The organism is Pseudomonas sp. MEJ086, assembly GCF_030209025.1.
GTDB lineage: Bacteria > Pseudomonadota > Gammaproteobacteria > Pseudomonadales > Pseudomonadaceae > Aquipseudomonas > Aquipseudomonas fulva_A.
In genome coordinates this window covers 1-57,671 of record NZ_JARVSV010000027.1, presented here as the reverse complement: position 1 = coordinate 57,671, position 57,671 = coordinate 1, and the positions used below count along the sequence as shown (strand labels likewise).

General features: G+C 61.2%; 42 protein-coding genes. 15 read left to right on the top strand and 27 right to left on the bottom strand.

The features are described 5' to 3' along the window. Positions 1–2 precede the first annotated feature (2 nt). The 3 genes from QRN22_RS18545 to QRN22_RS18535 all read left to right on the top strand — a co-directional run bounded on the left by QRN22_RS18545 (position 3) and on the right by QRN22_RS18535 (position 3,044). Complete coding sequence (locus QRN22_RS18545) at positions 3–1,409, top strand: NAD(P)/FAD-dependent oxidoreductase (protein WP_042554534.1); 1,407 nt, start codon at positions 3–5, stop codon at positions 1,407–1,409. A 31-nt stretch (positions 1,410–1,440) separates the two neighbouring features. After that, a complete protein-coding gene (locus QRN22_RS18540; RefSeq protein WP_042554533.1) occupies positions 1,441–1,782 on the top strand; it encodes a cupin domain-containing protein in 342 nt (113 codons plus the stop codon). 185 nt (positions 1,783–1,967) lie between these two features. Continuing rightward, positions 1,968–3,044, top strand: coding sequence for a polyamine ABC transporter substrate-binding protein (locus QRN22_RS18535; RefSeq protein WP_156152720.1), 1,077 nt, complete (start codon positions 1,968–1,970; stop codon positions 3,042–3,044). A gap of 46 nt (positions 3,045–3,090) precedes the next feature. Here the strand turns inward: QRN22_RS18535 and QRN22_RS18530 are convergent, their stop codons facing one another. From QRN22_RS18530 to QRN22_RS18510, 5 genes are all read right to left on the bottom strand, one after another. Beyond that, complete coding sequence (locus QRN22_RS18530; protein ID WP_042554532.1) at positions 3,091–3,474, bottom strand: cupin domain-containing protein; 384 nt, start codon at positions 3,472–3,474, stop codon at positions 3,091–3,093. Positions 3,475–3,522: 48 nt separating this feature from the next. Beyond that, on the bottom strand, positions 3,523–4,347 hold the full coding sequence (locus tag QRN22_RS18525; RefSeq protein ID WP_042554531.1) for an AraC family transcriptional regulator: 825 nt from the start codon (positions 4,345–4,347) through the stop codon (positions 3,523–3,525). Positions 4,348–4,496: 149 nt separating this feature from the next. Next, the gene (locus tag QRN22_RS18520) at positions 4,497–7,661 is read right to left on the bottom strand and encodes a CusA/CzcA family heavy metal efflux RND transporter (RefSeq protein WP_042554530.1); all 3,165 of its coding nucleotides are present in this window, start codon (positions 7,659–7,661) and stop codon (positions 4,497–4,499) included. A 21-nt stretch (positions 7,662–7,682) separates the two neighbouring features. Continuing rightward, complete coding sequence (locus QRN22_RS18515; RefSeq protein ID WP_082045811.1) at positions 7,683–9,191, bottom strand: efflux RND transporter periplasmic adaptor subunit; 1,509 nt, start codon at positions 9,189–9,191, stop codon at positions 7,683–7,685. A 95-nt stretch (positions 9,192–9,286) separates the two neighbouring features. After that, positions 9,287–10,504, bottom strand: a complete 1,218-nt coding sequence (locus tag QRN22_RS18510) for a TolC family protein (RefSeq protein WP_042554529.1) — start codon at positions 10,502–10,504, stop codon at positions 9,287–9,289. A gap of 462 nt (positions 10,505–10,966) precedes the next feature. Between QRN22_RS18510 and QRN22_RS18505 the strand changes: the two genes are divergently transcribed. From QRN22_RS18505 to QRN22_RS18495, 3 genes are all read left to right on the top strand, one after another. After that, positions 10,967–11,641 (top strand): heavy metal response regulator transcription factor, encoded by a 675-nt coding sequence (locus QRN22_RS18505; protein WP_042554528.1) that lies wholly within the window; start codon positions 10,967–10,969, stop codon positions 11,639–11,641. Then, positions 11,638–13,020: a heavy metal sensor histidine kinase gene (locus QRN22_RS18500; protein ID WP_257026899.1), complete on the top strand. Its 1,383-nt coding sequence runs from the start codon at positions 11,638–11,640 to the stop codon at positions 13,018–13,020. Before QRN22_RS18505 ends, QRN22_RS18500 begins: the two co-directional genes overlap by 4 nt. 122 nt (positions 13,021–13,142) lie before the next feature. Further along, complete coding sequence (locus QRN22_RS18495; RefSeq protein ID WP_042554546.1) at positions 13,143–13,472, top strand: DUF2790 domain-containing protein; 330 nt, start codon at positions 13,143–13,145, stop codon at positions 13,470–13,472. A 314-nt stretch (positions 13,473–13,786) separates the two neighbouring features. Here the strand turns inward: QRN22_RS18495 and QRN22_RS18490 are convergent, their stop codons facing one another. From QRN22_RS18490 to QRN22_RS18475, 4 genes are all read right to left on the bottom strand, one after another. Further along, positions 13,787–15,073 (bottom strand): OprD family porin, encoded by a 1,287-nt coding sequence (locus QRN22_RS18490; protein WP_419761285.1) that lies wholly within the window; start codon positions 15,071–15,073, stop codon positions 13,787–13,789. A 386-nt stretch (positions 15,074–15,459) separates the two neighbouring features. Next, the gene (locus QRN22_RS18485) at positions 15,460–16,752 is read right to left on the bottom strand and encodes a PQQ-dependent sugar dehydrogenase (RefSeq protein ID WP_042554548.1); all 1,293 of its coding nucleotides are present in this window, start codon (positions 16,750–16,752) and stop codon (positions 15,460–15,462) included. Continuing rightward, complete coding sequence (locus tag QRN22_RS18480) at positions 16,749–17,177, bottom strand: DUF2231 domain-containing protein (protein ID WP_042554549.1); 429 nt, start codon at positions 17,175–17,177, stop codon at positions 16,749–16,751. Before QRN22_RS18480 ends, QRN22_RS18485 begins: the two co-directional genes overlap by 4 nt. Before the next feature lie 350 nt (positions 17,178–17,527). Beyond that, positions 17,528–18,427 carry an AraC family transcriptional regulator gene (locus tag QRN22_RS18475; protein WP_042554550.1) on the bottom strand — a complete coding sequence of 300 codons (900 nt, stop codon included), beginning with the start codon at positions 18,425–18,427 and terminating at the stop codon, positions 17,528–17,530. 231 nt (positions 18,428–18,658) lie between these two features. Between QRN22_RS18475 and QRN22_RS18470 the strand changes: the two genes are divergently transcribed. Beyond that, the gene (locus QRN22_RS18470; protein WP_042554551.1) at positions 18,659–19,183 is read left to right on the top strand and encodes a nuclear transport factor 2 family protein; all 525 of its coding nucleotides are present in this window, start codon (positions 18,659–18,661) and stop codon (positions 19,181–19,183) included. A gap of 263 nt (positions 19,184–19,446) precedes the next feature. Here the strand turns inward: QRN22_RS18470 and QRN22_RS18465 are convergent, their stop codons facing one another. Continuing rightward, positions 19,447–20,004, bottom strand: a complete 558-nt coding sequence (locus tag QRN22_RS18465; RefSeq protein WP_042554552.1) for a TetR/AcrR family transcriptional regulator — start codon at positions 20,002–20,004, stop codon at positions 19,447–19,449. Between the two features lie 99 nt (positions 20,005–20,103). Between QRN22_RS18465 and QRN22_RS18460 the strand changes: the two genes are divergently transcribed. Beyond that, on the top strand, positions 20,104–21,591 hold the full coding sequence (locus QRN22_RS18460) for an MFS transporter (RefSeq protein WP_042554553.1): 1,488 nt from the start codon (positions 20,104–20,106) through the stop codon (positions 21,589–21,591). A 132-nt stretch (positions 21,592–21,723) separates the two neighbouring features. On the opposite strand, the gene QRN22_RS18455 is transcribed toward QRN22_RS18460, so the two are convergent. From QRN22_RS18455 to QRN22_RS18435, 5 genes are all read right to left on the bottom strand, one after another. Next, positions 21,724–32,667 carry an Ig-like domain repeat protein gene (locus QRN22_RS18455; protein WP_042554554.1) on the bottom strand — a complete coding sequence of 3,648 codons (10,944 nt, stop codon included), beginning with the start codon at positions 32,665–32,667 and terminating at the stop codon, positions 21,724–21,726. Positions 32,668–32,994: 327 nt separating this feature from the next. Next, the gene (locus QRN22_RS18450) at positions 32,995–34,011 is read right to left on the bottom strand and encodes a histone deacetylase family protein (RefSeq protein ID WP_042554555.1); all 1,017 of its coding nucleotides are present in this window, start codon (positions 34,009–34,011) and stop codon (positions 32,995–32,997) included. A 78-nt stretch (positions 34,012–34,089) separates the two neighbouring features. Next, positions 34,090–35,022: a 2-hydroxyacid dehydrogenase gene (locus tag QRN22_RS18445; RefSeq protein ID WP_042554556.1), complete on the bottom strand. Its 933-nt coding sequence runs from the start codon at positions 35,020–35,022 to the stop codon at positions 34,090–34,092. Between the two features lie 4 nt (positions 35,023–35,026). Further along, the gene (locus QRN22_RS18440) at positions 35,027–35,782 is read right to left on the bottom strand and encodes a class II aldolase/adducin family protein (protein ID WP_042554557.1); all 756 of its coding nucleotides are present in this window, start codon (positions 35,780–35,782) and stop codon (positions 35,027–35,029) included. Further along, a complete protein-coding gene (locus tag QRN22_RS18435) occupies positions 35,779–37,092 on the bottom strand; it encodes an MFS transporter (RefSeq protein ID WP_042554558.1) in 1,314 nt (437 codons plus the stop codon). Before QRN22_RS18435 ends, QRN22_RS18440 begins: the two co-directional genes overlap by 4 nt. Positions 37,093–37,258: 166 nt before the next feature. On the opposite strand from QRN22_RS18435, the gene QRN22_RS18430 reads away from it, so the two are divergent. Then, positions 37,259–38,224, top strand: a complete 966-nt coding sequence (locus QRN22_RS18430; protein ID WP_042554559.1) for a LysR family transcriptional regulator — start codon at positions 37,259–37,261, stop codon at positions 38,222–38,224. A gap of 108 nt (positions 38,225–38,332) precedes the next feature. On the opposite strand, the gene QRN22_RS18425 is transcribed toward QRN22_RS18430, so the two are convergent. Continuing rightward, positions 38,333–39,328: an AraC family transcriptional regulator gene (locus QRN22_RS18425; protein WP_042554560.1), complete on the bottom strand. Its 996-nt coding sequence runs from the start codon at positions 39,326–39,328 to the stop codon at positions 38,333–38,335. A gap of 188 nt (positions 39,329–39,516) precedes the next feature. Here QRN22_RS18425 and QRN22_RS18420 point away from each other — a divergent pair, with 188 nt between their 5' ends. Then, positions 39,517–40,701, top strand: a complete 1,185-nt coding sequence (locus QRN22_RS18420) for an aldo/keto reductase (protein ID WP_042554561.1) — start codon at positions 39,517–39,519, stop codon at positions 40,699–40,701. Between the two features lie 532 nt (positions 40,702–41,233). Here the strand turns inward: QRN22_RS18420 and QRN22_RS18410 are convergent. Continuing rightward, a complete protein-coding gene (locus QRN22_RS18410) occupies positions 41,234–43,336 on the bottom strand; it encodes a TonB-dependent receptor (RefSeq protein ID WP_052493813.1) in 2,103 nt (700 codons plus the stop codon). A gap of 275 nt (positions 43,337–43,611) precedes the next feature. Here QRN22_RS18410 and QRN22_RS18405 point away from each other — a divergent pair, with 275 nt between their 5' ends. Both QRN22_RS18405 and QRN22_RS18400 read left to right on the top strand, forming a co-directional pair. Next, complete coding sequence (locus QRN22_RS18405; RefSeq protein WP_042554562.1) at positions 43,612–44,304, top strand: DUF421 domain-containing protein; 693 nt, start codon at positions 43,612–43,614, stop codon at positions 44,302–44,304. A gap of 413 nt (positions 44,305–44,717) precedes the next feature. Then, positions 44,718–44,996 carry a hypothetical protein gene (locus QRN22_RS18400; RefSeq protein ID WP_042554563.1) on the top strand — a complete coding sequence of 93 codons (279 nt, stop codon included), beginning with the start codon at positions 44,718–44,720 and terminating at the stop codon, positions 44,994–44,996. Between the two features lie 187 nt (positions 44,997–45,183). Here QRN22_RS18400 and QRN22_RS18395 read toward each other — a convergent pair whose 3' ends face one another. From QRN22_RS18395 to QRN22_RS18380, 4 genes are all read right to left on the bottom strand, one after another. Continuing rightward, complete coding sequence (locus tag QRN22_RS18395) at positions 45,184–46,176, bottom strand: aldo/keto reductase (RefSeq protein WP_042554564.1); 993 nt, start codon at positions 46,174–46,176, stop codon at positions 45,184–45,186. 41 nt (positions 46,177–46,217) lie between these two features. Beyond that, positions 46,218–47,810, bottom strand: coding sequence for a carboxylesterase/lipase family protein (locus tag QRN22_RS18390; RefSeq protein ID WP_042554565.1), 1,593 nt, complete (start codon positions 47,808–47,810; stop codon positions 46,218–46,220). 160 nt (positions 47,811–47,970) lie between these two features. Next, the gene (locus QRN22_RS18385) at positions 47,971–48,750 is read right to left on the bottom strand and encodes a carboxymuconolactone decarboxylase family protein (RefSeq protein ID WP_082045814.1); all 780 of its coding nucleotides are present in this window, start codon (positions 48,748–48,750) and stop codon (positions 47,971–47,973) included. Further along, positions 48,728–49,225 carry a (R)-mandelonitrile lyase gene (locus tag QRN22_RS18380; RefSeq protein ID WP_042554566.1) on the bottom strand — a complete coding sequence of 166 codons (498 nt, stop codon included), beginning with the start codon at positions 49,223–49,225 and terminating at the stop codon, positions 48,728–48,730. The genes QRN22_RS18385 and QRN22_RS18380 overlap by 23 nt, the downstream gene beginning before the upstream one ends. A 222-nt stretch (positions 49,226–49,447) precedes the next feature. On the opposite strand from QRN22_RS18380, the gene QRN22_RS18375 reads away from it, so the two are divergent. Continuing rightward, positions 49,448–50,347 carry a LysR family transcriptional regulator gene (locus tag QRN22_RS18375; RefSeq protein WP_042554567.1) on the top strand — a complete coding sequence of 300 codons (900 nt, stop codon included), beginning with the start codon at positions 49,448–49,450 and terminating at the stop codon, positions 50,345–50,347. 92 nt (positions 50,348–50,439) lie between these two features. Here QRN22_RS18375 and QRN22_RS18370 read toward each other — a convergent pair whose 3' ends face one another. Beyond that, complete coding sequence (locus QRN22_RS18370; protein WP_042554574.1) at positions 50,440–51,336, bottom strand: LysR family transcriptional regulator; 897 nt, start codon at positions 51,334–51,336, stop codon at positions 50,440–50,442. A gap of 204 nt (positions 51,337–51,540) precedes the next feature. Between QRN22_RS18370 and QRN22_RS18365 the strand changes: the two genes are divergently transcribed. Further along, positions 51,541–52,899: an FG-GAP repeat domain-containing protein gene (locus QRN22_RS18365; protein ID WP_156152721.1), complete on the top strand. Its 1,359-nt coding sequence runs from the start codon at positions 51,541–51,543 to the stop codon at positions 52,897–52,899. 147 nt (positions 52,900–53,046) lie between these two features. Here the strand turns inward: QRN22_RS18365 and QRN22_RS18360 are convergent, their stop codons facing one another. The 4 genes from QRN22_RS18360 to QRN22_RS18345 all read right to left on the bottom strand — a co-directional run bounded on the left by QRN22_RS18360 (position 53,047) and on the right by QRN22_RS18345 (position 56,138). Further along, the gene (locus QRN22_RS18360; RefSeq protein ID WP_156152722.1) at positions 53,047–53,265 is read right to left on the bottom strand and encodes a hypothetical protein; all 219 of its coding nucleotides are present in this window, start codon (positions 53,263–53,265) and stop codon (positions 53,047–53,049) included. 98 nt (positions 53,266–53,363) lie between these two features. Continuing rightward, positions 53,364–54,149, bottom strand: a complete 786-nt coding sequence (locus tag QRN22_RS18355; RefSeq protein ID WP_042554568.1) for a PhzF family phenazine biosynthesis protein — start codon at positions 54,147–54,149, stop codon at positions 53,364–53,366. Between the two features lie 139 nt (positions 54,150–54,288). After that, a complete protein-coding gene (locus QRN22_RS18350) occupies positions 54,289–55,038 on the bottom strand; it encodes an SDR family oxidoreductase (RefSeq protein ID WP_042554569.1) in 750 nt (249 codons plus the stop codon). Between the two features lie 101 nt (positions 55,039–55,139). Further along, entirely contained in the window at positions 55,140–56,138 is a 999-nt protein-coding gene (locus QRN22_RS18345; RefSeq protein WP_042554570.1) for a zinc-dependent alcohol dehydrogenase family protein, read from the bottom strand. A gap of 96 nt (positions 56,139–56,234) precedes the next feature. Between QRN22_RS18345 and QRN22_RS18340 the strand changes: the two genes are divergently transcribed. Then, positions 56,235–57,185, top strand: a complete 951-nt coding sequence (locus QRN22_RS18340; RefSeq protein ID WP_042554576.1) for an AraC family transcriptional regulator — start codon at positions 56,235–56,237, stop codon at positions 57,183–57,185. 226 nt (positions 57,186–57,411) lie between these two features. On the opposite strand, the gene QRN22_RS18335 is transcribed toward QRN22_RS18340, so the two are convergent. Continuing rightward, the coding region (locus QRN22_RS18335) for an aldehyde dehydrogenase family protein (protein ID WP_285403624.1) at positions 57,412–57,671 on the bottom strand (260 nt) is incomplete at its 5' end.

The following is a 57,671-nucleotide window of genomic DNA, read 5'->3' as shown; positions in this document are numbered from 1 at the left end:
GCATGAACGACTGGCGCAACATCAGCCTGTGGATGGATCAACTGGATGAGCCGCTGACACCGCGCCCATCGCTGCAAGGCGATGTCCAGGCCGATGTCGCCATCATCGGCGCGGGCTACACCGGGCTGTGGACGGCCTACTACCTCAAGCGCCAGGCTCCCGAGCTGCGCATCGTCATCCTCGAGGCGAAGATCGCCGGCTTCGGTGCATCCGGTCGCAACGGCGGCTGGCTGATGGGCAACCTGCTTGGCGAGGATCGCCTGCTGTCGGGCCTGTCGCCGCAGGCCCGCCGTGAATCCTACGACCTGCTGCATGGCATTCCCGATGAAGTCGGCCAGGTGCTGCAGCGCGAAGGCATCGACTGTGATTACCGCAAGGGCGGCGTGCTGTACTGCGCGGCCCGTTACCCGGAGCAGGAACTGCGTCTGCGCGAGTACCTGCGCGGCTATCGCGAAGAAGGCCTGGGCGACGACGACTACCGCTGGCTGCCCGCTGAAGAACTCGCCCAGCAACTGCGCATTCCCGGCGCCTATGGCGCACTCTACACGCCACACTGCGCGACCATTCAGCCGGCCCGGCTGGTGCGCGGCCTGGCCCGCTGCGTGGAAGCGCTGGGCGTGAGCATTTACGAAGGCACGCCGGCCCTGAGCTGGCAGGCCGGCAGCGTGCGCTGCGCAGCGGGCGAAGTGCGCGCAGACTGGGTGGTGCCTGCCGTGGAAGGCTACGCCGCCAACCTGCCGCCACTCGGCCGCCATCAGATCCCGGTGCAGAGCCTGATCGTCGCCAGCGAACCACTGCCCGCCTCGACCTGGGCGGAGATCGGCCTGGAACGCGGCCAGGCCTTCTGCGAGACCAGCCGCCAGGTCACCTACGGCCAGCGCAGCATGGATGACCGGCTGATCTTCGGCGCGCGCGGCGGCTATCGCTTCGGCAGCCGCTTGCGCAGCGACTTCAACCTCAGTGACGAGGAGCGCGGCCTGCGCCGCTACCTGTTCAGCGAACTGTTTCCACAACTGCGCAATGTGCGCATCACCCACGCCTGGGGCGGCAACCTGGGCATGGCCCGGCGCTTCCATCCGCACATGCTCTGCGACCGTGGCAGCGGCATCGCCCTTTCCGGTGGCTACGGCGGCGAAGGCGTGGGCGCCAGCAACCTCGGCGGGCGCACCCTGGCCGATCTGATCCTCGGTAACGACAGCCTGCTCACCCGCCAGCCCTGGGTGCGTCACGACACCCGTGTGCAGGACTTGCCGCGCTGGGAGCCGGAGCCCTGCCGCTGGCTCGGCTACAACGCCATCATCCGCAGCTTCGTGCGCGAAGACAAACTGCTGGCCGACCCATCCAGCCGCCCGTGGCAGCGCTACATGGCGCAGCGCGTCGCCAGCCTGATGGAAGGTTTCATGAAGTGAACACCCTCATCTGCCACTCAGGTTGCAAGCCATGACCATCACCCACTTTCGTAATACCGACAGCGTCGCACTCGACCAACACAACCCGGTCGCGGTCCCGCTCAGCGAGCCCGCCGCCGTCACTTCGGTGACCTGCGTGGAGCGCGACGACGGCGTGGAAACCGGCATCTGGGAATGCACGCCCGGCCGCTGGCGTCGGCAGATCGTGCAACAGGAGTTCTGCCACTTCATCGCCGGGCGCTGCACCTTCATCCCCGACATGGGCGAGCCCATCGAAATAAAAGCCGGCGACGCCATCCTGTTTCCGGCCAACACCACTGGCGTGTGGGACATACAAGAAACGCTGCGTAAAACCTATGTACTGATTTTCTGAGGATCTATTCAAAGTTTCGCGAGCTAGAGCAATGCAAGGCAAAAACAGGCGAAGAAGCGCAGTTTACGCGCTGTAAATGAGCATTCTGAGCCTGTTTTTAACGCAGCAGTGCCGACGCGCAGCAGACTTTGAACAGGTCCTGACTGCTGCCTCCAAAACATCGACAACAATCGTTGAGGTCTCCCATGCTGAAATCGCTCATCCCGCTCATGCTCGTCGCCTCGGTCAGCCAGGCAGCGCAGGACGTACGCATCTACAACTGGACGGACTACATCGCCCCCGACACCCTGAAAGACTTCCAGCAGGCCAGTGGCGTAACGCCCCACTACGATGTCTACGACAGCAACGAAACCCTCGACGCCAAGCTGATGGCCGGCCGCTCCGGCTATGACGTGGTCTTCCCCTCCAACCACTTCATGGCCCGGCAGATTCAGGGCGGCGCGCTCAAGCAGCTGGACAAGAGACAGTTGCCCAATTGGCAGAACCTCAACCCGACGCTGCTCAAGGCGCTGGAAGGCAACGACCCGGGCAACCAGCACGGCTTCCCCTACCTGTGGGGCAGCACCGGCATCGGCTACAACGTCGAGAAGGTCAAGGCCGTACTCGGCGACGACGTGCCGCTGGATTCCTGGGACCTGATCTTCAAGCCCGAGCTGATGGCCAAGCTGAGCAAGTGCGGTGTGGCGATTCTCGACAACGGCCCGGAAATGCTGCCCATCGCCCTGCACTACCTGGGCCTGCCGCACCACAGCCAGAAGGCCGAGGACTACAAGAAGGCCGAAGCGCTGCTGATGGAGATGCGAGAGAACGTCGCCTACTTCCACTCTTCCAAATACGTCGGTGAGCTGGCCAATGGCGACGTGTGCATGGCGGTGGGTTTCTCCGGCGACATCATGCAGGCCAGCGCCCGCGCCAAGGAGGCCGGCAATGGCGTCGACATCGCCTACGTGATTCCCAAGGAAGGTGCGCCGATGTGGTTCGACATGGTCGCCATCCCCAAGGACGCACCCAACGAAAAAGCCGCCTACGCCTTCATGAACTATCTGCTGGAGCCCAAGGTGATCGCCGGCATCAGTGACTACGTGCACTACGCCAACGGCAACAGCAAGGCCGACGCGCTGGTCGACCCGGCGCTCAAGGCCGACAGCAGCGTCTACCCGCCCGATGACGTCATGGAAAAGCTCTACGCCCTGGAAGCCATGCCGCTGAACATCGACCGCATCCGCACGCGAATCTGGACCAAGGTGAAAAGCGGCACCTGACGCAGTGATCAAAGGCCGGCGTTCGCAATGAACGCCGGCCCAGCCGTCAGATCCACAGATCGTTCATCGCCGTACGTTCTCCGCCCTGCTCTCCGGTATTCAGCACACCCCGCGGCTCGATAAGCATCAGCTTCACCTCATGCTCGGCGTAAGGCTTGTGCTCCACACCCTTGGGCACCACGTATAGCTCGCCGCTGCCAAGCGTTACCTGGCCATCACGGAAATCGAGTCGCAACTGCCCATCGAGGACGAAAAAGGCTTCGTCCGTTTCGGCATGGGCATGCCAGATGAAATCGCCCTGCAGGCGCACGACCTTGAACTGGTAGTCGTTCATTTCCGCGACCACTCTGGGTGACCACTGATCCTGGATCAGGGCCAATTTCTGCTCCAGGTTGACGGGGCGTTTCGACGACGGATTCTGGCTGGACATGGGCGGCTCCTCGGTTGGTTTTCACCACTCTAGCGAGGCGCCGGAGCGCTATCTTGTACGATCCTGCAACCTCACCATGCTCAGCCAGCGAGCCGGGGACAGGCCAAAGCTTCTGACGAAATGACGCGTCATGTGGCTCTGGTCGAAAAAGCCGGCGATCAGCGCCGCGTCGGCCAGGCCGATACCCGCCAATGCCAGCTCACGGCAACGATCCAGCCGCCGCATCGTCACGTAACGGTAGGGGCTGGTGCCGAACAGCGCGCGAAAATCCCGGGAAAGACTCCAGCGCTCGCGCCCGCTGACATGCTCCAGCTCGTCCAGGGTGATGCTCGCGCCATTACGGCTATGGATGTACTCCCTCGCCCGCTGCGCAGCGCGATAGTCGACGGTGCGCCGCCCTCGACTCGTGCCGGCGACCGCATCCAGTGCGCGAGCGAGGTCATGGATGGCATCGTCTTCCTCCAGCGATTCGAGAGGATGATCCATCGCCTGCATGAACGACTCGGTGGCCCGGCGCAGGCGCGGGTCATCGCTAAGCCCGCCAGCGATGAAGGGCAGCGGCTTGCCGCCCAGCACCTGCTGGATCAGCAGCGGCTCGATATAGAGCATGCGGTAGCGAAAACCGTCCGCGGTGCCCGCCATGCCGTCGTGCAGCTCGTCCGGATGCAAGACCAGCGTGCCGCCAGGAAGGCTATGGCGCATGGCCCGCCGATAACGAAAACTCTGCACGCCGGATAGCGTGCGGCCAATGGCGTAGGCGTCGTGGCGATGCGGGTCGTACCCATGGCCGCTGAAATAGGCCTCGATGCGCTCCACCCGCCCCGGCACGTGGCTGCGCAGCACCCAGTCTCGACCGTTCGTATCCGTGCCCATGGCTCGACTCCCCTGCCGCTGCGCTGTCTGACGCCGCCACAGTAAATCGACGTGCGCCGTAAGTCTCCCTTCGCGTGCGTCCGGCGGGAAAGCCACGAGGGCGGTTCAGGGCCCTCTCCACAGCTCCAGCCCTGTGCCGCCAGCAGGGGTTACCGGGCGCTCTGCGCTACGACCTGCTCGTCCTCGTCTCGGCGGTGCAGCCACTGGTAGAGCGCAGGCAGCACCAGCAGGGTCAGTGCGGTGGAGGAGAGAATTCCGCCGATCACCACGGTCGCCAATGGCCGTTGAACTTCGGCCCCCGTACCGGTGGCCAATGCCATGGGCACGAACCCCAGCGAGGCGACCAGGGCGGTCATCAGCACGGGTCGCAGGCGTGTCAGGGCACCCTCGGTGATCGCCGCGGATAACGGCCGCCCCTCTTCGCGCAGGCTACGGATGAAGGCGATCATCACCAGGCCGTTGAGAACGGCCACGCCGGACAGTGCGATGAACCCCACGCCGGCAGAGATCGACAGGGGAATATCCCGTAACCACAGCGCCAGCACGCCGCCCGTCAGCGCGAAGGGAATGCCGGTGAATACCACCAGGCCATCCCTGAGGTTGTTGAACATCATGAACAGCAAGGTCAAGACCAGTAACAACGCCACCGGCACCACGATCTGCAGCCGCTTGGCCGCTGATTGCAGCTGCTCGAACTGACCGCCCCAGGTCGTCCAGTAGCCCGTGGGTATCTGCACCCCTTGCTCGATACGTTGCCCGGCTTCCTCCACGAACGAGCCCAGATCGCGACCACGGACGTTGGCACTGACCACGACCAGGCGCTTGCCGTTTTCACGACTGACCTGATTGGGCCCCAGCACCAGATCGAGGCTGGCGACATCCGCCAGGGTAATGAACTCGATCTGATCCGCGGCACTGCCAGGGCGCGGCGCAATGGGGATGGGCAGACGTGACAGGCCCTCCACATCGGTACGCAGTTGATCCGCAAGACGCACCACGATAGCGAAGCGCCGGTCGCCCTCGAACACGGTACCGGCCTGCTGCCCACCTACCGCGAAGGCGATGGTGTCCTGCACGTCGCCGATGTTCAGGCCGTAGCGCGCGACCTTTTCGCGGTCGACGTTGATGGTCAGCATCGGCAAGCCGGACGTCTGCTCGACCTTGACCTCGGAAGCACCGCTGATCGATTCCAGCACCTCGGAGATTTCGCCAGCCGTCTTGTTGAGCACGTCCATGTCGTCACCGAACACCTTGACCGCCACGTCGCTCCTCACGCCGGAAATGAGCTCGTTGAAGCGCAGTTGAATCGGTTGCGACAGCTCGTAGTTACTCCCGGCCACCGTGGCACTGACACGCTGCAGATCGGCGATGAGGGCTTCGCGTGACTTGTCCGGATCCGGCCACTGTTCTTTGGGCTTGAGCATCACGTAAGCGTCGGAAATATTCGGCGGCATCGGGTCGGCGGCGATTTCCGCGGTGCCGGTTCGGGCGAACACGCGCTCGATCTCCGGCATGTTTTCCATCAGCGCGGTTTCCAGGCGGCGCTGCATTTCCACGGATTGCGTCAGGCTGGTTCCGGGTACCCGCAGCGCCTGCAGTGCGAAGTCGCCCTCGCTCAGGCTGGGCACGAACTCGCTGCCCATGCGCGTGGCGACCAGAGCGGACAGCGCGACCACCACCAGAGCGGCTGCGAACACCGGGGTACGATGGCTCATCACCCACGCCAGAACCGGCTGGTAGGCGCGGCGGGCCGAGCGCATGACCATGCCTTCCTCTTCCTTCACCTTGCCGGTGATGAACAGGGCAATGGCGGCGGGCACGAAGGTCACGGAAAGGATCATCGCCCCCAGCAGCGCAATCACCACCGTGAACGCCATGGGGTGGAACATCTTGCCCTCGACCCCGGTGAGGGCAAAGATCGGCAGGTAAACGACCATGATGATCAACTGACCGAAGATCAGCGGACGCCTGGCCTCTCTGGACGCCGCGAACACCTCGCGGAATCGCTCGGCGCGGGTCAGCATGCGGCCGTGGTGCTGCTGGGCATGGGCCAGCCGGCGGATCGAGTTTTCCACGATCACCACCGCACCATCGACGATGATGCCGAAGTCCAGCGCCCCCAGGCTCATGAGGTTGGCGCTGACGTTGTTGGCGAACATCCCGGTGAAGGTGAACAGCATCGACAGCGGAATCACCATCGCGGTGATGATCGCCGCACGGATATTGCCCAGGAAGAGGAACAGCACCGCGATGACCAGAATCGCGCCCTCGATGAGGTTCTTCTTGACGGTGGCGATGGCCTTGTCGACCAGGTTGGTTCGGTCATACACGGCGACGGCCACCACCCCTTTCGGCAGCGAGCGGTTGATCTCCACCAGCTTGGCCGATACGGCCTGAGACACGCTGCGACTGTTCTCGCCGATCAGCATGAACACGGTGCCGAGGACCACTTCACGGCCGTTCTCGGTTGCCGCGCCGGTGCGCAGTTCACGGCCGATCTGCACCTGCGCCACATCACTGACGCGAATCGGCGTGCCACCGGCGTTCGAAACGATGATGTTGGCGATGTCTTTCTCGTCCGATACCTGCCCCGGTGCGCGAACCACCAGCTGTTCGCCGTTACGCTCGATGAAACCCGCGCCCACGTTGGCATTGTTGCGTTCGAGCGCAGTGATCAGGTCGCTCAGGGTCAGCCGGTAGGCAGCCAGTCGCCTGGGATCCGGGGCGACCTGAAATTCCTTGGCGAAACCGCCGATGGTGTTGATCTCCGCAACGCCGGGCACGTTGCGCAATTGCGGCTTGATGATCCAGTCCTGGATGACGCGCAGATCGGTGGCGGTGTAGGCGCTACCGTCCTCCTTGGTGGCGCCGGGCTGGGCTTCGACGGTCCACAGAAAGATCTCCCCCAGCCCTGTGGAAATCGGCCCCATGGCCGTTTCCGCGTTGACGGGAAGTTGTGCGCGGGCCATCTGCAGGCGTTCGTTGACCAGTTGCCTGGCGAAGTACAGGTCCGTACCGTCTTCGAAAATCACCGTGACCTGGGAAAACCCGGAGCGCGACAGAGAACGTGTCTGTATCAGTTGCGGCAGACCTGCCATCGCGGTTTCGATGGGAAAGGTCACACGCTGTTCGGTTTCCTGTGGCGAAAAGCCTGCTGCAGCGGTGTTGATCTGCACCTGGACGTTGGTGATATCGGGGACGGCATCGATCGGCAGCTTCTGATAGCTGGCGATCCCGATACCTGCCATTGCGAGTACGAAAAGCAGCACGACGAAGCGCTGCTCGATAGCGAACTGGATGATACGCTCGAACATGAGATTTCTCGCTGGTAGCCGTCAGTGGGCGTGGTCTGCGGAGCCTTTGCCAAGCTCGGACTTGAGGATGAAGCTGCCTTGCGCGGCAACCTCGACGCCGGCACTCAAACCCTGCGTGACTTCTACGAAACCATCGCTGGCCACGCCCAGCCTTACCGGCTGAGCGACGAATCCGTTGTCGACCCTGACGAACACCTGAGGCTGCTCATCGATACGCTGCACGGCAGCTGCAGGAATGGTGACGGCAACCTCACGGGATGCGGTCGCCACCTCGATGGCGACGGGCAAGCCAGGCCGCCAGGCACCATCGGGGTTGGTCAGAACCGCACGGGCGGTCGCGGTGCGCGTCTGCTCGCCCAGCAGGCTGCCGATATAGGAAATACTGCCCTGAACTTGGGTCTGCAGCTCAGGTGACAGCACCTGAACCTGCTTGCCGACCTGAATGGCCGCCAGGTCCTTTGGCGCGACGTTGAACGTGGCCCACACATGATTCAGATCGGTGAGCGTGAAGGCGTTGCTCGATGCATCGACCACCTCGCCCAGCACGAAATGCTTCTCCACGACGGTGCCGTCGAACGGTGCACGCAGCTCGTAGCGATTACCCTGGGATAACGCTCCCTGCCCACCCAGCGCGCTCATCTTCTGCCTGGCATTGCCGAGCGCGATATCCGCCTCCTGCGAAAGCTGGCGTGCCTGCAGATAGTCCTGCTCGGCGGAGATGCCGTCCTTCCATAGCTGCTTCTCGCGGTCGAGGGTGGTTCTGGCCAACTCGCTGCGGCGCTGTGCTGCGGCGAGCTCGCTGCGCTGATCGGAAATCTGCTGGCTGGCGATTACCGCCAGTGTCTGGCCCTTGCGGACCATGTCGCCCAGATTGACGGGTACGCTTTCAACCACGCCGGCAATGCGGGGTACCACATGGGCGGTACGATCCTCGTCGAAGCGAATCTCCCCGGGCAGCCGAGCGGTGGAGTCGATGACCCGCGGTTGCGATTTCTCGCTCTGGATACCGGCAACGCGAATCTGCTGCTCAGTCAGCTCGAGCAGCCCCTCGGTTTTCGAATAGGCGAATTCGAGGGATTGCCCCGCACTTCGCACGATGATTTGCGCGTCGAAGAAATGCGGTTCAGCGATGCCGACGCGGCTGACAAACGCTGCCTCCTGCGGCGCGAATACGAGGGTGACGCGCTCGCCCGAGGCACGCTTCGCTTCAAGGGTGACGGAGGTATCGGTTGACGGCGCAATGGGCTTGCCATCTTTCGACAGGTAAATGGAAATCGGCTTCGAACCGTCCTCGCTCTCGGGAGCCACCAACTCCAGGCTGAAGGCACCCCGGGTGTGAATTTCACCACCGTTGGGCCCGACGGCCTCATCACCATGCCCGCTCTCGCTGTCCGCATGCCCCTCTTCGGCGTGACTGGCGGCCTCCTCGCTCGCGTGGTCGGCCGCGGGTTCATTCAGGTACCAGGCGCCGCCAGCGGCCACGCCAATCCCGAGGGCGAGGCTGATCGCCAAGGCCAATTTCTTACTCATGAATACTCCCGAATGGATAAGCCAGGCACCTAGCAAAGCGGTAGGCGGCCCATGGCGACTCTGAAAATGGAAACCTGGGTGATGAGTGCCGAGGCTCACTCGACAGCGGTGACGTCACCAAGGATGCGTTCGAGCTGCACCCACGACTCGGTGGCCGCAGACAACGCCTGGATGTATTGCGCACGGGACTGGATCAAGGTGCGCTGCGCGTCGAGCACATCGAGGAAGCCGAACTTGCCCATCTCGAAACCACGGGCAGTGCTTTCGACGGCGCTCTGGGCCGAGGGCAGAATCATCGATTCGAAGGAACGGATTTCCTCTTTGGCCATCAGCCACTGGTCAGCTGAAGTCGCGACTTCGTTGCGCAGCCGCAGCTCGGTGGCATTGCGCTGATCACGGCTCTGATCCGCACGACGCGCCGCCGCCAGGATATTTCCCTGATTGCGATTGAAGAGCGGCAGGGGTATGGACAGCCCAACCAGGTTCACACGCTCGCGGTCCGCGGCGCTGTACTGGCTGCCAAGGCTGACATCCAGATCAGGGATGCGCTGCGTTCTTTCCAGCGCGAAAGAAGCCTCCTGTTGTTCGATGGCAAGCTTCGCAGAACGCAACTCGGCACTGCTGGCAAGTGCCGACAGCAAACGGGCAACCGGTGGCAGCTCCGGGATACGGGTCGCATCACCTTGCAACCGAAGCGTGTCGGCAACCTGCTCCTCGCCCAGAACGAGGCGCAGACGAGCCTTGGCGATGCCCTGATCACGGGTGGCTCGGCTGGACTCCAACTGCAGCTCGGCAAGTTGCACCCGGGCGCGCGTCAGCTCTATCGGTGAAACCTTGCCAGCCTTGACCCTGCCATGCGCAATGCCGAGCGCGCGTTGCGCGACTTCACGGGACTCATTGGCCAGTTCGACACGCATACCGGCCTGCAGCGCGCCGTAAAAAGCCTGGATGACGTCCGCCCTCAGTGCATTGCGGCTTTGCTCCACCGTGAGGGCCGCGACATCCATGCCACGCTCGGCGAGCTCGACACGTGCGCCGCGCTTGCCACCCAGCTCGATGGGCTGAGTCAGTTGCACGGTGGTGGTCCGCGTATCGCTGCGGGTGTCTTCAACCTCCCACGACAACTGTGGGTTGGGCAGCAAGCCTGCCTGCCTGCGCTCGGCCTCGCTGATATCCAGCTCCCACCCGGCAGCCGCCAGCGTGGGGTTGTTCTGCTGGGAAAGCCGCAGCGCTTCAGGCAGCGTCAGAGCCGCTGCACTGGCATTGGCCTGCCCCACCCATAGAAAAGCCGTCGCAGCGAGCACCAGCGTCATGCCTCGTGGGCATCCAAACAAACCTGGATTGGCAAACAATTGTTAAGCCCTCAATCAATACGGTATCGGTGCCGCAATGGGGCAGCCAAACGACCGATGATTATTCGAAGTAGTGATTGGGGCTAAATCTAATTAGGCGCACTTATCGTCAAGGTGACCGCAGCATTACAAATATGTAATCCACTCTTTCGGCAAAAACTTTTGCATTAAGATCGCCTCGCCAACTAATCCTGCCGGCAAGCGCACAGGTCGCTCGGTCCCTCGCAAACCCAACGTACTCACGAACGGGTCGGTGCCGTCAGAGGGCTGCGTCAGGTTGCCACAGCCCCCGTAAATAGCGGCCAAGAGCCTTTACCCTGAAGTGACTACAGGGTTTAGACTTTCTTGATTCGTCACAGGATTTCGTCCCCCAAGAATAACGTCCAGAACAATCACCGAATCAATCTCTTCAGGTAACTCACTATGCGAATCCTAATTATCGAGGATGAGCCAAAAACTGCCGAATATCTCCATCAGGGCCTCAGCGAAAGCGGTTATGTGGTAGATAGAGCTGCAACAGGTATCGATGGCTTACATCTGGTCAAACAACATATCTATGATCTGGTAATACTCGATGTGAACCTGCCGGAAATGGACGGCTGGGGAGTGCTCGAGAACATCAGGCGCAGCACCAGCACACGGGTCATCATGCTCACGGCCCGCGGCAGGCTGGCCGACAAGATCAAAGGGCTGGACCTCGGCGCGGACGACTATCTGGTGAAGCCGTTCGAGTTTCCCGAGCTGCTGGCCAGGGTCAGGTCACTGCTGCGGCGCACGGAGCACGCGCCGGTACCAGACGTCTTGAAGGTGGCCGATCTCGAGCTGGACCCGGGCCGGCACCGGGCGTTCCGTGGTGCTCAGCGAATCGACCTGACGACCAAGGAGTTCGCATTACTTCACCTGCTGATGCGCCGCTCGGGTGAAGTGCTCTCACGTACGCAAATCATCTCACTGGTATGGGACATGAACTTCGACTGCGACACCAACGTGGTCGAAGTCTCCATTCGACGCCTGCGCGCCAAGATCGACGACCCGTTCGACCACAAGCTGATCCACACCCTCAGAGGCGTTGGCTACGTACTCGAGGAACGCCCTTGAAGCCCGCCAGCCTGTCCATGCGCCTCGGCCTCTCGGTGGTGTTCATGGGGGCCGCGCTGGTGGTACTGCTGACCATACTGGCCTACTTCGCACTGACCCACGAGCTGTCTTCACTGGCGACCGAGAGCCTGCGCGGCAAGCTCAGCCAGATGGAGCACAGGCTCGCCGAAGACAAGCTGACCACACGCGACCTGAAGGACCAGCCACACGAACTGCTCGACCTGGTGCTCGGCCACGACAACCTGCGCCTGACCATCTATGAATCGGGCGCCCAGGTACGCGAGCTGCTCAGCATCAACGATCTGCCCGCCGCCTCGCCTGCCAGTGACATCGCACTGGGCACGATCAGCTACGAAAAAAGCACCGATAGCCGCGACCACAACATCCTCATCGCCACGACGGCGATGCGCCTTGTCGATGGCGAAAAGATCATCGTCCGCCTCGCCATGGACCGAACCAGCGACGAAGACCTGCTCAGCGCCTACTTCAAGTCGACCCTGGCGGCACTGCCGTTCGTGCTTCTGTTCATCGGGGCCGGTGCGTGGTGGGTGGTGCAGCGTGGGCTCAAACCGCTGAAGCGCTTTGGCAAGATAGCCTCACTGGTATCCACGCAGGACCTGACCCACCGCATACCGGTGGAACGTCTTCCCAAAGAGCTGGGCGAATTGGCCGAAGGCATCAATTTCATGCTTCATCGCCTCGATGGTGGCGTTCAACAGCTCTCGCAGTTCTCCGACGACCTCGCGCACGAACTGCGCTCGCCCATCTCGAACCTGATGGGCAAGGCCCAGGTGTCGCTGTCCAGGCAACGAACTCAGGAAGAGTACAAGGCGGTTCTCGAAAGCAGTATCGAAGAGCTCGAAAGAGTCACTCGCATCGTTTCCGACATGCTGTTCATCGCCCACGTCAGCCACCCGGCTGCGCTGGTGAAATTCGAAGCGATCAGCCTGGGCGATGAAGTGAGCCGGGTTGTCGATCTGTTCCAGATGGCAGCAGAAGAAAAGCACATAACCCTGGCCATCGAAGGCGCCGGCGAGGTGCGCGGTGACCGCCTGATGATCCAGCGCGCCATTTCCAACCTGCTGTCCAACGCGATCAGGCACACACCGACAGGCAATAGCATCGACCTGAGCATCGAAGAGCGGGAAGGCTCGACGATACTGTCCATCCGCAACCCCGGCAGCGGTATCGCGCAGCAGCACCTGCCGCATATCTTCGAACGTTTCTATCGCGTCGATGCCAGCCGCTGCCGTGCAGATGGCGGTACCGGGCTGGGGCTGTCCATCGTGCGCTCGATCATGAGCCTGCACCACGGCAGTGTCAGTGTGGATTCCACCGTTGGAGGAACGACGCTCTTCCGGCTGACCTTTGCGCACTAGAACGTCCTGTTCATCGCCTACGTTTCACCGGGAGGATTTCTGTCAACAATGTAATGGTGACGCCACGCTGGCGATAGTATCGACAACCGATAATGACTGCACATTTAAAGAGGAGTGCAGTTATGAACGTCAGCAAGTATCTGGTTGCCTTTGTACTACTGGGCGGTGCATCTTTCGCTCAGGCCAAAGTGTCCGTCGAGAAACTCAACGAGAAGTACCAGAACGAAAGTACCGTGACCATGCGGGAATATGCGGCGAGCACGGGCAAGCCCGCCCCGCTGATTCGTGATTATGCCTATGGCATGAAAATCGACGTGGCCAAGCTGGTGCACACGACCAAGGACATCAGCACCTGCGGCAACTTCAAGAAGATCATGAGTTACGAAGACTCCCAAGGAACGCTGCATTCCGTGCGTTATACGATGCAAGGACAATGCGTCAACCAGCGATGACTCAGCCGTGCCGCATAGCGAAGCCGCCTTCCCAGGCGGCTTTTTATTGCCTGCGATTCGCTGGGCCCTGAACAGGAAAGTGGCGCTCCAGCGTTACCGACCACGCATAAAAAAGGCGCCCACCAGGGGCGCCAGGATTCACCTCTTCCAAAGGAGCACGAATGCTTCAAAGGTGAATGGGGTAAGCGTTCGAAACGTTCCGAACGCGGTAAGAGACATGCAATGACTATATCCACCGAAGATAACGAGAGCGTGGTAGGCACATTACAATCCTGTCACCAACCATCATGTCCCGTTAGTTGCAGAGTTCGCCGTCAGAGAACGCTAAGTGGGTATTCGACGATCAAGCGAACTTCATCAAGATCCGACTCGAACTGGGTCGCCCGTGTATTGGCCTGACGAATACGCAAGCTCATATCCTTGAGTGATCCGGTCTGCACGATGTATTTGGCTTCGAAGTCCCTCTCCCATCGTTTCTGGTCGGTCAACGGATTGCCATCTGCATCCCGGCGCATGTAGACGCTGTTGGCATTGGTGTAGTCGGCGTCCGTACCCTTGCCGTAACGCGCCATGAACGACAGACCTGGCACGCCGTAGGGCGCCATGCTGAGGTCGTAACGGAGCATCCAGGACTTTTCCTTGGGCGAGTTGAAGTCGCTGTACTGGATCGAGTTGTCGAGGTAGATGGAGTCGGACTGGCGCAGGTAATCGAAGTCGTCGTCACCGTTGTTGCGCTGGTGCGTCAGCGCCAGTGTGTGAGCACCGAACTGCACGCCAAGCTTGCCGCTCCAGATGCTGTTGTTGAATTGACCCAGTTGCCGGGAGCCTTCGTCCACCGCCTTGTAGTAATTGAAGCCACCGATCAGTGCCACGTCATCGCTGATCGGATAGCGCAGCGACGTGCCCACGTAGTACTGATCCCAGGCGTCTTTGAGCCGACTGCTGTAAGCGCTGAAGCTGACGTTTTCATTGAGGCTGTAATCACCACCGAAGTAGCCGACCCACGGCGAATCCACGCCGCCAGCGTAAAAGGTCACGAAGTTGTCACGCATGTTGCTCGACACCGGCTGGCTCATCGAGTGCAGACGACCACCCTGCAGGGTCAGTCCATCCAGGCTGTTATTGACGAAGGTGACGCCGCGGAAAGACTCGGGTAACAGTCGCGAATCACCGTAATGAACGACGGGTGTGGCGGGAAATACATCGCCGACGTTCACCGTGGTGTCGAATGCCCGCGCCTTCAGTGCGCCACCGACCTTGCTGTAGTCGTCGCGGGCCTCTCCTGCACGATCCACCGGCAGAACATCGAACGAGCTGCGCCCACCATTGCGGCCGCCGCCGGTGTCGAGCTTGATGCCGAGCATGGCGAAGGCATCGACGCCAAAACCCACGGTGCCCTCGGTGAACCCGGACTCGAACTTGCCAATGATGCCGTGTGCCCAAGCCTCGGAATAACCGGCACCACCCGGCGCGGTATCGCCGTTGCGGTGATCACGGTTGAAATAGAAATTACGGTTGAGGATGCTCAAACTACTGCCTTCGATGAACCCCTCCTTCCGCTCATCCGCAATTGCACAATTGCTTCCAACGATCGCTGACATGACGGCAAGCGACAGTGCGGCTTTTTTCTTCATGGTTGCTCCAGACGTTAAGGCAGTTTTCTTATAGATAGGTGGCACTTTTGTAGTTCGTGAAACGTTGGCCAAACGCTATCTTCCGCCCGGGAGCTAACGGCAAGGTGATGGGGAAATTACAATTCTGAAAGGAATGGACAGCCGCACGAGCCATGCGTTGACGGCCACTTTTCGGGGTGTCTGCAAGTGCAGCGCGAGGGATGAAGACAGAGCGGAAAGCGACTCGACGCAGGCCTTGCCCAGCAAGGCATGCTCTGCGGCGGGCAATCCACCGTTCAACACGAAGTGTCTGGGTCGCGAACCGCGTGCATGGGAACACCCCGGGACGGCTTGCCCGCCCCGGGGTTCACGACTTACTGATTACGCGTCACGCGCCAGATGGTATTGGCCAGGTCGTCGGCGATGATCAGTGCGCCTTTCGGGTCGACGGTGACACCCACCGGCCGGCCGCGGGTCTTGCCCTCGTCGGTGCGGAAGCCCGTGGCGAAGTCGATTGGCTCCCCCGCCGGACGCCCGTCATTGAACGGCACGAAGATCACCTTGTAGCCCACCGGGTTGTCGCGGTTCCAGCTGCCGTGCTCACCGACGAAAACGCCGTTGGCGAACTGCTCGCCCATCTCCGCAATGGAGAAGTCGACACCCAGCGCGGCAACGTGGGAACCCAGGCTGTAGTCCGGCTTGATCGCCGCGGCGACTTTCTCCGGCTTGTCCGGTTTCACCCGCGTGTCGGCGTTCTGGCCCCAGTAGCTATAAGGCCAGCCGTAGAACTCGCCTTCACGCACCGAGGTCAGGTAATCCGGCACCAGGTCGGGGCCCAGTTCATCGCGCTCGTTGACCACCGCCCAGAGCTGGCCGGTTTCAGGTTGAATGGTCAGTGCCGTGGGGTTGCGCAAGCCGGTGGCATAAGGCTTGTGAGCGCCCGTCTCGGCGTCGACCTGCCAGACCAGCGCGCGGTCGGCTTCGACTTCCATGCCGCGCTCGCCGATATTGCTGTTGGAGCCGATGCCCACGTACAGGTAGCGCCCGTCCGGGCTGATGGTCAGTGCCTTGGTCCAGTGGTGATTGATCTCGGATGGCAGGTCGGTGACCTTGGTCGGTGGGCCGCCCGCCTTGGTCTGGCCATCTTCATAATCGAAACTGACCAGCGCATCCTGATTGGCGACGTACAACTTGCCCTCGAAGAAGGCCAGGCCGTAAGGCGCATTGAGGTTTTCGGCGAATACCGTCTGCACCTCGTAGGTGCCGTCGCCATCGGCGTCACGCAGCAGCGTCAGGCGATTGCCACCTTTGACCTTGGTGTTGCCCTGGGCCTTGATGTAACCGGCGATCACGTCCTTGGGCTTGAGCTTCGCGGCGTTGCCGCCGCGGCCTTCGGCGACGAGGATATCGCCATTGGGCAGGACCAGAGTCTGCCGCGGAATGCGCAGGTCGGTGGCGATCGCCGTGACGCTGAAGCCCTCGGGTACGGTCGGTTTCTGATCGCCCCACTCCGCCGGTTCGGCGATCTTCATGCTCGGCAACAGACCACGTTGTGGTTCAGGCAGTTTGGGATCCGGGCCACGATCCATGGCGCTATCGGCTTCGCCGCCGCATGCACTCAGCAACAGCGCCATGCTCAGGACAGTCAGTGAACATGCAGTTCTCATTCGGCACCTCCCGAACGCAGGCCGCTGAGACCGATCCACGCCGTAATGCTGATCAACAAGGTCACTATCACCGACAGCACCAGACTCGCCGGCATGATGGCCCACGCGTCCTTGGCGTGCTCGAAGGCATTGACCAGCCCGAGCACCCAGGTGATCAGCAACAGCAGGAAGTACATGACCGGGCGCCCGGCCTTGCGGTCGGCGCGGATCAGATTGGCCAGCGCGAACAGCAACGCCAAACCGGAGAACAACAACCCACCGGCGATAAGCCAGGCGGCGAAGTTGCTCCACTGGATCTGGAAGGTCTTGTAGTAGGCGACGTCGCTCAGCAAGGCGCCGAGAAACAGGGGTACGGCTCCGGCAAGCAGTATCGCGTGTAGCGGGCTTGGCGTGCGTCGATAGACGGGGTGGGTGGTAACGGTCACGGCGGCTCCTTATCGTTCAGCGAAACTGGATCGAGGCTCGGTACGAATGCACCGGCCCGTCAGGCTCGCGCTGACTGCGCATAGGAAAGGATCGCGCTGCCGGAAAGTTAGTTCACCTCCATTTCCCGACCGAAATATTTTGAAAGATCGGTGGCGATATTCAACGCAGAATCCGCCACCAATGAGTGCCGGGATTGGCAGCACCCTGGCCTTGGTAGCGCGAAGCGATAGTCAGATCGCCTTCTCGCAGTTGCTGCGCTCGACCGCGGGCTACGCGCCGGATCGGCAGTTCGAGAAAATCGCCCGCAAGCGGGCTCCTATGAACGCCTCAGGTGGCTGGCTGCCGTCGATCAATCTGCGGGCAGTTCCGCCGCCCGGCGCAAGCGAACAGCATCCTTGGCTGGCGGCAGGCCGAACATGCGGGCGTAATGGCGGCTGAACTGCGACGGGCTTTCATAGCCCACGCGGAATCCGGCGCCAGCCGCGTCGACCGCTTCGGCGACCATCAAGCGGCGTGCCTCCTGCAACCGCAGCTGGCTACGGAACTCCAGCGGGCTCATCGCGGTGACAGCCTTGAAGTGGGCATGGAAAGTCGAGCGACTCATGCCAGCGATATCGGCAATTTCTTCGATTCGGCAGGGCTCGCTGTAATGGCTGCGTAACCAGACGATGGCCTTGGCGATCTGGTTCAGGCGACTGTCGGCCTGGGCCATTTGTCGAATCACGCCGTTGCCACTACCGGTCAGCAGCCGGTACAGCATCTCGCGCGTCACCAGCGGGGTCAGCGCTTCTATGTCACCCGGTTTATCCAGCAGACTGGCCAGCCGAGCCGCCGCATCCAGCAGTTCGGGGCTGGTATCGTTGAGTGCGATGCCCGCGGCGGGAACGCCTTCGATGCTGTCCGCAGACGGGTAGCGCAGCGCCAGATCGCTCAAGGCGGCCATGTCCAGATCGAGCACCAGACACAGATAGGGAGCCTGCTCACTGGCCTCGATCACCGCGCCGAACACCGGCAGGTGCACGGACGCGACCAGGTAGTTGGCAGCGTCGTACACATAAGCCGTGGTGCCCAGCATCACGCGTTTGCGCCCCTGCACGATAAGGCACAGGGTCGGCTCATAGACCACGGGCATCGGTACCGTCGGTGTACCCGAACGAACCAGGCTGACACCCGGAATCGGCGTGCGCTGCATGCCGTCGCACGGCATATGGCGACTGATGATGTCGATCAGCGTTTCAAGAGGGCTCATGCCTCCTCCTTGCATAATCCGCGTGTACGCACGCTGGGGGCTGTGGACGTTCCAGCACGAGCCGGGTTGCGGCGTGAAACGTCAACAGCCCCTATCAACTCGGACGATCGTACAAGGAAGCAGGACGATGCGGCTACGGGCAGACGTCGTCATGGCGGCAGACTCGTTGCGACCGGGATGGAACCAATCGGCTCATCCCAACGACGACGATGAGACAGAGGAGCTCTCACCATGCACTCAACGACCCTGCACCCCATCCGCCCTGCCATGCTGGCCTCCGGTCTGCTGATCAGCCTCGTTTTGTGCTCGAGCGCTGTCTCTGCGAGCGTGGAAAACGACGTCGAAACACGCAACAAGCAGATCGTCTGCGAGGCGTTCGACCGCTGGGCAGCCGGCGGTACGACCTTTTTCAGCGACGTACTGACGCCCGACGTGACGTGGACGATCAAGGGTTCCGGCCCCAGTGCTGGCGTCTTCCAGGGGCGCGAGCATTTCGTCGAACGCGCCGTTCGCCCCTTCGTATCGCGACTGTCCACGCCAGTCAGGCCCACCAGCAAACAGGTCTGGGCAGATGGCGATCACGTGATCATCAACTGGGATGGCGCCGGCGTTGCCAGCGACGGCAAGGCCTATGAGAACAGCTATGCATGGATCTTCCACATGCAGAACGGCAAGGCCGTAGAGGTCACCGCATTCCTCGATCTGGTGCCCTACGATGACGTGCTGCAGCGTATTCCGGCCGCTGCGGCCAGGTGATCGGGCACACTCCCTGTTCGCTGCGGTGGCCTGAGAGGAATCGCCCGCAAGCGGGCTCCTACGGGTCGTACAGCGGCGGCCAGCAAGCGCTCGAACATTGAACGCTCGCAATAATGCCCCCCAGCCTGGGGCCTATGAATATCGCCCGCAAGCGGGCTCCTACGGAGTGGGTCGTAGCGTGGCGATCGCCATTGTAGGAGCCGGCTTGCCGGCGATCGGTCTGACGGTGATCGCCGATATCGCGGCCTGATTGGTCTGATCGCTCAGCGCTTCTGCTCGTCGTCGCCCTCCAGCAACTGCGTACTCACATCCTCGAAGATGGCTTGCCACTCGCTATCGGGCATCTGCAAAAAACCGAAGCAGCGCAGCATGAAGGCGCCTTCGGCCGCCAGGAAGGCCAGACGTGCTCTGCGACCTTGAGGGGTTGAGGTGTCGATCAGGTCGAGGCGCTGGCGGTACCAGGCGTCGCTGCCCTGGCGCTGATTGCTGCCGAGCAAGGCGCTCATCAGGCCCGCGGCGCGGTCGGCTTCGGCCTCGTCGGTACGCCGGGTGAGATCGAGGTGAGCGCGCAGCGCCTGGCTGGCAGTGGGTCGCTCACCGGTCAGTTCGATCACTTGCGTGTCGTACTCATCGCTCCAACGCTGGTAGATCGCGTCGATAAGCTGGGCCTTGGTGCCGAAAGCGCCCTGCACGGCCCCCTTGGAGATGCCCGCCGCCTGGGCCACTGCACCGATGGTGAGGCGCGCGATACCACCACTGCGCACCAGCGTCTCGGCACTGTCGAGGATGCGGTTGCGGTCGATCACCACTGGCCTGCTCATGCGGGTTATCTCCTGTTAAAATACGATCGTATTTTAATGTTCATTATCCGCGGCGACAATGTTCCGACCCAGGCGGACGTGCCCTTACACAGGTGAATCATGCAATCCCCGAAACGCTGGCTGATTCTGGCGATCATTTCCAGCGCCCTGCTGCTGATCGTCATCGACATGACGGTGTTGTATACCGCGCTGCCAACCCTGACCCACGACCTGCAGGCCACCGCGTCGGAAAAGCTGTGGATCATCAACGCCTACTCACTGGTGGCGGCCGGGCTGTTGCTCGGGGCTGGCACCCTGGGTGACCGCCTGGGCCACAAGCGCCTGTTCGTCGCGGGGCTGTGCGTGTTCGGCCTGGCCTCTCTGGCAGCGGCCTTCTCGCCTTCGGCGGGTTTCCTGATCGGCGCCCGGGCGGCGCTGGCGGTGGGTGCGGCGATGATGATGCCAGCCACGCTGTCCATCGTGCGCCTGACCTTCACCGACGAACGCGAACGAGCCATGGCCATCGGCATCTGGGCGTCCGTCGCTTCCGGCGGTGCGGCCTTCGGTCCGGTGGTCGGCGGGATACTGCTGGAGTATTTCTGGTGGGGCTCGGTGTTCCTGATCAACGTGCCCATCGTGCTGGTGGCGCTGGTGCTGGCGGTGATTCTGATCCCCTCACGGCCCGGCAATGCCGAACGGCGCTGGGACCTGATCGGTTCACTGCAGGTGATGGCTGGCCTGATCGGTATCGCTTACGCGATCAAGGAACTGGGTAAACGTGAACCCTCCCTGCAGGCGGCACTGATCGCATTCCTGATCGGCGCACTGTTCATGGCCATCTTCATCTGGCGCCAGCGGCGCATCGCTCAGCCCATGCTCGACTTCGTCATCTTCCGCAATCCGGGCTTCAGCGCCGCAGTGGTGGCGGCGCTGACGGTGGCCGCTGCACTGATCGGCATGGAGCTGGTGTTCAGCCAGCGCCTGCAACTGGTGCTGGGGCTTTCGCCACTGCAGGCAGCCCTGTTCATCTTGCCCCTGCCTCTGGCTTCGTTCTTCGCCGGGCCACTGGTCGGGCACTACCTGCCGCGCTTTGGTGGGCCACGGGTGATGCTCTGGGCACTGCTGGCTTCGGCACTGGGCATGTTCGCCTACCTGCTGCTGCACAACGCACCAAGCGCCGCACAGATCGCCAGCCTGGCAGTGCTGGGGTTCGGAGTCGGCGCAGCGATGACGGCGGCCTCGAGCACCATCATGCACAGCGCGCCAGCCGACCAGGCAGGCATGGCCGCCTCGCTGGAGGAGGTCTCGTTCGAACTGGGTGGCGCCATCGGGGTTACCTTGCTGGGCAGCATCCTGTCGGTGATCTACACCATCGTGCTGGTGGTGCCTGCCGAGCTATCCGTGCCAGCCCAGGCCCGCGACAGCCTGGATGAAGCGCTGCTGATCGCCGAGCGTCTGCCACCGGAAGCGGCAGCCGCCCTGACCAGCCTGGCGCGCTCGGCGTTCGATACCGCGTTCGTCGCGGTGCTGGCCGTGGCCACGGTGCTGTTGCTGCTGGCAGCAGTGTTCGTGAAAGTGGATAAATCGGTGCACAAGCCGTTCGTCTAGCACGGCGTGCTGCAAGCTCTCTGGAAAGTCGAAGGCCCGGATGATCCGGGCCTTCGACTGACATGAGGCGATCGATGGGGACGTACAGCGTGCCCCTTAACGGCGCGTCCGTCAGTCAAGGGGCCCGCAGACTCATGCCACGATCAGTTGGTGGTTGGCCAGCAGGGTCGCCAGATCCGTGCTGACCCCATTGAGGGTCAACAGTACCGCCGACTCATAGGCGGAGCCATCACCGTCGCGGTCGATGCTTACCGTGGTGTTGCCACCACTGGAGGTCACCGACAGGAACTGGCCGATGGTCTCGTCGCTGGCGATGGTGGCGACACCGTTGATGTAACGAGCCCCACCACCGGCGGTGTAGCCCACCAACAGGTCGGCAAGGTCGATACGGTCGGCATCCGGTGTGGCCTGCCAGGTACCGATGGTGAAGCCGTTGACCGTGTCGGAGCCATTGCCGCCTGCGGCATCCGCCATCGAGCCTTCCAGCACTCGGTAGAGCAAGGTGTCACGGCCGCCGTTCACCAGGTTGAAGGTATCGTCGCCACCGCGGCCTTCGAAAAGGTTGTCGCCTGCGTCGTCGGTGAAGGTGTCATTGCCCCCTGCCCCGGCGATGCCTTCGATGTCACTCAGGGTCACGGTGTTCCAACCGGTGTTCTGCGCCGTGGTCTGACTCAGGTCGATGGTCAACGCGGTGCTGCCCGCCAGCTTGAAGTCGACGATATCCATACCGCCCGTGTTGCTCCACGACTTGTAGTTCGACTCATTGCTGGTACCGCCGCCACCCTCGTAACGCTTGGTTCCCAACGTGGCGAAGAAGGTATCGTTGTAGCCCGTACCCACCACACCGGCGCCAATGGTATCGGAGGCCTGGGCCTCTCCCTGGGCCGTCAGGACGTAGGCCGAGTCGGCAGCACCGGCCTTCAGCCCGCCCCATGTCGAATTGACGTTGTCGACGCTGTAACCCGCCACATCGCTGCTGGCGCCCACATGGCTGGCGGTACCGCCGATGTTGCGCAGCAGGATGATGCTGTAGGTTTCGTTGGCATCGAGACCGTAGAAGTCGACGATGCTGGTGCTGTCGTTGGTCTGGCTACCGGATTGCGGATTGATGATCTGCGTCGAAACCACCTCACCTGCCGAGTTGACCAGCTTCACCGTATTGCCGAAGTAGGTCGTGATGCCCTGGGGGTCGAGGATCCGCACGTGCATGCTGGTGCCGTCGGCGATCGTATTGGTGTTGCGTACGTAAGTGGTGGTGCCGTTGCTGGTGAAGATCAACAGGTCCTTGGCGCCGTCGTAATCGACGTCGACGCTGATCATCCCGGTGACCGGATTGCCCGTGACGACGCCTGCCTGACTGATGGCGCCGCTGAACGTGGTGGCACTGGCCGAGTCGCTGGCGAAGGTCGAAGTGGACTGCAGGTAGTAGGTGTCGAAGCTCACCGTACCGCCCGACGTCTGATTGACGTAGAGGTTGACGGTGCCGGTGACGGAGGCTGCGCCCACGCCGATCTGCGGTGCCTCGATGATGTCCATGCGGCCGTCGCCGTCCCAGTCCACTGCCAGCGAAGCACCACCCGGCACGGTGTCGTTGAAGGTGTAGGTGCCCGAAGCCGTCCCCACACCCGAGGTGTTGGTCGAGGCCAGGTTGCCCGCTCCGTCGTTGAAGAAGATGGTGCTGTTGTTCTGAGCAGCGGTGTTGGCGCCATACACCTTGCCCATGAACAGGTCCATGTAACCGTCGCCATCGTAGTCGGCCCAGGTCATGGATGGCTCGTTGGCCACGTAGGGAGCCGCGGCGTAGTGCAGGGCGTTGTTGATGATCTGGCTGGTGATGAACCCGCCAGCACCGTCGTTCTTCACCACCACCAGGCGAGCGGTATTGCCACTGGTGGCCGCACCGGTGGCATTGGCAGCGCCGATCTTGTTGGTACCCAACGAACCATGGAATACCACGTCGACGGTGCCGTCGTTATCGAGGTCGACACCGGACACTTCCTGATTCGGCTGCCCATTGCCGGTATTGAGGCCGCCGTTGGCCTGGGTGTAGGTGTAGACGGCGTCCTTGATGAACACACCTGCATTGTTCTGCACGAACTGCGAGTTGTAGCCGCCGGGCGCGGCTGCATCATTGGGAGTCTGATCACCGAACACCACGTCGACGTAACCGTCTCCACGGAAGTCGATGGCAATCACGCCGCCGTACCAGCTGTAGACGTTGGCCAAGCCGTCGCCAGATGAGTTCGTGTCCGCCATCTGCACGGCGGTGTAGGTACCGTCGCCATTGTTGATGAACATCTGCTGACCATTGCTGTAACGGCTGTCGATACCAATGATGTCCATGTGACCATCACGGTTGATATCGATGTAGGTCGCGTTCTGCACCATGTTCATGTTGTCGTTGCCATAACCGGCCCCACCGGTGTTGCTGGTCAACGTCGTGCCGCTGTACTGGGCGATGGTGGCGTTGTCAGTGGCGGTGCTGCGGTACACCACCTGGTTGCTGAAGAACTCCCAGGTACCGCTGGTGCTCATGGTGACCGTGGTGCCCTTGTTGTTGCCGTCGCCACCGGCGGCACCGAAGTTCGCCTCGGGTACCGGCGCAACGATCAACTCGCTGGTCTGCAACCCGCTGGCGCCAAGGCTGCCGTCGCCGTTGACGATCTGAGCGACGATGGCGTGGGTGCCGACCGGCAACTCATCGCTGTCCGGAACCTGGACGTACCAGGTCGAATTGAGGCTATCGACCACCACCGAGCCATCGACGGATGTGTAGGTCTTGCCGTTGATGGTGACGTCCAGCTGAGCGCCGTCCACCAGCGCATAGGGAATGCGGCCAGTGATGATCGGCGTGGTATCCAGCGTGGTGAGTGCATTGACCTCGATGATGCTGGTCAGGCTGAACGTGGCCGACGGGCTACCCTCGTTACCCGCCATATCGGCAATCACGGCGGTATAGGTATGCACGGTGCCGCCGATGATGCTCTCTGCGGGAATCGCGAACGACCAGGTATTCCCCGTTACCGTGGCGGTGCCCAGCAAGGTGGTGCCTTCGTAGATATTGACGCTGTCGGTGGCCTCGATGGCGGCAGACAGCGTGCCGTTCAGGACCGGCGTGGCATCGTCCGTGGTCGAGCCGGTGGGCAGGTCGCCGGTGAGGGGGCCGAAGTCATCGGTAAAGCTGTCGATGGTCACCGTCTGCGTGGGCGCCACGGTATCGATGATCAGCTCGAAGACGTTCGACGCCAGCCCTTCGTTGCCCGCTGCATCGACAAGCCGCGCCAGATAGCTTTGGCTACCGTCGCTCGCATCGGTCACCTGAAAGGTCCACAGACCATCGCTGACCACCGCCACGCCGAGTACGGTGCCCCCCTGATAGATGCGAATGAAATCCCCAGGCTGCAGGCCGGTGACGGTTCCCTTGAGCAACGGCGAATTGTCATTGGTGGTGGTTCCACTGGGGAAGTCACCCACCAGCGTCTCGACGTCATCGGTGAATGCCGTTATCACCACGTCGTAGCCGTCATCGATGCTCGGCGCCCGGGTGTCGACGGTCAGCATGAAGTCGTTGGATACCACGCCCTCGTTGCCTGCTGCATCGGCCAGCACCGCTCTGTAGGTGTGGCTGCCTTCGCTCGCCTGCACCACCTCGAACGTCCATATACCACCGGTGACGGTGGCTGCGCCAAGCAGTTGCGTGCCTTCGTAGATACGAACCAGGTCACCCTCTGCAAGGCCCGTCACGGTGCCGCTCAATACCGGTGAGATGTCATTGGTGCTGGTACCGCTGCCGAAACTACCGACTTGCGCCTCCACGTCATCGGTGTAGGAGACGATCGCTACCGCGTAACCATCCTCGGCACTGGGTGCCGTGGTGTCGACGGTCAGGCTGAACGCGTTGGACACCAGCCCTTCGTTACCCGCTGCATCGGCGAGCACTGCCGTGTAGGTATGCAAACCTTCACTGACGGAGGCGAGCTCATAGCTCCAGTTGTTGCCCGTTACGCTGGCAACGCCCAGCAATGTGTCGCCCTCGTAGATGCGTACCACATCGCCACTGGCCAACCCCGCGACCGAGCCCTGCAGAACCGGAGAGGTGTCGTTGGTGCTGGTGCCACTGCCGAAGGTACCGGTCTGTGCCTCCACGTCGTCGACGTAATCGATGATGGCCACGGCATAGCCGTCTTCCAGACTCGGCGCACGGGTATCGACGGTCAGCGTGAACGGATCCGAGCGAAGGCCCTCGTTGCCGGCTGCATCGACCACCACGGCCGTATAGGTGTGAGTGCCTTCGGGGACATCCTGCAGTTGATAGGCCCATTCGCCATCGGTGACGATGGCGCTGCCCAGCAGGTTGGCACCCTCGTACAAACGGACGATCTCACCCGCCAACAGCCCGGCCACGGTGCCCTTGAGCTGCGGCGAGGTATCGTTGGTGCTGCTGCCGCTGGGGAAGTCGCCGACCTGTGCTTCCACGTCATCGGCAAAGGAGTCGATGGCCACGGCATAGCCGTCTTCGGCGCTCGGTGCCGTGATGTCGACGATCAGGGTGAAGGGGCTGGAAGTCACGCCTTCATTTCCCGCCGCGTCGACCAGTACTGCGGTATAGGTATGGCTGCCTTCGCTGGCATCGCTGACCTGATAGGTCCAGTTGCCCGCCGACACCGTGGCAGTGCCGAGCAGTATGCCCGCCTCGTAGATACGCACCTGATCCCCGCCAACCAGACCGGCGACGGTGCCGGTGAGCAGCGGTGAGGTGTCATTGGTGCTGCTACCGCTGCCGAACTCACCGACCATGGGCTGCTGATCATCGATGAAGGTGGTGATTGCCACCGCATAGCCATCCTCGGCGCTTGGCGCTCGGGTATCGACGCTCAGGGTGAAGGGGTTGGAGGTCAGCCCTTCCAGGCCGGCGGCACTGGTGACGACAGCGGTGTAGCTGTAAGTACCGTCGAGCAGACCGGACAGGTCATAGACCCAGGTGTCAGCCGTGACAGTGGCGCTGCCCAACAGGACAGTGCCCTGATAGATGCGCACACTGTCACCGGCCTGCATCCCCACGACACTGCCGAAAAGCTGGGGTGACGTGTCATTGGTGCTGGTACCGCTGGGGAAGCTGCCCGTTTGCGCTTCCACATCGTCGTTGTAACCGCTGATCGCCACGGCGTAGCCATCGTCCTCGCTCGGGGCGGATGTATCCACTGTCAGGGTGAAGACATCGGAGAGCGCCCCTTCGTTACCCGCTGCGTCCACTACCCTGGCGGTGTAGTTGTAGGTACCGTCCGCCAGGTCCGACAGGCTGTAGCTCCAGGTGCCGCCCGACACCACGGCATTACCCAGCACGGTACTCCCCTGGTAGATGCGCACCTGCTCACCACTGCCCAACGCGGAAACGGTGCCCTGCAAAAGCGGGTTGGTGTCGTTGGTGAACGTATCGCTGCCGAACTCGCCCGTTTGCGGCTGCTGATCATCCACATACGAGGTGATCGCCACCGCGTAGCCCTGCTCGGCACTTGGCGCGGTGATATCCACGGTAAGCTCGAAGGGGTTCGACACCACGCCCCGATTACCAGCGGCATCGACGATCACCGCGGTGTAGGTGTGGAGCCCCTCGGCGACCGTGGCCAATTCGAACGACCAGCTACCACCACTGACAATCGCGGTACCCAACAGGTTGGTACCTTCGTAGATACGCACCGCTTCGCCTGCGGCCAGGGCCGATACCGTGCCGTTCAATACCGGTGACTGATCGTTGGTACTGGTGCCACTGCCGAAGTTGCCGGTTTGCGCTTCCACATCGTCGGTGTAGGAAACGATGGCCACGGCGTAGCCACTGGCGGCATCTGGCGCTGTGGTGTCGACGATCAGGGAAAACACCTCAGAGCTCAGGCCCTGGTTACCGGCGGCATCCACCAAGACCGCCGTGTAGTCATGCGGACCTTCACTGGCCTGCACCACCTCGAATGTCCAGGCGCCCCCGGTTACCGCCGCGGTACCCAGCAGGGTAGTGCCTTCGTAGATACGAACCATGTCGCCGCTGGTCAGCCCCGACACGGTACCGTTGAGCACCGGCGAGCGATCGTTGGTGCTGGTGCCGCTGCCGAAAGTCCCGGTTTGCTCCTCCACATCATCGGTGTAGGAAACGATCGCCACGGCATAACCATCGTCTGCGCTTGGTGCTCTGGTATCGACGGTCAGATCGAAGGCACTCGATACCAGCCCTTCATTGCCCGCCGCGTCGGTAAGCACAGCCGTGTAGCTGTGGCCTCCCTCACTGGCATCGACGACTTCATAGCTCCAGGTGTTGCCCGATACGGTGGCGACACCAAGCAGGACGCCAGCATCGTAAATACGGACGAAATCCCCCGTGACCAATCCGAAAACCGAGCCCTGCAGTACTGGCGACGTGTCGTTGGTGGTAGTTCCACTGCCGAAGGTGCCGGTCTGCTCCTCCACGTCGTCGACATAGTCGATGATTGCGACGGCATAACCATCTTCGGCGCTAGGCGCCCTGGTATCGACAATCAGGGTGAACGTAGCGGATTGCAGTCCGAGGTTACCCGCGGCATCGGTCAGGACAGCCACATACTCGTGGGCCCCTTCGGTAACATCCGTCAGCTGGAATATCCAGTTATCACCCGTAACGACGGCGGCTCCAAGCAGAATACTGCCTTCGTAGATGGCCACGAAGTCGCCCGCAACCAGCCCCGCCACGCTGCCCTGCAGCAAGGGTGAGGTGTCATTGGTGCTGCTGCCACTTGGGAAGTTGCCGACCTGAGCGTCGACGTCATCGACGAAGGAGTCGATGGCTACCGCATAGCCGTCTTCGGCGCTCGGCATGCGCGTATCCAGAATGAACTGGCTGGAGACCACGCCACTGGTACCCACTGCCGTGGTCTGGGTGACACTCACGGTGTAGCTGCCATCGGTCCCTATCGACTCGGACGGCGTGTAGCTCCACTCACCCGAAGCGCCGACCGTCACATCGACAGGCGTGGCGCCGTTGATGACCAGGTGAATGATAGCGCCAGCCACGCCAGTACCGCTGAAGGTCGGGGTGGCGTCGTTGGTGCTGGCTCCATCGGCTACCACGCCAATCACGGGCAGCAGGTCATCGGAGATCACCAGTGTCGGCAGCTCGACATTGCCGGTGAACACGCTGAAGGTCGTACTGACAGGCATGCTGATGTTGCCTGCCATATCGGTCTGCGTGGCGACCACCGTGTAGTCGCCGTCGGCCACCGCCAGGGGCGCCGTATAGCTCCAGGTGCCATCGCTATCGACCAGTACGCTTACTGCGGCGGCGCCGTTGATCACCAGGCTGATGGTGGCACCCGCCGCCCCCGTGCCCTGATAAGTTGGAGTCTGGTCATCGGTCACCCCGCCGTTGTCGGCAACGTCGCCGGTTACGCTGCCGACATCATCGATGACCTGCAGGGTTGGCGCATTGGGAAGTTCGATGCTCACCACGTAGTTGTGCTGGGCCAGGATGGTGCCGACGTTGCCTGCTGCATCGCTCGCGGCCAGGCTCGCATAGACCGAATTGGCGGACGCCAACACATCGCCCGCGACATCCACCTGCCATACACCGGTCGCACCGGTGCCTGCAACCACGCTCGCGGTGTAACTCTGGCTGCCAATGGTCACGGTGACCACGTCACCCAGGGTGAAATCGCCGCTGACCGTGCCGGAAATGGCGTGCAACACGGCAGCGGAGCTTTCCGCCAGGTTGACCTGATCGTCTCCCGCGACGGTATTGATCGCCAGGCTGGTGCTGGACGCATCCGGCACGGCCGTGTCGATGCTGTAGGCACGCTGCGCCTGGGCACTGCCGGGGTTGCCCGCGCTGTCAGTCGACACGATCGAGGCCGAGGCCGTGTAGGCACCGTCGGTCCCCAACGCCGAACCCGGGACCTGAACGCTCCAGATACCAGCCGCATCGACGCCAGTGGTGTAGGCCGTACCATTGATGGTCAGAGTCACCACGTCGCCTGCGCTGAACGTCCCGGTGGCCACGCCACTGAAGGTGACGCCAGCCAGGGCTTCCGCGTTGTTGATGATGTTGTCGCCCGCAATGGCATCGATCGACAGGGCGGTGGTCACACCATCGGTCTGTACGGCGTAATGGTGCGACGCGGTGACCGTACCCTGATTACCGGCGTTGTCATGAGCGACCAGGGAAGCATCGATGACGCGATCGGCATCGGCAGCCAGGTCGCTGCCGGCTACGTTGGCGACTGCCCAGATTCCGCCAGCCCCCACGCTGCCGCTGTATTGAACGCCGTTGATGGTCAGGGTGATGACGTCACCCACCTGATAATCACCGGTCACGCTGCCACTCAGCGTCAGCGTGGTCTCGGCCTCGGTCGCGTTGACGATATTGTCGTCGGTGACCGCATCGAAGCTGATGGTGGTGGAGGTATTGCTCGGCACCTCGGTGTCGACCACATAGCCACGGGTGGCCGTGACGGTCACTTCGTTGCCGGCGGCGTTGCTGGCCAGCAGGCTGGCGTCAATGCTCGAAGCGGCAGCCAGCACATCGCCGGCAACGCTCGCACTCCACAGGCCACCCGCGGCCACTGTCGTCGTGGTGATGAAGCTGCCGATGGTCAGGGTTACCACGTCGCCGACGCTGAACTCCCCCGTCACGGTGCCGCTGATGACTTCCGTGTTGCTCGCCGAAGCCTCGCTGGCATTGACGATATCGTCACCCGCCACGATGTCGATCGACAGAGCGGTTCCCGAAGGCGCATTGAGGTTGACCAGATAAGGGCGACTCGCCGTTACGGTGCCCGAGTTACCGGCAGCATCGTGGGCCAGAACACTCACTTGCACGCTCTGACCGCCATTACCACCCAGCGCACCTGCCGCTACCTCGACACTCCAGGTACCGTCTGCTGCAGCCAATCCGGTGTAGGTACCACCCGTAGCGATCAAGGTGACTACATCGCCAACGCTGTAATCGCCGCTGACAGACCCGGTAATCGTTACCGCCCCGCTCGACTCAACGGCGTTGACGATGTCGTCACCGGTGATGGCATCGATGGTTACTTGCGTGGTGGCGGACGACGGTGCAGCGGTATCGATACTGTAAGCACGCAGCGCCTGGGCATTGCCCAGATTGCCTGCGCCGTCGCTCGAAACGATGGAAGCTGTGGCGGTATAGGCGCCGTCGGCCCCCAGCGCCGAGCCTGCGACTTCGACACTCCAGGTGCCGCTGACATCGACACCCGTGGTGTAGGTGGTGCCGTTGACGATCAGGGTCACCACGTCACCCGCGGTGAACGTCCCGCTGGCGGCACCACTGAAGATGACACCCGCCTGGGCTTCAGCATCGTTGATGACGTTGTCGCCAGCGATGGCATCGATCGACAGCTCGGTGATCACCTGCTCGGTTTGTACGGCGTAGCCGTGCGCTGCGGTGATGATCCCTGCGTTGCCAGCATCGTCATGAGCCACCAGGGAAGCGTCGATGACGCGATCGGCATCGGCGGCCAGATCGCTGCCGGCCACGTTGCCCACCGTCCAGACACCGCCGGCCGCTACGCTGCCGCTGTACTGCACGTCGTTGATGGTCAGGGTGATGATGTCACCCACCTGATAATCACCGGTTACGTTGCCAGTCAGCGTCAGCGTGGTCTCGGCCTCGGTCGCATTGACGATATTGTCGTCGGTAACGGAGTCGAAACTGATGGTGGTCGAGCTACTGTCAGGAACCTCGACGTCGACCGCATAGGCACGGCTGGCCGTCACGGTGCCGGAATTACCAACGCTGTCGTGGGCCAGGATGCTCACCTGCGCGACATGGTTACCATTGCCACCCAGGCCGCCTGCCGGTACCTCGACGCTCCAGGTACCGTCTGCTGCAGCCAATCCGGTGTAGGTACCACCCGTAGCGATCAAGGTGACTACATCGCCAACGCTGTAATCACCCGTGATGGTGCCGGTAACCGTCACCACCCCGCCCGACTCGGCGGCATTGACGATGTCGTCACCGGTGAGCGCGTCGATGGTCACCTGAGTGGTCGAGGCCGATGGGCCGACGGTATCCACCGTCAGCTCGAAGCTGTTGGAAATCTCGCCCAGATTGCCCGACGCATCCACCACCCGAACGGTGTAGAGATAGGTCGCATCCGCCAGACTGGCATCGGTGAACGTCCAAGTGGTTCCGGTAACCGTTGCCTGACCAGCCAGGGTACCGTCGCGGTAGACGTTGACGCGTTCACCCGCGACCAGCTCCGCGCTCAGCGAACCATTGAGCGTCGGTGTGGTGTCATCGGTACTGCTGCCTGAAGGCAGCTCAGCATTCTGAACAGAGCCGACATCATCGGCGAAATTGACGATGATGGCCGTGGTGGTCGGAGCGATGACGTCCACATAGGGCGCGGTCGTTGCCGAGCTGACATTGCCAGCAGCATCCGTCGCTGTCGCAACCACATCACCGGTTGGCTGATCAGCCGGTGACTGAACCGTATAAGCGCCGTTGGCATCCGCCTGAACCTGGCTGGACGTGCCATCCGGGTAAGTCACGGTAACGGTGCTGCCCGCCTCGGCGAGCCCGGTCACGGTGAGACTGCCGTCCGCGTTGACGCCCAGATTCACGCTGGGCGCTGCTGGCGGCGTGGTGTCTGCCTCCTCTGCCTGCGACCGGCTACTGCCATCACCGCGATTGTTGGCTACTGCGATGCCGGCAAGCGCGACGCCGCCCAGCACCCAGGCCACCGTCGAGAGGTCGAAGCTTTCGTTGCCGAGCAGTGGCTCTATGGAATCAATAGGCGTGTATTGCCCGAGCAACTGCATGTCGTCCGCGAACTCGGCGTGCCAGAGCTGCTGACCATCGTCGATGACCAGATCATTCTGCGGGGCTCCCTGCACAGGGAAGAAACCCTGCACCTTGAGCACGACGCCCGATGTCAGGGTGACGACCAGCGTGCCACCCTGACGCTCGATACTCTGCATGTCGGAACGTTTGGTCGCCAATTGGACGACCGAGGGGGCTTGTAGCGCCACCTCATGACTGGCCGTTGAAACTTTCTCGTGGGTCGACTTGTTGACCACAGTGATCAGGTTTTGCATTGCAGCCTCGGCATTTTTTCGGGCAGACGCATGGCCCAGTGCGCGAGACGGTAACAACGCCCCCCTGATCGAAAGCGAAGTCGTGACAATTGTTCACAAGTGTTCACTGAGCGGATGGCAAAGGCCTGCTGAGCGGCACCCCAGTGCAGATCCCGAGGCTTGGAAAAATCCCCATGCAGGCTCTCCACCTGCTCGAGCCACCGCGTTACGTGAGGGTAAGGGCAGAGGTCCTCACCACCTCCAGCACCAGCACCACGCAAGCGGGAGATCGCACAATCGGCAATCGGGGACCTCCAGATCGACTGCCGGCCGCCCAGACAACGATGATCAGCCCAGCAACCCCTTGAAGAAACGCGAGGCGTTTTCGTCGAGGGTGGCGATGTCGTAGCCGCCTTCCTGCACCACCACGCAAGGCAAGCCGAGGGCACGGATGCGACGACCCAGTTCCTCGAAGCCGGCATGGCTTACCGAGACCTTCGACTGCGGGTCGTTCTCGTAGATGTCGAAGCCAAGCGACAGCACCAGCACCTGCGGGGCGAAGTCGCGAAGGGCCCGCTCGGCCTGGCCGAGGTAGGCGAAGAAATCCGCCTCGGACGCGCCATGGGGCATCGGCAGGTTGAGGTTGTAGCCTTCGCCTCGGCCGCTGCCTGTTTCGTCATCGAAGCCTGCCACCACCGGGTAGAAGTTGGTCGGGTCGCCGTGGATGGAGATGTATTGCACCTCGTCACGCTCGTAGAAGATCTCCTGGATACCCTGGCCGTGGTGCATGTCGGTATCGAGGATGGTCACCCTGTCGAAACGAGCCCTGAGCACTTCGGCGGCGATGGCGGCGTTGTTGAGGAAGCAGAAGCCCCCGGCTCCTTCGGCACGGGCATGGTGGCCCGGCGGCCGGCACAGGGCGTAGGCCTGGGGTTCGCCATCGCGCACCGCCGCAGCGGCAGCGACTGCCGCCTGCGCCGACCAGTAGGCGGCCTGCCAGGTATGCTCACCGATAGGGCAACTGCCGTCGGCCAGGTAGCGTGCGGTCTTGCCAAGGATGCCGCGCAGCGGATTGTTCTCGCGGATGAAGATGTTCGACATCACCTCGTCGCCCCAGTCTTCGTCCACTTCGTGCCACTGCGTGTAGGCGTCTCGCAGGTACTCCAGATAAGCGGTGCTGTGCACGGCACTCAGCGGCGCGAGGCCGTGATCCTCGGGTTCGATCAGCGCGAAGCCCAGCTGGCGCGCCATGGCCAGCAGCGGGTCGATACGCGCCGGCACTTCCTGGGGCTCGCGCATCTGCCCGCGGGACAGGTAGGAGCGTGGATGATGCAGACGTTGGTGTGGATGGAAGAAAGTCTTCATGGCGATTCTCGTCAAAAGCGTTGGTCTCGCGGTGCCGGCGGCCAGCGCCGAGGCTGACGGCCAGCAGCGCCTGTCATTTCAGTAGCCCAGTTCAGCGTCGACCTGATTGTTCAAAGGCAGGCCCGCATTCAGGCGTTCGAGGTTGTCGGCGATCTGGCTGGCGATGCAGGCATCGGAGGCGGCCGAGGCCATGTGCGGCGTCACCCACACACCCGGTGCTTGCCACAGTGGCGACGACCTGTGCAGTGGCTCCTCGGCGAACACATCCAACAGCGCGCCGCGCAGTTGACCGCTGGCCAGCGCTTCGAGCAGATGGCTCTCTTCGACGTGCTCGCCGCGGCCGCAGTTGATCAGTGCAGCCCCTTCGGCCATACGTGCGAACACCACGTGGTCGAGCAGACCGCGGGTCGCGGGGGTCAGCGGGAGCAGATTGACCAGCAGGTCGAGGCCGTCGAGAAACTCGGGCAGCGACGCATCACCGGCGAAGGTGGCGACGGCTGGGAGCTCGCGCGCGGTGCGAGCCCAGCCGCGAACGGTGTAGCCAGCCTGCGCCAGCCGCGAGGCCACCGGCGTACCGATGGAGCCCAGGCCCATGACGCCAACCTTGAAGTCACGCGCGGTACGTTGCACCGGCCGCAGCCACTTCTGGCTCTGGCGACCATTGAGCACCTGGTCGAAGCCGCGGTGAAAATGCAGCACGCCCCAATGCACGTATTCGGCCATGCCCTGGCTATGGTCCGGGTCCACCACGCGGCAGACGGGAATCGAACCTGGCCGCGAAGGGTCATGCTCCAGATGATCCACGCCGGAACCGATCGAATGGATCAGCCGCAGCGCCGGCAGCCTGCCCAGGCTTCCGGCTGCGGGATACCAGCACACCGCGACCTCGGCCTGCTCGGCGCCCTCCTCGCCTGGGCGCAACACCTGCAGATGCGGGGCATTTCGGGTGAACAGACCGGCCAGCCAGTCTTCCAGTTTCGGCTCTCTGCAGAGCAATACGATGCGCGCCATGAGCCTAGCTGCACCAATCGTTGCGCTGGTCATCGATCAGGCTCAGGGCGGCCTGCCAGGCCAGGTCGATGATGCCTTCGATGCCATCGCGGGAGAACTGCGCCGCGGTATGCCGACAGACCTCCTCGCTGGGGATGTTCAGCGCCACGCCTGCCGCCATCGCCTGAATCTGCGCCTGGCAGGCGCGCTCGAGAAAATAGATCTCGTGGAAGGCATGCGCCACGCTCTGACCACCGGCCAGCAAGCCGTGGTTACGCAGGATCATCGCGTTATGCGTACCCAGGTCCGCCACCAGACGAGCCCGTTCTTCCAACGACAACGCGATGCCTTCATAGGTGTGGTACGCCAGGTTGCCGTAGAACTTCAGGGCGTGCTGAGTGAGCGGCAACAGGCCGTCACGCTGAGCGGCCACGGCCATTCCGGCGGCGGTGTGAGTGTGCACGATGCACTGCATGTCCGGCCGTGCAGCGTGGATCGCCGAATGGATGACAAAGCCGGCCGCGTTGACCCGGCCCTGGCCGTCCAGACGATCCACGACATTGCCGTGCAGGTCGATCAATACCAGGTCGCTGGCGCGCATCTTCTCGAAGGCAACGCCGTAGCGGTTGATCAAAAAGTGATGCTCGGGGCCTGGCACGCGCAGGGTGATGTGCGTGTCGATCAGGTCGGTCATGCGGTAGTAGGCGACCAGCCGGTACAGCGCGGCCAGGTCGCAACGGGCCTGCCATTCGACCTCGGTGAGGGTATCGGGTTTGCTCATGGGGTAACGGCCTCAGGGTTGGACAGGCTGACGGTTTGCCGCTCGCTGGCGCGCAGGTGGGCCAGGCCGATGACGCCAACCAGCGACATCAGCGCCAGGACGCTGAAGAACAGCGCCAGCGGCCACCACTGCCCGGCGTACTGGCCGGCCAGGTAGGTGCCGATCAGCGGCGTCAAACCACCGGTCAGGCCACTGCCTAGCTGATAGGCGATGGAAATGCCCGAGTAGCGCACCTGCGCTGAAAAGGCCTCGGCCATGTAGCCGGCGATCGCCGAATACAGCGCCGCCAGCAGCAATACGGCCAGGGCGATGCCTGCCGTCATGTAGATCAGGTTGCCGGTCTGCACCAGCAGGAACATCGGGTACGGCACCAGCATGCACAGCCCCGCCACCCACTTGAGGAAGCGCCCTTCACCGAAGCGCTCGGCGAGCAGCGCCGAGCACGGCTGAGAGAGAAACTGCAGGATGGTCACCAGGAACAGACAGTCGAGAATGGTCGACTTGGATATGCCCTGGTACTGCGTCACGTAGGTGATCATGAAGGTGTTGGTGAAGAAGAACCCACCGGAACCGATGGTCACCGCCAAGGCGGCGAACAGAATCTGCCGCCAGCTATGGCGGATGACATCCTTGACCGGGCTCTTGGAGGTCTGCTTCTGCTCCTTGACCTTGGCGAACTCCGGCGACTCGGGAACACCGAAGCGGATGAACAGACCCACCATCATCAGCACGCCACTCAGCAGGAACGGCACGCGCCAGCCCCAGCTCATCAGCGCCTCCTGATCCATCTCGCTGATCGCGCGAAAGGCGATCAGCGCCAGCAGCAGGCCAGCCGGGCTACCCAGTTGCGCGAAGGAAGCGAAGAACACCTTGCGGCCCTTGGGCGCGTGTTCGCTGGCCATCAGCACCGCGCCGCCCCACTCGCCGCCCACCGAAATACCCTGCAGGAAGCGCAGCGCGACCAGACCGATCGGGCCCCAGATACCGGCCTGGGCGTAGGTTGGCAGCAAGCCGATGCAGGTGGTCGCCACGCCCATCAGCACCATGGTGAACAGCAGCATCTTCTTGCGCCCAAGACGATCCCCGAGATGACCGAATACCACCCCGGCGAACGGCCGCGCGATGAAACCGACAGCGAAGGTGGCGAAGGCCGCCATGGTGCTCAACACCGCGTTATCGCTGGGGAAGAACAGCTGCCCCAGCACCAGCGCGGCGGCGAAGGCATAGATATAGAAATCGTAGAACTCGATCGTGGTGCCAATGAAGGCGGCCGCCGCGGCACGGCGCGGCGTGGAGGTGGGTGTAGTCATCGCAAGCTCCCGGATTCGTTTTTATAGGCAGGAGAAAAAGCACATCCCAGGTACGGGATCGGTCGCACTCTGGCGGTGCATTGCTAGATCATGCCCCCACCCCTATGCTAAGCAAAGCTTCTAATATCAATACTCAAGTATAAGCACAGCGGATAATCGAACGCCCATGAACCCCGGCCACCGCAACCCCGAGGCCCGTCGTTTCCTCAACGACCGGCTGGACTGGAACCTGTTGCGCACCTTCCTGGTGATCGGCCAGGAAGGTAGCATCAGCCGCGCCGCAGCCCGCCTGCACCTGAGCCAGCCGGCCGTCAGCCAGGCCCTCAAACGCCTCGAGGAACAGCTGGAAAGCGCCCTGGTGATTCGCAGCGGCCCACGCATCGCGCTGTCCAAGGCCGGCGAAGAAGTCATGCAGATCGCCGCCGAACTCTACGGCACCGTCTCGCGCCTCGGCCCGGCGCTGGATGCCCCGGAGGAAACCGTCGCCGGCAAGATCCGCATGCTGATGATCAGCCGCATCCAGTCGAGCTTCTACGACGACTTCCTGGCCAATTTCCATGTCGACTACCCCAGGGTCGAGTTCGAATTCGACGTGCTGCGCAGCTCCGACGTGGTGAGCGCGCTGCTGCAGAAAACCGCCTCCTTCGGCCTGAGCCTGTGCCGAACGCCGCAGCCGCGCCTGGAACAACGCGTGATGCTCAAGCAGCGCTATGCGTTCTTCTGCGGCAGGCGCCACCCCCTGTTCGGGCGCAAGAACCTGAAACTCGGCGACCTGCAAAGCGAGAACTTCGTCAGCTTCACCAGCGACCAGATCGGCGGCAACCTCTCGCCACTGACCATCTTCAGGGACCAGCAGGGCTTCACCGGCCGCATCGTGGCCTCCTCGCCCAGCCTCGACGAAATACGCCGCCTGGTCGCCGCCGGCTATGGCATCGGCTGCCTGCCGGAACATATCGTCGCCAGGGACGTGCAAGCCGGCGAAGTCTGGCGCCTGCCGCCTGCCGAAGGGGTGATCGACGTGGACGTCTACCTGCTCTGGAACCGCGACCAGAAACGCACCCACGCCGAAGCGATCTTTCTCGAGCGCTTCGAGCAGGCATTGCGGGCGACGGAGTTGCAGGATCGGTTTTGAAAAGTCAGCTCGGAACAGCCGCTGCGCTGCAGCCGTTCAGGATCGTGGCGCTTCATGGAGAGGGAGCGAGTAGACCGACGATTTTCAGCGTCGTCCTGCACACGAGCCTCATGCGTGATGGGGCTGGTCCAGCCTGTCCCCCTGCTCCCGTGCCTGCCTGATGTCTCTCGAGGGTGGCGCCCCGAAACGCCGTGCATACTCGCGGCTGAATTGCGCGACGCTTTCGTAGCCGACCCTCAGCGCAGCGGTGTTCACATCGACCCTGTCGGTCAACATCAGGCTGCGCGCGGCTTGCAGCCGTAGAGATTTTTGATACTGAACCGGGCTGGTGCCTGTCAGCTTGCGAAAGTTGTGATGCAGCGTAGAGCTGGCCATTCCCGATCGCTCGGCGAGATCGGCCACGTGCAGCGGTTTGTCGTAGTGATGTTTAAGCCATTCAATGGCTCTGACGATGCCCTTGTCTCGATAACCGTCGCGAGTGACGCTGCGCAACCACTGCCCCGCGCCACTGAGCAGCAGCCGAACGCAGATCTCGCGCTTGACGAGATCCGACATCAAGCCGGCCTCGAGCGGCCGCTCGGTCAGTGTGCAGAGTCGCGAGAAGGCGTCGAGCATCTCACCCGACGCTGCGCCCGATGCAAACCCCCGCGCCTCGGAAGCCGCCTCCTGCCGTGGTGCCTCCAGGGTCTGGATTACCTCATTGAGCATGGAAAGATCGAGCTTCAACACAACGGACAGATAAGGTGTTCGCTCGCTGGCTGCAGTTACCCGAGCCAACGTCGGTATGTCCACCGAGGTAACGAAAAACACCCCCTGACTGAACTCACAGGCCTCCTCACCGAACGTGATCTCCTTCGCGCCCTGCAGGATGATGGCCACGCAGGGCTCGTAAATGCAGTAAGTGGGCGTACCGAGTTCGGCCATTCGATAAAAGGTCAGGCCTGGAATCGATGTCGTGCAAACCTCGTTCAAGCCAATCTGCCGGGTGACTTTATCGATAAGCCCCCGCAGTGCCTGGACGCGTTCGTTGGGCTGAGCGGAATCGCTCGAGGTAGGGGAATGCACGTGCCCGAAACCGAACTGCGAGAAGGAACCGCTCGTCATCACATGCGCCCCTGTTAACGGATTGTTCGAGTCTGCTGAGAGTGCGTGGCCAGCACAAGCATATCGGCAGGATTGTGCAAAAGATGAGGCGCATTAGGGTCACCCGAGCACCCCTCGTTGCTCTAATTTCTAGCACCAATACCGGCTTCGATAAATCCGTGGACACTCAGTCGCGAAAGGAAATTTGGATGGACAGACGAGATTTTCTTACCTATTCGGCGGCTGGCGCCGTTGCGGCTGCTCTGCTGCCGGCCTCGAGCGTCGCGAGCTCGGCGGTTCCAGCAACCGTGCCCACCTCCCTGACCGAGCGCGGAAGCGTGATGCGCACGCAGGGGCAGCTCGTGCGTGCTGACCTGCCCGTCAATTCGCCTTCGCACACGATGAGATACATGACGTCTCAGCGCTTTGGTATGGGCGGGACGCAGATCGGCAATATCTTCGCGCCGATCAGCGACGAGCAGGCGGACGCAGTTCTGCAGGCGGCCTGGGGCGCTGGCGTCAGGCTCTACGATACCTCGCCCTTCTACGGGTTTGGCTTGAGCGAATACCGCCTGGGCCGCTTTCTGCGTGGCAAGTCGCCAGACGACTACGTGGTGTCCACCAAGGTCGGTCGCGTGCTCACGGCGGCGGGTGGTCAGCGGGCGGATCATGCCATCTGGAAGTCGCCCGCGCCGTTCAACTACCGCTACGACTACACCGCAGCAGGTACACGACGCTCCGTGGAGGACAGCTTGCAGCGCTTGGGGTTGCCCCGTATCGACATCGTCTTCATTCATGACGTGTCACCCGATAACACCGAGCTGGAGGGCGGCTGGGAAGCGGCGTATCGAATCGCCCGCACGGGCGCGATGGTCGAGCTTGAAAAGATGCGTGACGAGGGCCTCATCAAGGCATGGGGCTTCGGCGTCAATACACCCAACGCCGTGGTACAGGCAATGACCAGCGATGACCCGACACCGGACATCGTATTGCTTGCCTGCCAGTATTCACTCCTGGACCACGGCGATGCACTGCGAAACACCTTTCCGGCATTGCAAAGCAAAGGCACCAGCGTCATGGTGGGAACACCGCTGAATGATGGGTTTCTGGGCGGTCGCAGCCGCTACAACTTCAGCCAGGATCTGCCTGCCGGGGCGGTGGAAAAACGCGCGCGGATCATGGCGGTTGCCAGCCGACATGGCATTGATATCCATACCGCCGCCCTACAGTTCGCAGCGGCGCACCCGCAAGTGTCCGCGATCATTCCCGGTGCACGCTCGCCGGGGCAGATAGTTTCCAATGTCCAGGCGATGAAGGTCGGTATTCCCGCAGCCTTCTGGGACGAGCTGAAGAGCCAGAGCTTGATCGATGCTCAAGCACCGGTAACGTCCTGATTGGCGTTATTGGCGAGCTGCTGGCGTCACGCATTCGAAGACGCTCATCAGAGAGGCATCGCGAGCGAATCGACGCGTTGTCATCTGCTGGGCACCGTGCGAAGGAGATGCGAGCGGAACCACACCTGAAAGTGCCCGCCATCGCCAACCAGGTGAATTGGAGGGCATTTCGAGGATCGACGCAAAGCGGTAATCCGCGGGAGGCACGGTCGCGGCACGACCTACTTACTGGCTATCGGAGATCTTCTGAGCGAAGTTCACATCGAAGTAATCTCGCCACGCAATGATCTGATCGCCTGCAAGCTCAACTATGCCCATCACCTTCGCGGCCATCAGCGCACTCGAACCGCCGGCCCGCAAAAGCCAGACATCACACGCAGCACCTCTCGGACCACCGCTGCAAGCAGTGATGTGCCGGGAGCGGCCAGCCTTGCGCTATGCCAATCGACTGAGTCGACTCGAGGTGGGCAGCCGGCTCGAGGACCGGCGCCCACATGCAGCCATGGCGCGACGTGCACCAGTGTGCCGATGGTCAGAAGAAGTACCTGACCGACGCACCCAACGTTGTAGAAGGCTGCGGGACGATCACCAATCCACTGGTGGTGCCATAGGCGACTTCGGTGCCGTAACGGTGGGGCTGGAAAGTCCCGTACACGCTGAACTGGTAGTCGCTGTAGTCATAGGACGCGCGCAGGTCATACCGGGTATAGACGGGCATTTCCTTCTTCTCGCTCCCCACGTAGTAAGGGATGCCGGTGAGGTGGTACGCATCGGCATTGAGCGTCAACTGCCCCGCCATGAAAGCATCTCGATACTGAACCCCCGCCTTGTAGGTGTGTTCAGGCACCACGAGCCGGTCACCGGTGCCACTGGGTGGGTTGTCTATCACCGCATCGATGATCCGGCCATAACTCGCGTAGGTGCTGACTGTGGAGGTGGCCTGGTAGTTGAAGCTGGTTTCCACGCCTTTGCGCGTGGTGTCGCTGACCTGCTCGAAGACTCCCGGCGAGGTTTGCAAGGTCTCGCTGTCGTTCTGAATGTAATAGAACTCGGTGGTGCTGGAGAAACGCTCGGTCGGACGCACGGTGAAGCCGATGTCATAGGACGTCACCTTGCTGGGTCGCACGCTGCCATTGATTCGGCCACCCGTGTCGCTGGGCGGCAGAGCGCCGCTGCTGCCGGAGCTGATGTACTCCGCAGCTGGCGAGCGGAAGCCCTGCGAAGCATTGGTGAACACTTCGAACTGCTCGGTCGGCGTCCACACCAGCCCCAGCTTCGGTGTGGTCACCGAACTGTGATAACCGGTATCGGCGTTGCGGAACTTGAGGTTTTCGATGTCGTAATCGAAGCGGTCATAGCGAATACCGCCTAACACCTTCAGGGAATCGAGCGGCTTGTACTGTCCTTGGGCAAACACGCCGTAAGTGATCAGATCCTGATCGAAGTCGAAGTAGAAATTGGGGGTGGGCTCGAAGTTGCGGTACTGCTGACGGTAGGCATCACCCTTGTCTCGGCGCACGTCGGCGCCGACCATCAGCGATGCCGAGTCTTCGTAGACGAAGTTGTAGGCCAGGCGACCACCGTAGATGTCACGATCATCCTTGCCGTAATTGTGGGTGTTGGTGCCATTGGAAATGCCGCGCACACGCTTGAAATCCTCGAAGTACGCCGTGTAGTAAAGCCCCTCTTCTCCCTCAGCAGGTGCGCGATTGAAGACGTAGGTGTTTCGGTTGGCGTTGCCGAACCCATACAGGTTATCGGTATCACGGCGGCTGATCGTTCCGGCCTTGAGCGCGGGTAAATTGAGGTAGCCATCGTTCTTGAAATCCGACTCGTAGTGGCTGAAGCGCGCCGAATACTTCGCATCGCCAAAGACCTTGGAAAGCTTCCAGAAGTAGTTGTCGCGGTTGGTCTCAGCGGCCTTGCGATAACCATTGGTCTTGTAGATATCCGCCACGAACAACGATTGGAAACCTTCATGCTCGCCGCCCAGCACCAGGTTGGTTCGGCGACCATCGAAGCTGGCGATGTCCACACCAATGCTCGACGCCACGTCCCCCCCATCGAGCGTTTCGATATTCACCGCACCTGCACGGTTCTGGTCGCCATACAGCGCCGATACCGGGCCCTTGATAACATCGACGCGCTTGATCATCTGAGGTGTCAGCCATTCGAGGAAAACCGGGCCGTGACCGGCACCACCCTGGCTGGACGGAATGTTCTGCGGTACGCCGTCGACGTACACCGCCACGTCGGCGCCATGGGTACCGTTGGTGGTGAAGCCGCGCATACGGAAGCCATTGCCGGTGTCGCCCTGGTCGATGTTGTTGGCTACCACCCCCGGCACACGGCGGTAGATGTTGGAGATATCGCGGTCGACATTGAGCGTGCGAATGTCCTCATCCGTGATCGTGGTGACCGCAGCCGGAAGGCTTTGCGATGCGTTGCTTACCCTGCCACGCGCCAGTGGTCTGGCACGATCCAGATTACCGCCCTCCCCTACGACTTCGATTGCACCTAGCTCGGTGACCCCATCGGCTTCACCTTCCGCTGCAACCGATGCGCACGACACCACGCAGACCAGTGCTGCACCACTAAAAACCCAAACGTTGCTGCGATTCGCAGATGCGTACATGAAGCAGAATTCCCTGATTGTGTATGGCCATGACATAAGCTAAAAACGTTATACCATAACATTTAATATTCCTTTCACAGGGTCTGCGCCCCAGGCGTCGGCATCCTGACGAATGGCCACGTTTTCACGCTAAAAACCTCTGGTTCGCTCTGTCCACGGCCCCGCGACCAGTGGAGCCGCTCGGCCAGGCCCTCCAGCGCAACGCATAACGCCACCCGACCCATTTCCCATCCTGCAGGTCTCAACCTCATACAGAAACCTTCACGGAGCGGCTGATGAGTGCATTCGATTGGCAGCGCATGCTGCTGGGTGATTTCCCCTATCTGTTTCTGGGGGAAGTGGCCTTCCGCGCGCTGTTCGCTTTCGTGGTGGTTTTTCTGTTCTTGAAGGTCAGTGGCCGGCGCGGCATTCGGCAGCTTTCGCTGTTCGAGCTGGTGGTGATCCTGACGCTGGGCTCGGCCGCGGGCGACGTGTCGTTCTACGACGACGTGCCCCTGCTGCCGGTGGCGATGGTCTTCGTCACCTTGCTGCTGCTCTACCGCGTCACCGTGTTGGTGATGAGCCATAGCGAGCGGTTCTCGGACTGGATGGAAGGCAAACCGGTAACGATCATCCAGGGCGGGCTGTACGAGCTCAACAGCCTGGATCACCTGAACATATCCCCCGAAGAGTTTTTCATGGAGCTTCGCCAGCAAGGCGTCGAGCACCTCGGCCAGGTTCGCCTTGGCATTCTGGAGACCGACGGCGATGTCAGCCTGTATTTCTACCCACCCGAGGCCATCAAGCCAGGACTGTCGGTGCTGCCACCCGAGCACCGCCCCGAGTACGAGCAGGTGCCGCGTGATGACGTCTATGCCTGTGTCCGCTGCGGCCATGCGCAACGCATCGAAAACCAGCAGCAGGCAACCTGCCCGCGCTGCGAGCACCGCATCTGGTCCCTCGCGCTGCGCCATCAACGCTTGCGCTGATCAACACCCTCGAGGGCCCTGCTCATGCAAAGGAAAGCGAGCGCACTGGTGAGGCCGCAAGGTTGCCATCGCCAAACCTGCGAGCTAGAGTGCGCCGGTCACGGTCTATCCCGCGACCGGGCGTCAGAACCCGAGAAATCAGGAACGCACTAGCGCTATAGCCTAGTGGGCATGTACATGCTCGCTTGCGTCTTTATGGCAGGCCGTGCGGGGCAGGCTTCGGCCTGGCCGGTTCCCCTGGTTTCCGGTTTCTGACCCCCGTACGGTCTGCCACCCAAATCGAGTCAGAACGATCGGTGGCAGCTCCTTAAGCAAACCAGGGAGCATAAGGAAAATGCGCCATCCAGCTTTTACGCCAGGGCACCACCCTACCTGCACACTGACACCCTTCGCCTCCAGCCAGGAGGTGCGCCATGGCTGAACCACGCAGCCCGGTCGTTCGTTTCCCCAGACGGCAAAGCCCCATTCCGAAAACCTGCCCACCACCCCCTCGCGATACCCAGGGTGACGCCGAACTGCGTGCCAGCTTGCTGGCCGACATATTCGACGAACTGATCCGCAAGAAAGGCGAACACCCCGAAGGCCTGCTAGTGCACGCCGCAGCGCTATTCGCAAAGGACCTGCTCGAAGAAATGGTGGTGCTCTATCGCCAGGCGCTGTGCGAGGCGCAGGGAGGCAGTGGGCATGTTTAGAGGCAATGTCGCGCCCCTCCCCATCCACGGTAATCGCCACGGCATTCGGACCATGCCCCACTTCCGTCGGCGAATACGTTTGTACGGTTCGGCTAGGTCATCGTGCTAAAGCCCCGAAACCTTCACCAACAGGCATCACAGTCATCACCGGCGGTTATGTCAGTGGCCCTATCGTCAGCAGGGAGGTTTAGGCGGACGTAGTATCAACTAGCTGCATACCTTGTTCTGTATAGCGTTCACCCTGAACAGGGTGCCTTTCGAGAATGCTGCCGATTTCCAGCATCTCTGCTTCGCTGAGATGTACCTGGGTCGCCCCTACGTTCTCCTGCAAACGATGCAGTTTAGTCGTTCCAGGAATAGGCACAATCGACGGTTGCTGAGCGAGAAGCCATGCCAGTGCCACTTGAGCGGGTGTTGCCTTCTTTCGCTGCGCAATGACGCTAATTGCTTCAGCGATCTGTTGATTGGCAAGACGTGCATCACCCTGAAAACGTGGCAGCGTATTGCGGATGTCGCCACTTCCAAATTGAGTCTCCGCGGTGATCTTCGCGCTGAGAAATCCTTTGCCCAAAGGGCTGAAAGGTACGAATCCTATTCCCAGCTCAATTAGCGTCGGAAGGATCACTGCCTCTGGGTCTCTGGTGAACATGGAGTACTCGCTTTGGAGTGCTGCCACAGGTTGCACCGCGTGCGCACGGCGGATCGTCGCGCTCCCGGCTTCGGATAGCCCGAAATGGCCAACCTTGCCCTCTTCGATCAGGTCTCTGACTGCGCCAGCCACCTCTTCGATTGGAACCTGCGGATCAACCCTGTGTTGGTAGAACAGATCAATACGATCTGTCCGAAGACGCTTCAGCGATTGCTCGGCGACTAGACGGATGCGTTCAGGGCGGCTGTCCAGCTCACCGGTAGCAGCATTGCCATCCTTCCAGCCGAACTTGGTTGCCAACACGACCTTGTCACGAAATGGAGCAACGGCTTTTCCGAGCCACTCCTCGTTTTCCGCGCCATAGGCTTCTGCAGTATCAAAGAACGTGACGCCAAGATCATGCGCCGAACGAATGAGCTTGATGGAGTCATTCTTCGCGGTCGCAGGGCCGTATCCAAAGGTCAGGCCCATGCAACCCAAGCCGATTTCCGAGACGTCGAGTTTGTCGATACCTAGAGCTCGCTTTTTCATAATCTGTCTCTATTACTAGTTACAACAGTCGCTTTAGGCGATCAGTACACCCCGGTCTGATCCCAGAACTCACAGTGGTGCGTGTCTGCGAAGCGGCCGGATACCACCTTGGCAGTAGGCAGTGCAAAGGTCATGACGTTGTCCTGCCTGGGATCGAAGCGTGGCCAGTCGCTCTGCTTGCCAGCAAGCGCAGCGACGTTTGAGAAGTGAGCGACCATCTGGTCGGAGAGCTTCTCCTGCAAGGGATTGAGCTTGACCTGCACGTCACCGCCACCGCGAAAACCGGGGAATAGGTAAGGCAGCTCGTAGGTATGGGCTGCAAGCATCGGGAACGAGGTAGGCCCGACATATGACGGCGCGGTTCGATCACCAAACTCATAGGCGTATACGGGGATCTTGTCTGCCAGAACTCGACTCATCTCAAGGCCGGTGCAAGCGAACATGCTGTCAGTGGCAGCTGCGGCGAACGCCTCACTTGGGCTGTCATAATTTTCGAAGGGATACTCGAGCATGACCTTTGGTGCCAGCGCCTTCCCATACATGCGCTCGACCTCTACGGGGTAGTCCGCCTCCTTCATAACCTTGCCGGTCATCAGCTCTGGCAGTGCGACGAAAAATCGCCCCTCATCGCGGGTGCTCCCGTTGACCAACGTGGCACGGTTGATTTTCCCTGTACGGTAGGCATCGGATGGATGCATCGGCAGCGACTTCCCATCAACGATGAATTCGTTGAGCGCGAATGGAGCCTGAATGTCGAGGATTCGCTTGCTCGGTAACGCGCGCAGGCAATTGGCTCCACCGGTGTCGCAACCGGCCTCTTTCGCAAAGGCTGCGCCGACTTCTCGCGCAACCGCCAACGGCCGCGGGGCACCGAACGCCGGATGCCGGGTCATTACACCGCCGCCGCTCATCGCAATCGCGTGTTGAAACAGCCCGGCCGACTGCGGGGAGGCCATATGCACCATTACGCTATTGCCGCCAGATGACTCACCAGCAATCGTTACGTTGGAAGGATCTCCGCCAAAGGCTGCAATATTGCTTTGCACCCACTGCAGGGCAGCTTGCTGATCCATCAGACCGTAATTGCCGAAGTCATGCCCTTCACTATCGAGTGCAGGGTGTGCGAGGAAGCCGAATACACCCAAGCGGTAGTTGAGCGTTACCACCACCGCGTTACCCTGCTTGGCAAGTTTGCTCGGGTCGTAATCGCCGCCTTGGCCGACTTGAAGAGCACCGCCATGTATCCAAACGAAAACAGGCAGTTTCTGGCCATCGTTGCTGGTATTCGCATCTCGATAGACGTTGAGATAAAGGCAATCCTCACTTCCACCCGCTTTGGCGAAAACGCCCAAGTCCGCATTCTGCACGCAGCTGCTTGCCAATGCGTTAGCCTTGATGGGAGCCGTCCAGTGTTTGACAGGCTGCGGCGGCTGCCAGCGCAAATCCGCCACCGGTGGCTCGGCATATGGAATCCCTTGCCAGGACTCGATGCCCCCGGCTGCTGTTCCAATGATGGGGCCAGATGTTAAGTCGATAGCAAGACGCTCATCGGCTTGACTTGGAAGAGTGGCGCAAAGCCCTCCGACAAGCGCGAAGGTGGCCAAAAGGCAACGCCGCGAAATCAGGTTATGCATGTGAATCCTTGAGTATTTAAGGTATCGCCAGGTCGGGATCCAAGTACGATGGCGCTGGATTCACCGCCACAGCTGATAGAGGCCCAACCGTGGTTCGTACCAAGGTTGGGCCTTAACCGCTCGTTCTAATGAAGATTCGCGGCGAGATAGCAACCGCGGATCAACCCGCGGAATTATCTAGCGTTGCTGCTATGGCATCGCGAGTACGCTGCCCGTTGTCGGCGCCTACGCGCTCGGTCAATACCTGCGCCGCCTGACTCAGCTGACCTGTGGTAAGGCCAACATTCCGGCTGATGCGGATGTGGGATTGAAGCTGGGACTCCACGCCAGGAAGTGCAGATAAAAAGCTGACGGTTGCCAGTTCGCGGCTTTGCCAGTCCAGGTTGTCCCGCTCGAAGATGTCACCAAACAGGTGGGTCTTCAGGTAGGTATCAGCGGCAGGCGCAAACTCGAACAATGCCCCTTCTACCCGCTGGCCTACCAACTTGGTCTGGTTTGCAGTACCGGCTTCCAGCAACGCGTCACCGGTGGGGATCTCGCGACTTGGCTCACGCCCCGGGTTGTCCTTAATGCCACGCTCTTTGCGTGACTCCACAACCTCCATCAGCTTGCCCAACGCATTCAGACTGCGGGGAAATCCAGCGTAGGCGTATGACTGCACCAGTACTTCTTTGATATCGCTAACCGAGAGCCCATCGTCCAGCCCCTGGTTTAACGCTTCTTCCAACTTAGGGATGTTGCCTGCTGCCGCGAAGGCCGCGATGGGAATGATCGCCTGCTGCTGGGCGGAAAGTGTCTCGGAAGTGGATTGCGTGCTGCTTCGGGCGCGATCCGAGTTTGTTGCGGGAGCGGCTTGGCTGACGGCCGTGGCCAGGCTTAACAAGCCGCCAACAGCCAGCATGCAGATGCTGCTGCACTTAGTGAGCGTGGTATTGGTCATCGCTGACTTTCTCCATCCATTCGACATTTTTTCCATCCGCCTGCACACCGGTAACAGCCAAATGCGTCATGGCCGTTTTCGGTGAGGCTCCATGCCAGTGCTTCACGCCTGGTGGGCAATACACGACATCACCCGGGCGAATCTCCTGGATCGGCTTACCCCACTCCTGAGTGAGTCCGACACCCGAGACCACTGACAAACGCTGGCCAACGGGATGGGTATGCCAGGCAGAGCGAGATCCAGGCTCGAACGTCACCAGCGCTCCCGACACATTGATGCCGCCCTCGGCCGGCCAGATCATGTCGATACGAACCGGGCCGGTGAAATACTCCGCAGGCCCAACGATCGATGCTTCGCTGCCGGCTCTGACTATCTGCTGGCTCGAATCGCTTGCAGGTTCTTCACCCGCAGCGTTCGACGCGCCGACATGAAGCGCTGCAGCGCATAAGGCAAATCTTACTAAGGGGGTGGACATGACAACTCTCCTGTAAACATCGCCTAACCTGCTTGGAATGGGGCACCGTGATGCGTTCTGGTGCTTCGGCAAATGGCAGTCTGGCGGCGGCGGCAACCACTCCTAAAGAACCCTGGATACAACCTCTACCGCCAAGCGTAATGCTGCCTAATCACACTAGGGCTTAATGCACTTGCTGATAAGATGGTAAAAACGGAACGCACTAGTGCACTGAGCTCACCAATGGCAAAGCCCAATCTCAATGATTTGTTAGCGTTCGCGACTACGGCGCGGGAGCGGAGCTTCACAAGGGCAGCGGCGCAGCTGGGTATATCGCGCTCCGCCTTGAGCCACAAAATGCGCGCGCTGGAAGAACTGCTCGGCATGCAATTGCTGACACGCACCACGCGCAGCGTTTCGACCACTGAAGCGGGCGCGCGCTTATTGAGTGCTGTCGCGCCGAGAATCAGTGAGATTGAAGAGGAGCTCGCGAGCCTGACCGCTTTGCGCGAGAAGCCCGCCGGGATGGTGCGCATCACGGCAAATGACCATTCAATCCAAACCGTGCTGTGGCCCAGGCTGCTGCCGTTGCTGGAAGAATACCCGGACATCCAGATCGAGTTCAGCGCGGACTACGGCTTTACCGATATCGCGGCCCAACGTTTCAACGCCGGCGTCAGGCTTGGCGACAGCGTAGATAAAGACATGATCGCTACGCGCATCGCGCCGGACATGCGGATGGCAATAGGCGCGGCGCCTAAATACTTGGAGGGGAAACGTCCACCGGCCTCCCCCCATGAGCTGACCGAGTTCGATTGCATTAACCTGCGGCTGCCTACCTACGGCGGCCTCTATGCCTGGGAGTTTGAAAAAGATGGCAACGAGCTCAGTGTTCGCGTGGAAGGGCAGGTCATCTTCAATAACGCGTTTCTCATGATCAAAGCAGCTATTGATGGCCGGGGGCTGGTCTATGCGCCATTCGATATTCTGGAGCAGCATTTCAAGTCCGGGGAGCTAGAGCCGCTACTCGAAGACTGGTGCGCCACGTTCCCCGGCTACCACATTTACTACGCTAGCAGGCGACAGGTCTCGCCGGCACTCACTCTGGTAATCAACGCGCTGCGTTATCACCAAGCGCCGTGACTCGCGAATTAATCGCTCAAGCGCTGCATGTTGCTGCAACGATCACCTCTCAATCACAGCCTCGTGTTAGCACCAATGTCCTTCTGCAGCCGCTAATTTTCGTGGTATCGCAGGGCTGCGACAAGAAGCTGGAAAGCAGCTGTATTCTGCCTCCGGCTCGGGTAGTAGAGATGATACCCAGCAAATGATGGGCACCACTGCTGCAGAATCGGTAGCAGACTCCCCGCCTTGATCTGCGCCTCAACTTGCGATCTCAACAAGCAAGCCAAACCGAGCCCTGACATGGCGGCTTGAATTATCAACTCAGGCCTGTTCAACGACAGCTGGCCGGATACTCTGACCTTCAGCGGCTGACCGTCCCGCGCGAACTCCCACATTGATGCGCCGCCCAAGGTGGGCAGGCGACGATTGATGCATCGGTGGGACGAAAGCTCGAAAGGAGTTTCGGGCTTGGGGCATGTGGAGAAATAAGAAGGCGCACCCACCACCACCAACTGCTCCGGTGGGCCAATCGGAACGGCAACCATGTCCTTGTCCAGGTTGGCGCCAAGGCGAATACCGGCGTCGTAGCGCTCCGCGACTATGTCGACAAAACCATTGTCCACATCGAGCTCGATGTTGAGATCGGGGTAATCAGAAAGCAGCGTGTGTACAGCAGGCCAGACAATGGTCTCTGCAGCATGATCCGCGGAGGTGATCCTCACCGTACCTGCCGGCTGGTCAGCAGCCCCCGTCAACGCACCCAGTTGCCGATGTATATCCTCCAGCGCCGGACCAAGCGTTTCCAGCAGACGAGCGCCAGCTTCAGTGGGTGCAACACTGCGAGTGGTTCGGCTTAGCAGGCGGATGCCGAGTCTACCTTCGAGGCGACGGATTTTATGACTCAACGCGGACTGAGACGTCCCGAGGCGCCCAGCGGCCCGGGTAAAACTGTTCAATTGCGCCACCGCCACGAAGGCAGCCAGGCTGCCAAGTTCGTCCTGCATGATTAATGACTCCCCGTCATACCCCACCACTCAAACCGCGAGTCATCCACGGCCAGAACCGAAGAACGGATGATAGCTCCCAGCAAAAATTTATGACTTACCGTCATAAGTCCAAGTGTGTTCAAGCGGCTAATCACAGCGGCTCATGCGGGTTAGAGTCTTTGCTCACTATGTGCCAATGCCATGGCCTGCGGAGGATCGATCACGATGATGAGACGCTTTCTAAAATCACCCATTACGCTCCTCGCATCAGTCACCGTAATGGCGGGAGCTGCGGGAGCTCAGGACGGAACAAGAAACCCCGCTTCCGACGCGTTCATACTGATTCCCGAGAGCCCCTCCTCCGCTTATGTCGACGCCACGGCAACTCATGTTCCCATCGCCCCCAGTCTTCACGCTACCGACTCGGTATTTATCGACGTCGACAATGACGGGCATTTGGACGTGGTGGTTTCCGTCGAGTACGGGGTTAACAGGCTTTATTTGAACGATGGCACCGGGCGACTGACTTACGTGCCCGATGCCTTTGGGACAGAGCCTCATGACAACGAGCATGTGAGAGCTGCCGACTTCGACGGCGACGGCAATATGGATGTGGTTTTCGTCGCTGAATCCGATGAGGTACACCAACTGTTTCTGGGTGATGGCAAAGGTGGTTTTATAGATGCCAGCGAGCGTCTCCCGGCACATAGCCAAGGTAATGGATTGGCAGTCGGCGACGTAAACGGCGACGGATTGCCTGATATCGTGGTGGGCAGTACAGGCGAAACGGGGCACACGCCAGATGCGCAGATCATTCCGGCTAGCAACCTGCTCTTCCTCAACGATCCGAAGCGCCCAGGGCACTTCATCGACGCCACGAAAACACACCTCCCCGATAGCAATGATCAGACGGAAAGCATTGCACTTGCCGATATGACCGGCGACGGCCATCTGGACATGGTGATCGCGAGCCCGGCCCATCCAAACCGATTGCTGATCAACGATGGACAAGGCCGGTTCACCGACGCATCTGATCGGCTTGATCTGCAAGTGCCGATGGAAACCCGCGAAGTGCAGGTTTTCGATGCGAACGGAGATGGCCTCAATGACATTCTGTTCTTCAACATCACGAGCAATAACTTCGGCTGGGACAAAGATCCTCAGACACGGCTTCTGATCAATGACGGTAAAGGCCGCTTCATTGACGAAACCGCCGAACGCCTGCCAGCGCACCGCTTCTCGAGCTGGGCGGGCAAGATAGTCGACTTCAACAACGACGGTGCCCCGGATATTCTCGCCGGCGCGATTCAGGTACCTGGGTTCGTGCCGCTGCAGTTGAGGGCTTGGCAGAATGATGGCAAGGGCTTCTTCAAGGATGTCACGCTTGACGCGGTACCTGGCATTACCGTTGGCCGAAGCTGGAGCATGGGCTCTGGCGACCTCGATGGCGACGGCAAGACCGACATCTTCATTGGCGGCTGGGGCACACAAGCCAGGCTGCTGCTTACCGATAAACAAGGCTATCAAGACGCCCTGCCCGCGCAGCAAAGATTGACGCCAGCTCGTAGCAAAGACCGCAACTAGAGCATGTGACTTTATCCTGTTACGTGCGCATCGCATCGCACGTCCGTGGCAGAACCTGTCCAAGCTCAGAAGTCGTCAGGCGCTCATGACCGTCGACCTGGAATGCCGTGGCATTGAGCTCGGCGCCAAGACCTTGATGTAGTCCAGTTAACGAACTTCATCAATAATTTCTGGAATTTCACTGTGCGAACCCAAGCCCAGCGCGACGAAATTCCCCGAAAATATCGCTCCTGTTATAGCAGCGCCTGCTTGCACATCCGACCATACGGCAAAGCCAAACTTCTTGAGTTCGAAGACCTCTCGGGAATTAGTTTTTGCCCGTTCTCTATCAGCAAGAGAGCTTGGATATTTTGCCTCATCACGCAAATAGGCCTCACTGCAAGCATTGAGCTTGGTCGCCTCAAGCTCTTATCTTTGCAGCCGACTAACTACTCAGAGTATGACTGACTCTGCATGCACTGACCTCAGATGAAAATAGTGCCGCGCAAGTACAGTGCACCGTGCCCACTGATTATCACCCTGCCGCTGTCCAGAACCTCACAGTGCAAACGGCCCTTGCGCGCCCCACCCTGTTCAGCACTCAGGCGGCGTTTGCCCAGGCGCCCGGCCCAATAGGGCGCCAGAGAAGTGTGAGCGGAGCCCGTGACCGGGTCTTCATTCACGCCCACCCTCGGCCCGAACCAGCGAGAGACAAAATCGAAGCGATGACTCGGCGCGGTGACCGCGATGCCACGCACGTCGAATTCGGTCAGAGCAACGAAGTCGGGATTCAAAGCGGCAACGATGGCTTCATTCTCGACAACGACCAGGTAATCATCTGTGCGATAAAGCGCATCGATTCGCTCCAGCCCCAGCGCTTGCAAAAGGCCGGGCGGAACAGCTGCGGCTTCGGGTTGTTTGGCCGGGAAGTCCATCGCCAAGCGCCCGCTGTCGCGGCGTACCCGTAATTCACCGCTGCGGGTGGAGAAGCGCACCGTATCACGGCTTTCACCAAGCTGCTCGAACAACACCCAGGCGGCTGCCAGGGTGGCGTGGCCACACAGGTCGACTTCCACCGCAGGCGTAAACCAACGTAGCTCGAACACCTCACCGCTACGAACGAAGTAGGCCGTCTCGGACAGGTTGTTCTCTGCGGCGATTCGTTGCAGTGCTTCATCAGGCAGCCAGGCCTGAAGCGGACAAACTGCCGCAGGATTGCCACCGAACGCCTCGGAAGAAAACGCATCCACCTGGAAAATATCGAGCTGCATTCTGATCGATCCGGTTCTTGTCTCTGAGTCTGTGGGCGTTGCCACTTCGAAGCGCCACTCACCCTGTTGGTTGACCGCACCCGCCGAAACGAGCCTCGACTACTCGCGGCTGCCGTTTCGAACCCTATCCAGCATGGCCTTATACCTGCCCAAGGCCACCATCGACAGGTAGATCGATTCCAGTCACGAAAGAGCTGTCACCGCTGGCCAGAAACAACGCAACGGTTGCGGCCTCTTCCACCCGCCCTACCCTGCCCATGGGCATCGCCTCGAGTAGCGTCGGCAGTGCTTGCTCAATGGCCTCGGCTGGAACGCCAAGCTTACCGAAAATAGGCGTTTCGACCAGGCCGGGGCTGATCGAGTTGACGCGGATCTTGCGGTGCTTGAGATCGGTCGTCCAGCTTCGGGCAAACGAACGGGTCGCCGCTTTCGTGGCGGCGTACACCGAATGAAGCGGGCTGCCCTTCTTATGTGCCACCGAGGCGTTGAGGATCACCGATGCACCCTCGCTGAGTAGCGGCAGCGCCTTTTGTACGGAGAAGAAAAGCCCACGGACATTGGCGTTGAACTGCCTGTCGAAGTCTTCCGGGGTGACCGCTTCGAATGGCGCGAGATTGTTCACGCCCGCATTGGCGAACAGCACGTCGACCCTGCCAAAGCGCTTGCCAACTTCGGCATACAGCGCATCGAGCGCAGCCAGATCGGAAACGTCCGCAACGATGGCCACGGCACGCTCACCGATCTCAACCGCGGCCGCCTCAAGGGCGGCTTTGCTGCGGCCAACGATGACAACCTGTGCCCCCTCCTCCGCGAACAGCTTCGCGGAGGCCAGACCGATGCCGCTTCCGCCACCGGTGATCACCGCGACTTTACCCGTCAGTTTTGCCATGTTGCATGCTCCATGTAATGAGAAAAGCGCGATAAACGCGCAGCACCGACGCGTCGATACCCGCCTTGCTGCGCGCTATTGAAAGCTTGGGAAGCTCGGTCTCAGCGTTCGTTGGTGATGACGACCTTGCCGAACAGATTGCGCTTGCCGAAATGCTCGAACGCGGCCTTGCCGTCGTCGAAGCTGAAGCGGCTGTCTATCACCGGGCGGATACGGTTCTGCGCCACGGCCGCGATCACATCCTGCAGATCCTGGCGGTTGCCCGTCACGATCGTCTGGAACCGCGCGAAGGTGAGGAACATCTCGAGGTAACTGGGCATCTCGCCCTGGGCCAGCACACCGACCATCGATACCTGGCCGCTGAGCGCGACCGCCTTGAGCGACTGAGCGAAAGTGCCGGGGCCACCGACCTCGACGACGCGATCAACACCACGCCCATCGGTAAGCGCTTTCGCCTGCTCGCCCCAGTTGGGGTTTTCGGCGTAATTGATGACATGGTCGGCACCCAATGCCAGTAGCCGCTGCGCCTTCTCAGCCGAAGAGGTCGTCGCGATCACTTTGGCGCCACGCGCCTTGGCGAATTGCAGCGCAAATAGTGATACGCCACCGGAGCCCTGGGTCAGCACGCTGTGCTGCGGCCCGACACCGGCAACGGCGTTCCAACCGGTGACGGCAGCACATGGCAGTGTCGCTGCATCTTCGAAACTGATCGAATCGGGAATAGCGACCAACTCGTTCTGGTCGACAGCGCGATATTCGGCCATCCAGCCATCGAGCTGCGTGCCATATTGCGGTGTGAACTCGCGAAACGACCCTGAATGCCAGCCAGGCATGAAGTTGTTCACCACCCGGTCGCCGACCGCGAAGCGGGTTACACCCGTACCGACTGCCTCGACGATCCCGGCTGCATCAGACAACTGCACACGCCCTTCTTCGAGAGGGAACGGCGACTGACCGCTGATGATCGAGAGGTCGCGGAAGTTGAGCGAGGTTGCCTTGATATTTATCAGCACTTCTCCAGGGCCGGGCTGCGGCGTGGGCTCCTCACATAAAGCCAGGCCATTGATCGAGCCGATTTTCTGCAAACGATAGATCTTCATACGTATCCCCATGTTGGTGGGAAAAGTATCTCGGAGCTTGACCGGATCATCCATTACATGGAGTCTTTAATTCATAACCTATCGTCCGAGATCGTCATGCATCCATTCGACTCCGTGCTCAGCGCCATGCAGCTCGAAAGCTCGCTCTTCGTCCGGCTACACGCCCAGGCGCCATGGGCGATCTCGTTCGACAGCGGAGCTCAGGCGCGTCTTGTCGTCGTCGCGAAGGGCAACTGCTGGTTTACCCATATCGGTCACCCGCCGGTCGTGGTTCAGCAAGGCGATTGCCTCATCATCAAGCAGGGAGTCATGGGCATATTGGGCGATGCACCGGAGCGCGTCGCCGTGCCCTGCTGGCAGATCGCTGACCACGTGACAGGCCAGAAAGTCTCGTTCGGTGGGGATGGTGAAGCGTGTGAGTTCTTTTCGACCTTGTTCACTTTTGACCACGCTGCCGGCGAGCCGCTATCGGCACTCTTGCCTGACGTAGTACATATCGCGATGCCGGAGTCAGACGCCGGGCGGATGGTGTCCATACTCGAACAGATCGGCACCGAGGAAGCGCAGGCCTCGCTCGGGGGCTCCTACGTTGTCGGTCGGCTGCTCGACGTTCTGTTCATCCAGGCAATCCGCACCTGGGCCAGCTCTGAGGGCAATATGCACGAGGGTTGGCTAGCCGGGCTGACCCATCGCCAACTGGCACAGACCCTGAACCGCATCCACGCCGATCTGGCGCACCGCTGGACGCTGGAGCAACTCGCCCGCGACGCCGGAATGTCACGCTCCAGTTTCGCCGCCCTGTTCAAGTCGGTTGTCGGCGTGCCGCCGCTGAGCTATATCGCAACGTGGCGTATCTATCGGGCCAAGCTCATTCTTGCAGCAGGCCATTCCATCGCGGTCGCTGCCGAAAAGACGGGATACGGCACCGATATCGCGCTCAGCCGTGCCTTCAAGGCAGCGACTGGTGTAGCGCCCGGACAATGGCGCCACGACCATCGAACCTCCGCAAGAAACTCGCGCCCTGACCAATCGGCAACTCCTACCTGAATCGAATCGCCTATTCAACCTAGCGCGGCCTGCTGATCCGGTCTGGGCGCCCTCGCATCCGCAATAGAGCGCTTGTTCGACCGTGCGCAAGCCAACCTGCCAGGTAGTCGTTCCTACTGGTCACCAAAGCCGTCGCTTCCGCCAGGTATTCAAAAGTGCTTGGCGCGTGGCAAATCGCTCCCCCTGAAGTCACGGCTGGTAATGTGGACAGCAACCGTGCGAGCGCCTAGATGCTCAGGCAGAGGTACTTGATTTCCAGGTAGTCCTCGATGCCGTACTTGGAGCCTTCACGACCCAGGCCCGAGGCCTTGATGCCGCCGAACGGCGCCACTTCGTTGGAGATCAGCCCGGTGTTGATGCCGACCATACCGTATTCCAAGGCCTCGGCCACACGGAACACGCGGCTTAGGTCACGGGCGTAGAAGTAGGAGGCCAGACCGAACTCGGTGTCGTTGGCCATGGCGATCACTTCGGCTTCGTCCTTGA

Excerpts from the sequence above, each read along its gene's own strand:
- QRN22_RS18545 (WP_042554534.1), top strand. The coding sequence starts at position 3 with ATGAACGACTGGCGCAACATCAGCCTGTGGATGGATCAACTGGATGAG.
- QRN22_RS18540 (WP_042554533.1), top strand. The coding sequence starts at position 1,441 with ATGACCATCACCCACTTTCGTAATACCGACAGCGTCGCACTCGACCAA.
- QRN22_RS18535 (WP_156152720.1), top strand. The coding sequence starts at position 1,968 with ATGCTGAAATCGCTCATCCCGCTCATGCTCGTCGCCTCGGTCAGCCAG.
- QRN22_RS18530 (WP_042554532.1), bottom strand. The coding sequence starts at position 3,474 with ATGTCCAGCCAGAATCCGTCGTCGAAACGCCCCGTCAACCTGGAGCAG.
- QRN22_RS18525 (WP_042554531.1), bottom strand. The coding sequence starts at position 4,347 with ATGGGCACGGATACGAACGGTCGAGACTGGGTGCTGCGCAGCCACGTG.
- QRN22_RS18520 (WP_042554530.1), bottom strand. The coding sequence starts at position 7,661 with ATGTTCGAGCGTATCATCCAGTTCGCTATCGAGCAGCGCTTCGTCGTG.
- QRN22_RS18515 (WP_082045811.1), bottom strand. The coding sequence starts at position 9,191 with ATGAGTAAGAAATTGGCCTTGGCGATCAGCCTCGCCCTCGGGATTGGC.
- QRN22_RS18510 (WP_042554529.1), bottom strand. The coding sequence starts at position 10,504 with ATGACGCTGGTGCTCGCTGCGACGGCTTTTCTATGGGTGGGGCAGGCC.
- QRN22_RS18505 (WP_042554528.1), top strand. The coding sequence starts at position 10,967 with ATGCGAATCCTAATTATCGAGGATGAGCCAAAAACTGCCGAATATCTC.
- QRN22_RS18495 (WP_042554546.1), top strand. The coding sequence starts at position 13,143 with ATGAACGTCAGCAAGTATCTGGTTGCCTTTGTACTACTGGGCGGTGCA.
- QRN22_RS18490 (WP_419761285.1), bottom strand. The coding sequence starts at position 15,073 with ATGTCAGCGATCGTTGGAAGCAATTGTGCAATTGCGGATGAGCGGAAG.
- QRN22_RS18485 (WP_042554548.1), bottom strand. The coding sequence starts at position 16,752 with ATGAGAACTGCATGTTCACTGACTGTCCTGAGCATGGCGCTGTTGCTG.
- QRN22_RS18475 (WP_042554550.1), bottom strand. The coding sequence starts at position 18,427 with ATGAGCCCTCTTGAAACGCTGATCGACATCATCAGTCGCCATATGCCG.
- QRN22_RS18470 (WP_042554551.1), top strand. The coding sequence starts at position 18,659 with ATGCACTCAACGACCCTGCACCCCATCCGCCCTGCCATGCTGGCCTCC.
- QRN22_RS18465 (WP_042554552.1), bottom strand. The coding sequence starts at position 20,004 with ATGAGCAGGCCAGTGGTGATCGACCGCAACCGCATCCTCGACAGTGCC.
- QRN22_RS18460 (WP_042554553.1), top strand. The coding sequence starts at position 20,104 with ATGCAATCCCCGAAACGCTGGCTGATTCTGGCGATCATTTCCAGCGCC.
- QRN22_RS18455 (WP_042554554.1), bottom strand. The coding sequence starts at position 32,667 with ATGCAAAACCTGATCACTGTGGTCAACAAGTCGACCCACGAGAAAGTT.
- QRN22_RS18450 (WP_042554555.1), bottom strand. The coding sequence starts at position 34,011 with ATGAAGACTTTCTTCCATCCACACCAACGTCTGCATCATCCACGCTCC.
- QRN22_RS18445 (WP_042554556.1), bottom strand. The coding sequence starts at position 35,022 with ATGGCGCGCATCGTATTGCTCTGCAGAGAGCCGAAACTGGAAGACTGG.
- QRN22_RS18440 (WP_042554557.1), bottom strand. The coding sequence starts at position 35,782 with ATGAGCAAACCCGATACCCTCACCGAGGTCGAATGGCAGGCCCGTTGC.
- QRN22_RS18435 (WP_042554558.1), bottom strand. The coding sequence starts at position 37,092 with ATGACTACACCCACCTCCACGCCGCGCCGTGCCGCGGCGGCCGCCTTC.
- QRN22_RS18430 (WP_042554559.1), top strand. The coding sequence starts at position 37,259 with ATGAACCCCGGCCACCGCAACCCCGAGGCCCGTCGTTTCCTCAACGAC.
- QRN22_RS18425 (WP_042554560.1), bottom strand. The coding sequence starts at position 39,328 with ATGACGAGCGGTTCCTTCTCGCAGTTCGGTTTCGGGCACGTGCATTCC.
- QRN22_RS18420 (WP_042554561.1), top strand. The coding sequence starts at position 39,517 with ATGGACAGACGAGATTTTCTTACCTATTCGGCGGCTGGCGCCGTTGCG.
- QRN22_RS18410 (WP_052493813.1), bottom strand. The coding sequence starts at position 43,336 with ATGTACGCATCTGCGAATCGCAGCAACGTTTGGGTTTTTAGTGGTGCA.
- QRN22_RS18405 (WP_042554562.1), top strand. The coding sequence starts at position 43,612 with ATGAGTGCATTCGATTGGCAGCGCATGCTGCTGGGTGATTTCCCCTAT.
- QRN22_RS18400 (WP_042554563.1), top strand. The coding sequence starts at position 44,718 with ATGGCTGAACCACGCAGCCCGGTCGTTCGTTTCCCCAGACGGCAAAGC.
- QRN22_RS18395 (WP_042554564.1), bottom strand. The coding sequence starts at position 46,176 with ATGAAAAAGCGAGCTCTAGGTATCGACAAACTCGACGTCTCGGAAATC.
- QRN22_RS18390 (WP_042554565.1), bottom strand. The coding sequence starts at position 47,810 with ATGCATAACCTGATTTCGCGGCGTTGCCTTTTGGCCACCTTCGCGCTT.
- QRN22_RS18385 (WP_082045814.1), bottom strand. The coding sequence starts at position 48,750 with ATGACCAATACCACGCTCACTAAGTGCAGCAGCATCTGCATGCTGGCT.
- QRN22_RS18380 (WP_042554566.1), bottom strand. The coding sequence starts at position 49,225 with ATGTCCACCCCCTTAGTAAGATTTGCCTTATGCGCTGCAGCGCTTCAT.
- QRN22_RS18375 (WP_042554567.1), top strand. The coding sequence starts at position 49,448 with ATGGCAAAGCCCAATCTCAATGATTTGTTAGCGTTCGCGACTACGGCG.
- QRN22_RS18365 (WP_156152721.1), top strand. The coding sequence starts at position 51,541 with ATGATGAGACGCTTTCTAAAATCACCCATTACGCTCCTCGCATCAGTC.
- QRN22_RS18355 (WP_042554568.1), bottom strand. The coding sequence starts at position 54,149 with ATGCAGCTCGATATTTTCCAGGTGGATGCGTTTTCTTCCGAGGCGTTC.
- QRN22_RS18350 (WP_042554569.1), bottom strand. The coding sequence starts at position 55,038 with ATGGCAAAACTGACGGGTAAAGTCGCGGTGATCACCGGTGGCGGAAGC.
- QRN22_RS18345 (WP_042554570.1), bottom strand. The coding sequence starts at position 56,138 with ATGAAGATCTATCGTTTGCAGAAAATCGGCTCGATCAATGGCCTGGCT.
- QRN22_RS18340 (WP_042554576.1), top strand. The coding sequence starts at position 56,235 with ATGCATCCATTCGACTCCGTGCTCAGCGCCATGCAGCTCGAAAGCTCG.